The following is a 53,680-nucleotide window of genomic DNA, read 5'->3' on the forward strand; positions in this document are numbered from 1 at the left end:
ATCCTCGTTTACTGGTTTTTATTCTCATGGCTTTACACTCCTAATCTCAATTTCTTTATGGAATCAGAAGAATTATGCACCAGGGTTTTTATGTACAAAAAAAACAAGGTACCGCAGTACCCTGTTTTCATCATTGTCCCACTGTTTCTTTCGCCAAATGCTCTACCAATGTCATGTATTTTTTACTGCTTGATGACTTGACCTCAGTGAAATTGATCTTGATATGTCTTCCGCTTTCTTGCATGAGTTTTTTGTACCGAGCGGTTCCTGGTTTGGTAGCTTTCCAAGCGCCGGTTACCCAATTTGCAATCCCTGCATACTTATAATACAGTGTAATTTCTCCATATCCCAGTGCATGCGCTTCTCTGACTGCTCGCATCGCGCCTTCCAATTCCCCTGCAACATTCCGCATGGATCCTAAAGTTGCATCATTCCCTGAGCCTGAAAATGTATATTCTGTTTTTCCAAAGATTAACACGACACCATATCCATACATCCCAGTGTTGGCATTAAAACTGCCATCGACATAGGCTCGACAACTCTTTCCTGAGGCGTTTCGTACATCATGGGAGAACCATTTCTCTGCCGTTTCTTTGTCTGGGAATTTTCGGTACTCTGGATTCGAAAACCCATCAATTTGCTGTTTACAGCCCTCCCAGGAATCATATACACCAGGAATGTGTCCCTGCCGCACCGCATAGTAATGCTTCCCTTTTGTATATGCCTGATCGGAAGACAGGTATGTTTCCGCATCTTCTCTTGTTGCGAAGCCTTTGTATTTCGCATTCGGGAAATTCTCCACCTGTTCCTTACATTCCTCCCATGACAGGAAGATTCCTGGTTTTCGTCCGCATTTGACTGCATAGTATTTTCCTTTTGCCATTTGAACCTCTTTTCTTATGCCAATATCCACGTTGTTACCAGCCACAAAAGCAGCATATGTACTGGGTAAAACCCGTAAAACATATACTTATGAATACCTGTGCCGCGTTTCCCGTTATATAAATCTAATAGTTTTACAAAGCAGAAACATGGTGCTATTGCCAGAATTCCTCCCAAAGCAGGATTTCCAAATAACCGGAAGGACATCCAAGTGATAAAAAGCACACCGCTTATTTTTTGTATGCGTCGATCCTTGGCTGTCATGATATACAACAGACCAACGCCCATCCAGTGATAATCGGTCTGAAGATACCATGCCAGAGCTGCCGCTACTATGGCCAATGGGGCGGCCGGCAGTTTTGTTTTCTGTGCAACGGTCATTGCACTTAAAAACAAGGTAAACGTCCAAAATACATTCTGTGTTTCCGGCGCCAATATCCTTCCTTCACACATAAGATTAAACGGAAGTTCTGAAATCAGTGCAAATATCAGCATACGCAAGGTGTATTTGCTTAAATTATGAGTGTGGGTTATTCCTTCCGCAATCAAAAAGCAAAATAACGGGAAGGCAAGTCGTCCTATGAGCCTTAAGATATAATATACCTCAAGACCTTCTGCACTGGCGGCAGATTGGTTGTATAAAGTAATCACAATGGTAGCGCCAATGTGATCCAGGAGCATAAACAACATCGCCATGAGTTTCAGCTGTGTGTTAGTCAGTTCTTTTTTCATGTCTTTTCCTTATATTTTATAATTTATGGTCTATTTGGTCGAATTTTGAAGTTTACGGATATGAAAAATTGGCATTTTTCTTGAGTTTCCAAGGATTTCATGGTACACTGGCAACAGTATGTTTCTGGAGATCCTTTGTATGGAAACGCACAAAAATGAGCGATTAGTATCTGTGATGGAAGCGAAAGGTATCCGTCAATCCGCCTTATCTAAAATGACTAAAATCCCACCTATGACTTTAATACGTATCATCAACGGACATATTTTACGAGTGAAGATGTCACACAAACAAGCGATTGCCCAAGCACTTGGAGTGAGCATACATGCAATTTTTGATGCACCGACTGATGTGCCCTCTGCCGCTCCGATTCGTTCGGAAGAAGCTGGCTTTACCATTGTGAAACAATTAACCGCTGACGAATCGATGTTGCTGTATTGGTACCAAAATATGGATATTGCAGCCCGGTTTGAACTTTATGACCAAGCACGAGTCTCTTATATTCATACACAAGCAGAAGTATTGGCGCGTGCAAGCAATGTGGCAATTTCCACTGACGAGCCACAGCAGTATGAACAATTAAGTTTTGACGTTTAGCATGAAACAGAGATGCCTCTTGAGACACCTCTGTTTTTTCATGCTACCGCGCGGCAACTTCTGCTCGCATTTGTCGTTTCAAGGTTTGGCCGTAAATCTGCTCTACCAACGCAGATGCTCCTGCAGTATCTCCTGCAGCCAGCAATTCTCTTGCACGGTCTGCAAGTGCATGATCTTCTCTATAATTTTTCACCGTGTATCCACTGGAAAGAACTTCTGAATCAGCACGCCCTGGCAGATATTGTTCTGCAGATGCTGTCGGCGCTTCCACGTCTTCCTCCGACACTTCAGCCCTTTCAAACCGTTTTGGATCCAAACCATTTACAGCTTCCTTCATGGCCCGTTTCCAAATGGTTGCCGGATATGTGGCTCCGTACAGGCTGGAAAGTTCCCTCGGCTGATCGTATCCCACCCATACCGCTAAGGTATAATATGGCGTCATTCCACAAAACCAGCCATCTTTACTGTTATTAGTCGTTCCGGTCTTGCCGGCGGCTTCAATTCTGTTATCCCATCTCATGGAACTCGCAGTTCCCCTCGTGATAACGCCCTTCATCATATCCAGTAGGGTATCGGCTGTACGTTCATCAAAAATTTGCTCTTCTGTCTGTGGTTTATATACTTCGTTTCCATTTCGATCTACCATTTTGATAATACAGGTTGGGGCCGTGTAAGATCCATGGTTTTCGATCATTCGATAGGCAGCCGCCATTTCCTCTGTTGTTGTTCCGTTGGTGAAACCGCCCAGGCAGGCCGACATGCCATAATCAGCCGGATCCAGCTTATGAAACCGCATTTTTGTCAGGTATTCCATGGCTTTTTGCGGTGTAATGCGTGCATAAAGCCAATATGCGCACCCATTTCTGCTTCGCTCCAAAGCCTGACGCATGGTGGAGGCGCTGCCTGTCATAGACAGAATGTCTGCTCCCTGCTTTTTCGCTTCGCCGACATTGATATTTTCCACGATGGAATTCGGAGTGAATCCTGCCTCCAAGGCCGGTCCATATACCAAAAGTGGCTTTGCGGTACTGCCTGGCTGCCTAAAGCCCTGATAAGCACGGTTAAAGGTTGGAATATTGGTTTCCTGTGTTCTTCCACCAACAACAGCCTCCACTTTTCCGGTTTTGTTATCAATTAAAGTCGCACTGCCCTGTAACGCAAAGATACCGTCTCCGGTGGTTTCGGCATCAAACTGCAGGGATTCATTGACGGCTGTCTGTAGGATCCGTTGTTTTTCTGCATCCAGAGACGTATAAATGGTATATCCGCCCTGATACAGCTTTTCCTTTGCCTTGTCATATGCTTCATAATAGCTTTCATTGTATGCGTCCAGCATAGCTGCATCGGAAAGCCCGTACTGAAATTCAAACCCATCCAGCATCATCAGCTCACGAACCGCACACTCAATCGCATAAGAGGTTTCGTAGTTGTAAAATGGGTATTCTGGTTTCTCAATCACGATTTCTTCTTGTGTGGCGGCCTGATATTCCTCCTCGCCAATAAATCCACACTCCAACATATCGCCAAGGATTTTGTCCCGGCGTTTTAAGGCATTTTCCGGATGAGTGTAAGGATTGTAATAGGTCGGAGAATTAGGGATCGCGCACAGATACGCAATTTGAGAAAGTGTTAACTCTGATACTGGCTTTGAAAAATACGCTTTTGCTGCGGACTGAATACCGTAATATGTATTGGCGAAACTGACTGTGTTGATATAAAATTCAGCAATCTGTTCTTTGGAGTATTTTTTTGTCAACTCCATCGCTACCAAAATTTCCTTTGCTTTTCTGGTGATCGACACTTCTCTTGTCAGGAATTCCCCTCTTGCCAACTGCTGGGTAATGGTACTGGCTCCGTGTTTTTCCTCTCCTTTGGTACGGATAAAATTGATTCCGACACGAAGGATACCCTTCAGATCATATCCTGGATTTTCCCAGAAGGAACGGTCTTCGACTGCCACAAAAGCGTCAACGACATACGCTGGAAGTTCCTCATAGGAGAGATATTCTGAATCTTCATCGCCGCACAGGCGTGCCAGTAAATTGCCGTCTTTATCATAAATATAACTGGCTTCTCCCTTTTGAAAGGTTTCTGCGGCGCTTTTGTTTACGATATCTTGTGCGTATGCATGATATTCTTTGTATTTGGGGTATACCCATACACTTCCTACGATAGCTGCCGCAATCAGCGCCAGCACACACAAAATAAAGATGCTCTTAAAACAAAACGACAACAGTTTTCCCACTCCTTTACAGACGGCTTTGATACCGGCAAATACCGGATTTTTTCTTGTAGTTTGATTGTTTTCGTGTTGGCCCACGTCTTTCGCCTTCTTTCTGAACTTTCTTTAATTATTGCATGAAAAGGACCAAAATTGGTTTTAAGCCCTGCTTCTTACTCTCTGCAATGCTCTCCGGGATTTTCCCCATAATTATCCAAAACCAAAGAAGTTTTATATGATGGAGGATTTTTTATGACGTTAGAAACAAAAGCAGATCTGCTCTTAATGCAGCTTTTAGATTATGACATTGAAACCGGAGAACATTCTATGCGTGTGGCGGAATTGGCTGCCAAAATCGGCAAGGCTCTTCATCTGTCTGGAGATGCCATATGTACGCTCAAAACCGCCGCTCTGTTACATGATATCGGAAAGCTCTGCATTCCGGATTCTATTTTGCAAAAACCCGGACGCTTAACCGATGAGGAATACGAAACAATGAAACAGCATACGAGTAAAGGCTTTTGCCTTTTGGCACAGTTGGGATTCCCCAGAGAGATCTGTATGGTTGCTCTGGATCATCACGAACGTTTGGATGGCAATGGTTATGGAAAGAAACGGGATTTTTCCAATTTTTCCAAAATTGTATATGTTGCCGACTGCTTCGATGTCATGAGTCATGGGTGCATGTACCAGTCGCCTCGTACTGTGGATCAGATTCGTTCCGAACTTCAGCGCTGTTCCGGCACACAATTCGATCCTGAAATTGCCGAAGTGTGTTCTGTGCTCTTTTTATAATATATGGATGATTGAATCGAAAAACGGACAGACCATCATGGGCTGTCCGTCTCTGTTTAGGATACAAAAGAAAAACTGTTTTTCGTTTTTTATCCCCTGTTTAGGGTTTGTTGGAAAACTTCGTTCCTTTCCTCCACCCTCTTGTTTAGGATACAAAAGGAAAACTTTTTACCCTTGTTTAGGATACAAAAGGAATGTTTAGGAAATTAAAGGAAAGAAACATTAGTAATAGCAGTATTTGTGATACTTGGTACTAACATAGGTTCCGCTTCCTTGTCTTGCCTTGCTCTGATACACGACGTTCGCCGGCAAGATGCTGCCATTCTCCAAAAGCCATTTTGCATTTCTGTAATTGGCTTCTGTCGGCTGTCTGTAATAATTGCCGTCCCAGGTACATGCATACTGACCTTTCTGGAAGACGACTCCTCGAATCGTGTTCGGGTATGCACGATGCTTAACGCGGTTTAATACAACTGATCCGACATAACGCTGCTCTTCGTCTGGGTAGGTATGGGCCTCACCACATAAAACATGTGCTAAGACTTCCAAGTCATCCTGAGAATAAGACTGCGTCTGTGCCGGTGCCGGCGCAGGTTCGGGTGCAGGTGCCGCTTGCTCTTCTGCGACCGCTTCTGCCTGTTCTGCTACCTGGGTTTCATCGGTACGAAATCCATCAACAATCCCATCAAACTCTTCCTCATAAACGGTGGAAACACCGGCTTCATCCAATTCTGCTACCGGTACGATTTCCTTTGCCGGCATGCCTCCAGGGCCTTCTGAGGCAAACGCAGAGCATGTCATGATCACCAGCATTGCGACAGTAGTTCCAGTTACTTTCCATAAACGTGTTTTCATTTCATTTCTTCCTTTCAATTTTTTGCCTGTTTAGGCTGTTGTTTGATTGTGCAAAAAACGCACGGGGCAATTATGGAACCAGATTCACGATTTTTGCACAAAAAAACTGTCACGCATTTCACGCAACAGCTTTTTTATGGATATTGAGATAGTCGAATTTTAATTTTCTTCTACCGCATACAGATACATATTGGAATTTTTGGACATCAGTTCCATAGCCTTCTCCAAATTGTCTCCCTTCACATTCATATGTGTCTTGAGGAATTGAAGGGCCGCTTCTTCATCTTCCAGCCATGCATCGATGAGATTTTCCTGATGCTCACCTTGTGTTCCCCATATGCGAAAACGATGTGGAAAAAATCGTCCATCGCTGTCATTTGTAGAAGCAATGTGCTCTTGCGGTTCGTCTTCTCGATACACGAAATTGATCTCCGGGTCATCCTGCAACAAGGCGCTTATGACATCCGGGCTGGCTCTCCAGCAATCTTGTACCTCAACCTTAAAATATGGGCCATGGCTATCTTCTTGCAGCTCTGAGAGATCCACAACGAATCCACGCCCAGTTGTGCGACGCCCTTCTGGTATGCCAAGTTCTCGTTGTAACACCTCATAATCACATTCTCCACTCTCAGATGGAATTCTGCGATTTTGCACGCCTTTCAGCACTTCCTCTAATATCTCTCGAAATTGTGCTAAACTCTCCCTGTTCTCCGCGAAAAACACATAATCGGTACAACATACGTTTGCCATTTCCTTCTCCTTTACATCATTTCCATACCGGCACAAATCGTTTCTTGACTCAACAAATCGCCGATCTCCACGGAAAATTTATCTGCATCATCCGGCAAAAGGTCCTGCACTGCCTCTGCCGCCTTCTCGACACCTTCATCGAGCGAATCAGCTGCGACAGTGATTTTTCCTTTGCCGTTATAACCATATTCGAACGTATACTCACATTTTTTTCATTGACTCCTCCTTTTGGGACAACTTTCTTATGATCCACCATAGACCTGTTACTGTCCGTCCTTTCTTCTTTTGTTTCTGTTTTACACAATTTTTCTTCACATTCCAGACAGTCCAGATATAACACTGGACTGCCTGTGATTGGGCATTTTCTTGCCATGGTTGACTCCTGTCTTTCCTCCATGAATGTGGATGCGAAAAGGCGACATCGCCTCATCTGCACACTTTGACACAGTGTTTTGGGATTTTGACGATATGTTTATCTCGGCTGATCAACATCGCTTTGTCCACTGATTCTCGCATCGGCACAAAATGGAAAGGTTCGTCACTGATCGGTGGTTCTAAACAACCCTTTCCTTTTGAAATGGTCGCAGAGATCCTAAACGTTTCTGTGATCGCCCTATCAAGCATCTCTTTCGAGTGATTGATTAGCAGATGTTCCTGATCTGTGTGTTCCATAGAACCTCCTTCTCTTCATCCGGTCATAGCGTGTTAGTTGTAATGTACGTTGATTATTACATACTCTTCCGGATGCTCATGAATGTCTTTCAGTGTTTCTTTGGAGATTAACACCTGAAAATCATCGCAGTTATCATCATCGCATACCAATTTCGGACAGCCATAGTATGGCATCCCCTGCAGTACAGTCAGTGCTTTGTAGCACTCATACAGACAGTTTGAAAAGCTCTGACCGGCTGCAATGTCATCTTTTATCTGCTGGTCCATCGAAACCATATTGCCAAAGAATGTGGCAAGATTATTCCAACCACTGTCGTGTGACACATGCTCGGCCGTCAGGAAACTTTCTGTGATCTGTTTGATGAACTGGGTGTTCCACGTATCTGCTTCCTTTCGAATCACATCCGGCTGCTCTTCGCCTGAGATGAAATCCTGCGTTGCATCTGTATCCGGCTTTTCTTTGATGTAATCAAACAGTGTGTGTCGATGCTGTTCCAGTTTTTCAGACGCATATACATACACTGTCTTGTGGTTGATCTTCTCGTATGATTTTAATTCTGTGACCTTCATTAAAATACGAAATGTACTCATCAATTTTTCTCCTTTGCTTTTATGGTCCTTATGTTTATCCGACATTTTACTGCCTTTAACAGCCCAGAACCGGTATTACATGCACGTCTATTCCTGCATCCTTTGCAATATCGATCATGTTTCTGGTGCCGCGGCTCTTACCATCCCAGAATGCCAACAAAACACCGATTGCTTCCCTGGCGTAGTTAAGCATCTGACGATTGCGAATGGGGCCGGCATGATTTCCATATTTCTGCCAATCAGCCGGAAAACGCACCAGTTTGTATTTGTGCGATCTGGCAAACCGTTCCCCTAACAGATCTGCCCCTCTGGCGCCGCCAGAAACAATGGTAATGGTGCAGTCTGGATGCTGGGATTTCAGCCAGTCCACCAGGGCCGCCGCTTCTGTTTCCAGAAGCTCATAACGGTTAAAATCTCTGGTGCCAGCAATGATGACTCTAATTTCCTGCATAGCCTTCTATCTCCTTTCGAAACGCTTCTCGCAGCTGCATCAGACTTCTGCCAAGCATATTCTGTCCCTGATTCTTACATTTCGCACAGTGACAGCTTCCCCAGTAGTTATCGTGCCAGGTATTTCCCTCTATCAGCACTTTGTCTCCTGTGTCCAGCAGCTTCTTTAAAAACTCCGGATTCTGTTGGAACTTTGCCTGAAGGATGCCAATCATTTCAACGACTTTAATATCCTCCCAGTTGTTGCGAAGGTTTACTCGTCTTCCCAGACGTTTGGCTTCGGCCGGGGCTAAGATTGCGAACTCCTTACTTCGTGCTGGATCCTTTTGGGCCTGGAACGCCGCCTCTGCATTGTGAAACGTTACTCCGTTATAGCGGATTTTTACAGGGTAAAAGTTACTGAGAAAATCAAATTCATCTCGGAACGCTGCAATGCTTGCCTTTTCCTGCTGATCCTGTAAATACTCCTCAAATTCTTTTGCGGTCAACAACCGCCGCATATACGGAATATCCAGGTATTCACTTTCCAGAAATTCATCAAAGCACGCCCAAAGTTCTCCATCAAATCCAGCTTTTTCAAAATCTGCAAATGCTGTTTTTGGTGAACACCATTCTCTTGTTTCATCATCTTCCCACCAGCCCTGCATGCAATCCATGAGATCGTCTAACGATTTTCCATGACTCAGCATCCAGTCCAGCTGATATTTTTGATACGCTTTTGCTTTAATATCCATCGTAACCTCCTATACCTTTTCTTTTTCACGCTAATTATGGAACTGTATGGTCTGTGCAAAAAAGAAAACCGGGGCCTTTGGGCTTCCCGGTTTCTTAAAAAGATTAGTCTCTATCCACATACGCATCGTATGGTACAATGCGATTGGTCATCTCCTTGAAGTGGTCGTAATCGCCCTGCAGGCTGTCGTAAATGCAAAGCACATCCTCGACGTTGCAGACAGTTGCATTCAGACGGTCATATAAGGACTCCACATCTTCTGAAGTCTGCAGTGCAGTCAGAACATATGGTGCCATAGCGATTGTTACGCCATGCTGATCCAGCTCTCGTTTGAACTGTAAATACTGCGGATCGTCAATGACGTCCGGGAACTTTAAGGCATTGGTACGGTCGGTCTGATCATAGGTGATCGCCGCTTCAACTTTCTCTGCCATTCCTGCTTCCTCGGTCTCCTCTACAGGTGCTGCCTCAAGAACGGGATCTTCCACATCCTCAGAGACATCAGAATCCATTTCCTCGGCGGATTCATTGGCATTTTCTGTCTCAGCAGCCGGATCCTCCGGCGGGTTCATGCCGAATTCCTGAGACATCGCCTCAGCATCTTCGCCGCCCGGGACGTTCACCTTCTCTTCTTCACCGGCATCTGCCGGTTTTGCCTGAACCTTCTCGGCCTTTTTGGTGCCTCGTTTACCGGCAGCCTTTTTGGTGTTCTTTTTGTAGATCTCTAATGCTTCCTTTAAGGAAGATACGACATACAGGGTGTATTTGTCGTTATGGATCTCTGTTTTCTGAAGCTGCTTGACCTCATTTTCTTCGAGGATCAAAATGCCATCCTCATTTCTCCACATCAGGTTTCCGATGGTCACACCAACGTCGATGGCCGGCTCTCCAATTGTCATGATCTCCATATAGCCATCTTTGAGCGCGGATGCGTTCAGAAGAATGTGCTCCTTTACAGACATGGTGTCGGTCTCGTTATAGAGTACGCACAGAGGAATGTCGGCCAGCTTCTTAAACTCGCCCTGCTCCTCCAACAGTTTACGCACTTTCATTGCAATGTACATAGGCTTCTCCTTTTCTTTCTCTTTGATACCTTTATTTGGTTCTCTGTAATTATGAGTTCTGATTTCCCTTTATAACACATGGTCCATTTTTGTGATGCGATTGCTGCAAAATATCTGTTTTTTCTTATCCGCAAGGTTTTCATGTAGCCGTATCTTTTCAACAAGAAAAAAAGAAGGCGTAACCCTCCTCTTTTCACGGATCTTAACAGTAACACTCCTGGTACAGCTGTGCAACGTCGTTTCTTACCAGCGTAGACATATGGTAACGGTGCGGCAGGACTGTCATATCCAAAAGCATCTTGCCTTCCTTCATCAAGTCTACATGCATACGGCCCGCCTTCTTTGTTGCTCGAATGACACCGCACTCAAAGACCTGTTTGGATTTCACAATCTCATTTAACTCCTTTGCGGAGTGGATGGTGTGGGTAGAGCCGCCGCCGCGCCAAAGAATACTGACCTGTGCCGGGTACACCATTGTTTCGTCTTCCGCCATCTGCTGTAAAAAGTATTTTGCCGGTACAATGACCTGTTTCGTTGTCCATTCTTTTTTGTTATTCTGCATTTGTTTCTCCTCCATTTTATGCAGCAAGCTGTGCTGCCAGTTCTCCGATCTGCTCCCAGGCACCAAAATGATTGCCTCCACCGCTCCAGTCTATTTCATGCGCCATTCTGCGGTACAACGTTTTACGTGCCCACTCGTCCTGCCAGTGTCTGACATCCGAAATGCTGACATACACGAATTTTTCAGTTGTCGGATTCTTTAAGACAGCGCTGAATTCGTAATGGTTCTTATTGAACCGGACCACTTCAAGCCCCAATGCTTTCGCCTGTTTCTTTAAGTCCGCACGCATTTCACGCTGAAACTGCACGTAATCACCGCCAACGCTCCCACCAGAACTAAACTGATACCCAAGCCATTTTTTTAATGTCTTATTCATGATTTCCCTCCGTTTCTCTATACCTTTTCATTGTTCGGGTTAATTATGGATATGGATTGCTTGGGATCACAAAAAGAAATCCCCAGTCTCCTGAGGATTTTTTCTGATGACGTTTGGGGATTATGCGTCTGCTATGAGGGCGACGTCCACTTTCCGGTTGGACTCCTCAAAGTCTTCGATCTGGCTAATGGATACTTCCCAGGTCATATGCCAAGGTCCTGGTGTGCCATCTGCATTCTTTTTTCGGAATTTTCGGCTCTGCAGGCGGCCGATAATGGCGACCTTATCACCTACCTCCAGTTCTGATGCATACTTTGCGTTTCTTCCCCAGACAATGCACGGAATGTAATCGCTCTTTCCATAAGCACGATTGACTGCCAGCATCAGATCTGTAATGCTGGTATCTTCCGTCGGTTTTCTGAACACCGGCTGTCTGCAAATGAAGCCCTGTAAGACAATGTTGTTATTGTCGTGCAAAGAAGCCGTACGTTCTACCTCTTCAACGTCTGTCGCAAAAAGCACGTAGCGGATCTTTCCAAGCTGAAAACAGGTACCCGCTGCTTCGCCTTCTTCCACGTGGATTTTCATTGCGTCGTTCCCTTCGCGTTCCGCAAAGGTGCGAAGCTGCCCATGTACCTGCATGACCATTCCGGTGTAGTCTTTTGTCACATCCACGAGCCGGTCTGATACCAACACAAATAGCTTATCTACTTCCTCGCTTAAACGCATCACATTCAAGATCGTCAGATAAAATTTCTCTCCAAATGCCTCATGATGAAAGACAAACGGTGAGGCTACCACGCCTTTCACCATTGCCTTATTGTTGTCCTTATGATAAAGGGGCTTGTTCATACCTTCATCCTCCTAATTTTTTATTTTAATTATGAGACAACTCTGACAGTTATTGGTTTTGGCGGGTGAATTCTTTGTCATACAGAAAAAAGAGCCTGTTTCCAAGCTCTTTTTAGGGATTATAGTGGTGCCTCTACTGTTTTGATGTCCAGACGTTTCATCCAGTCATTGAAGACCGCTGAATCCATCATTACCGTTGGACAATCTTCCATATTTTCGATAATGGGCACATCTCGCCGAATAGTCGCCAGATTTTTGGATAACAGAGCGATGTCTTTCTGCTCTTTCAAGGTTTTTAACGGGCTTCGGCTGATTCCCAGCTTTTCTTTCCAGAAGGCTGACAATTCCTTCTCTTCTTTTGGTGTCTTTGCATCCTCGATTGCTTGATAAAGCCCCTCCATACTCTGGTATTCCATGAGAAGCGGCGCTGCAGCGCTGGATACGCCACGCACTCCTGGAATATTGTCAGATGCGTCTCCTTCGATTCCTTTTAAGTCTGGAATCAAATTTGGGGTGACACCTTTTTCGCCATATACGGACGCCCCCGTAAACTCCATCACCGATTTTAAGGAACGTGGCAGCTCCACCGCATCTCCACCAAAGCAGTTTCCATATGCGTTTCGGAAGGTATCCGCTTTCTCTTTTTCTGCAGTGATCCAACATCTGACGTCGTACTCATCTTCCACCAACTGCAGATAATCCCTGTCCTTCGTCAGCAAACGTACACGGGCTTTCTGCTTACTGCGTTCGACCAATGTGGCGGCCAAATCATCGGCCTCATAGGAGTCGTGTACCAACACCCGAATGCCGGACTCTCGTAAAATCTGCTGCATCAACACGAACTGTTCTTTTAACGGCGCCGGCGTTTCTTTGCGTTGCCCTTTGTAATCCGGATACAATTCCCTTCGGAACGTGTTTCTGGTCTTATCAAAGACAACTGCCATATAGTCTGGCTTCAAATCCTTTAAAAGCTGTACCAATGTACCGGACATACCATAAATGCCATTGGTATACGTGCCATCCGTCGCATGCATCAGTTTATCATACAACGGTTTTCTTTCCTCTTCTGTCTTTTTTGTTTTGATCTCAAACGGTAATAACGCATAATAGTTGGTTGACAGCAGCGATGAACCGTCGATGATCAAAAATAATGGACGCGTTTGCATATTCTTTCCCTTTCTTTGTAAACAGGAGCTGTTTCCAGCTCCCGTTGTGAGATTTTCTACTACAATTATGCAGATACAAATGCTTTTCTTTTAATCTTCCACCCCACAGTATAATCAACGCTTGTGGACACTGTGTAAGCCATTGCCATGCCATTAGCATGCGTCAATGCAGTAGTGGTAGAAGCAAGAATCCTATTGCTTTAGCTATGGGAGTGTCAAGTTTCCGGTAAATACTCCAGCTCCCACTCTTCACGAAATCCGTTACCGTCCTCAATGCAGCCGACGGCTGTTGTCGGATCCTGATCGGCCGGCCAGCCATTTTCTACCGCTTTCAGCGCTACCTGATAAGCCTCCTTCATCGTTTTTGCTTCCGATTCCGGCACCCACAACGTAGAATGTGTTGTCTGCTGGATGTACACCAGATGCCCGGGTTCTTTATGAGCCCTGGCTTCCGCTTCATGAAAGGCTCTGGCAGCCACCGGATACGTGGAACGAATCGCCAGTGTGTGTTCGTGAATTTTGAATTTTCCCGTATATCCTCTCTCCTCCAGCACCTCCGGCAGCATCTCCACTGCGCCTTGAGACAGGCGGCTGATATCGTAGTGGTTCCATTTTTCATTTGCCATATTTAATCTCCCTTCTCGCATACCTAATATAATTCCGTATCAATTATGGACCTCGAAGGTTTATACAAAAAAAGAGTCTCCGCTAAGCAGAGACTCTGGCAAGAAAAATATTGTGCTACTCTTCCATTGTTCAGTTAGAACCATCGGCGATGTTTACAATTACCAGCAATGCGACGGATTGTGCAGCTCCTCGCATTCTCTTAGAGCTGCGTCATCCATTTCAACAAGAAGTGGATGATCCCAATGGCACCCATCCCAGCCATTCTGAGATGCCAAGCATTCAATTTCTCGGCATACTTTTGGTGGGAAAATCGCAAATACCTTTGTAATTGCCGGACTACCATCGTTGTACGCATTGTAGTCCTCTTCGTATGTTCCGTACGGCAGGAATGTTCTGCCGCTTTCAAGGTACGTTTTCGCCATTTTTTTAATCAGACGCTTGTTCATAATCATTTTCTCCTCTACATAATTTAATCTCATTGTTCTTCTAAGACAAAACCATGAAAATCAGCCACCGGGCTCATAACTTTATAGTATTGAATTCCGCCAATGGCAAAAACATTCCACTACCTTTCAGTAACGTACAAAGCATGAAGCCGCATGCTTTACCTTTCTAATATTTACCTTATGTTTCTCCTTTCCTGGTTCACTTAGAACCATTATCATTTCCTTCATGTGATGCTTACAGAATGCGTCCCAAAACGCCTTCCTTCTGCGCTTTTTCGAGAAGCTCACTTGCCTCGATAACACTGTATTTGCAGAGAAAATCTGACAGTGATCGTTCCCCAATCTGCTGTTTCAACCAACCAACCGGAACTAAAAAGTATGTGATCATTCCCAAACTGTCTTTTTCGTATTCTACAAAGGCAAGCTGAACCAGATCCTCATCTGTTCTTTCTGGAAGAATGGTTACCACATATTCATCCTCATCTCTTATATTACGATTCGGCTGATAGGTCAGTACCCAGACGGCCGGTGTACCGTTTGTCGGGCCGAAATCAGTACATGGTTCTGTACATCCACATTCGCTTCCGTTCTTAAACAGAACGGCTTCGGTCCATGGTGTGTTATCACCACCTTCTTCATATTGAACGCCGCAGCATTTGATGTCCATTTCGAACCCATTGGCAAACTGTACGGTTACAGAAATTGTTTCCTCTTCTCCCATACAGGTTGACTCATCGTTTGGTACAGTTCGCAGAAGTCTTTCAACAGTCTCCAGTAGCTCTCTCTCCAAAACAATTTGTTTTTCATATCTCATTTGATTTTTCCTCCTTTAGATTTCTACCGTGAGGCCATCATCTTCTCCGCACTCCATGATGTGAAACTCATACTCATCTTCCAGTTCCTCCATAGTTCTTTCACCCATTTCTTCGCTGTATTTTCTGCGGATCATTTCTTTCGCTTCATCTTCCGTCTGGCCATATCCTGCCCAAACAAATCCTTCACTTACCAAAACAGCAACATATTCTGCTTTGGCGCTCATGCGCACATGATTATTGTTCATTGCTTTTTTCTCCTTCATGTCTTTTGTTTGATCTATTGAAATTATGGGTGTAGATTCCATAGACAAAAAAGAACCCTCCAGTTTTGGAAGGTCCTTTTGGAAAGTTCGTTCGTATTTAGTTTTTAATCTCTAAAAGCAGATCTCTGGTAAACTGTGCGTGAGCCTTATTTAACAGGTCTGCACACTTCTCTGCACATTCCTTTACTTCCGGATTAGCGCCGCCGAATTGTCCACGCTCCTTATAGACATGGGCAAATTCACAAAGATTGATGCGGAAAATGAAGTCGGACGGAATGCTCAGCATATACAGGCCACGTTTTGCATCCTGCACATTCGCCATATCTTCTCTGATATAGCCATTGGTGGCTTTGACATACGCGACGCCATCCTTTTCGATACGATCCGGAGTCTGAATGCCAAGAACTGCAAGGCCCTGATCCGTGGTCATGATTTTGTCCTTGTAGTAGTCGGACATCTCATCGCCAAAAGCCGCCAGTCTTGTGGATGAGCGGATAATGCGGTTATTAAATCGGCACGCATGGCTGTCCCAATCATCCTGGCCGCCGCGGTGCAGTCCATATACCATGAAGCTGAGGTCGATGAAACGCAGGAGCGTCGTATGTTTCTTACCCCACTTACACAGCTTCTCCATGAACGCATCAAACACCTCTGCTTCTTTGTTCTCTACACCGTTTTCCGGCAGTTTTCTTGTACCATCCAGATTTAAGCGGTGTCTGGTCAGTTCTCTGATCGCCAGTTCGGTCTCTCGGTCCATATGTCTTTTGCTGATATGCATTGCTACGATTGCATCGTCAATGCCACTGATACTGTTTAAAAATACTTTCATTTGTTTCTCCTTTATGTGTTTATAGGTGCAGTTTATCACTGCTTTTTGTAATTTGAAAATTTGGAATGTTGCGGATATGAAAAATCTGTTTTTTACATTCTCTTGCAAGCATCTAATTCGCGTAGCAATAGACGCAGCCATTTTTACATTGGTGATAGCTGCCAATATCTACACCACTACAACAGCCACATGCCTGTCTCTGTGATAGGTCTTTTGTGACATTGAGTGTTTTATCGGTGATCTGCTCAATCAGCTTCGCATCAATGCAATGTGTCGGATGAATGTTGTATGCGGAAAGATCAATACGTTCCGCACAACTTTCCACCTGCATACCATGTTTTGCCGCTGTTTCACTAATGAACGCTGCAAGCTCCATGATTTCTCCGATATTGGGTTCCCGAATCTGCAAGGATGTCAGCCTCTCCTTTAACTTCCCATAAATATCTACAAAGGAAATGACGCATCTGTCAGTATATCCGCCCAATGCTTCCGCAATTTGTCGGAATGCCTTTTTGTGGTATTCCACGGAATAGGCCGGGGACAGGAAAATCGGGTCATATCTCCAGATTACCTGCTGTCGTGATGTCATTTGAGACAATCGCTGAAAGACTTCGATCATGTGATGTTTGTCCGGTACACCCGGTTCGATTCTTTTAGAATACCCAGTGAGCGTGAATTGGAAATAATACGCATAGCCTTCCAATTCGTTTAATCTTGACATCATCGGTTCTGGATTCTTTGTCCAAAATACAATGCAGTCTACATTTTCTGGAGTTATTACAATCCGCTTATTAAGAAACGGCGTATGCTTTACAACCATCGTTCTCTTTTTCAGTTCATTAAAAAACCAGGCGCTGTGATAATTTGGAATATCGCAGCGACGACTTGCACTAATTATCATTCTCCTTCTCTCCATTCATACTACTGGGAGCATTGGCCCCAATCGATTAAGATCCTTTCATCTTCGTCCTGAACCTGGCAATCGTACTCGATATCCCTCTCTTCATTGGGATCATCGATTGCTTGGCGCATTTCGTCCCAGTTGGGTACCTCTCCATTTTTGATTGCCTCCATTTCGGTATCCGTCACGTCAAACTCCTTGGAAACACGAGTCGTCCGTTCCATGGTCATGAAAATCTTTGGCATGTTTTCCTCCTTATGGCTGCGAATAGATATAGTTTCCATATCGTACTCTATCGGCATTTTTCTTCCAAAATCCCTGTTTGACCATACCACGTACACTACCTGTGCGATGAATGCATGAACAATTGGTTGTAAATTTCCTTCCAGTACGTTTTTCGTATTGAGACGGGCTGCTAAAATATGCCATGTGATACTTCATTCCTTTCTTGTCAGAGTTTATGCAAAAAAACATTAGATGAACGGACAGCGATGCCAATCTGGACCATATGTTTTCCGCATCATCTCAAGCATGGTTGTGTGCTGCACACTGCCGGTCTCCAAAAGATCCAGATACTGAAACACCAGGCTGGAAAAGCTCTGCTTTAATGTTTTGTGCATCTGACGCAGGTTATGCCCATCTCCAAAACCGTCCTTGCTGTTTCCATAGATCGTCAGTTTGGCAATTTTGGTGAACTCGTCTTCCTTCTCCAACTCTTCCTGAATGTAATAGCTATCCACCAGCTCATTGCTGAGTTTTGCGGATGCTTCGTCGCGGCCGTCATAACAGTGACTTACATACTCTTTGGCTCGTGACTCAATCCAGCATACTGCCAGCTCCAAGAAACGTTCTCTGGCTTCTTGGTCTTCCTGAATCTCTTTTGCGATTGTCATAAACGGGCTCCCAAAGCGATTCATCTCCAATGAAATGGCGTCTGTCAGCATAATCGCTACCTCATGATCTGGTGCCTGCGTTTTTAATGCTTCATAAATTTTATTCATTTTTTAACCTTCCTTTCTCTTATACCTTTGGTTTTCAAATGAATTATGCAGTGAGACTCCTCTGTTTTCCAAAAGAAAAAACTCCGAATTACTCCGGAGTTTTAAAAAGCTGATGTATGATGGTCGAGCTTCTGTTAGGTATCTCACAGTATCCTTGCGAGGCCCACAGCTATTCCTGCACAGATGATGGCAACCCCAATCATCAAAAACACCCTTCCCAGGAATCGCATGTAGCCATCTGGACAATGGTGTTCTTCTGCTTTTGCAGGATTCACCATCAGTGTGACTGTGGTTCCGATTGCACGCTGCGGTCTGCTGTACCCAAGAGTAGAACGTCTTCTAATCATACGGCCATTTACTGTATATTCGTAGACTGGGTGCCACCTGGTACTATGTCCCCTATCAATATGATAGGTTGTGTCTTCTATCCAGTCTACGATAGTTGCGTTCACGGGCAATGTACATACTTTGTCTTTGTGCGCCGCCGATCGTAAGAGTGCAAGACCGATACAGAAAAACACCATACCAAGGAATAGGAACCCAAGGCAAATCCATGTGAATACATCGTTTTCAGACATGTGCGCTCCTTTCAGCAGCCGTATGGTGTCTTTCAGTTACCTGCTGCTTCTAAATCTGGGCCATTTCTCATCCAAAGCGGGATGACCGGTTCCCATTTTTCCGGCTCTTCTTCCGGATGTGCCGCATAATATTCATCCATCATCGCCTGCTGCACTTCCTTAAACATATTCTGTTCTTCCGGTGACTGATTATATCCGCCGTCATTGATGAAGCTCGCATACTCATCTGCAAAGGTTTCTGCCAGCGACACGTCTCCTACAACATAGTTTTTGAAACGATCATGCATTCCCTGCAGAACTGCTTTCTGCTCTTCTGTCATTTTTGCATTACTGTAAATAAAATGACCGATTTCATGCGTGAAATAGTACGGCATCATATGCGGGAATCCGTCTCTGACGGTTCTTAAGGACAAAGCGATCTGATTTTTCTTATCACCATCCGCCCAATACATACCGTGTGCCTCTGTGTCGTTTTTAAACAAACTGGATTTGATGTGAATGCTGCCGCCCTCTTCTGCGAAGATTTTCAGAATGGTGTCTGGGAGCTTACGCATACAATGGGAATCCTCCATCAGCGTCTGAATCTCTGCTGTCATCCCATATGTGTCTACTCCGCTCAGCGTGGCTGCCTGTGCATGCATAGGCACCATCATGCAGACTGCCGCCGCCATGATTGCGACCTGTTTGTGAAGCTGTTTTGCTCTCATTTGAAATAACCTCCTCTTTGGTTGATATTGATATATTGATTATGGAATGAATACGTTGAAAATTTGTATTTTCATTTGGGTGTATTGGAAATTCCTCATCTTTTTCTTATTCGCAAGGTTTTATTATTTTTACTACAAAAAAAACAGGGCTGCATATTTTTATGCAACCCCGTCTTTTCACTCAATATTCAGTTGTAGATGCCCCGCGTGTGTGCGGAAACACTTTTTGTTATTTTTTTGCCGCTTTAGTTGAACGGCAGGCCATCCTCGTCGCCGTACTGGAAGCCATCCATGAACTCATCGCCGCCATACTCGCCAGCCATGTTTGCACCGCCTGCGTTATAGCCGTTCGGATCCTGGTTTGCTGCGCCGTAGTTCTGGTTATTGCCCCCTGCATTGTTACCGGCATTCTTGCTGTCTGCAAATTCCTGCTCCTCGACAACGATATCGGTCGTGTGAACCTTCTGACCATCCTTGTTGGTGTAAGAACCGGTCTGGATTCGGCCCGCGATAAGGACTCTCATGCCCTGACGGAAATACTTCTCAGCAAACTCACCAGCCCTCTGGAATGCAACGCAGTTGATGAAATCAACGTTCTGCTCACCATTATTCTGGCCTCTACGGTTTCTGCGATCTACCGCAAGCGTGTATCTGGCAATCGCCATAGAATTCTCGCCCTGAGAATAACGTACTTCCGGATCTCTTGTCAGTCTGCCCATCAAAATTACTTTGTTCATCTTTTCTCTCCTTCTGAGTGATTTCAACTCAAATAACTTTATTGTGTTTCAGGTTAATTATGGAGGGCGATCTTTTCAAATAAGAAAAAAAAGATGCCGACAAACGACATCTTTTTGAAAGTTTTTTTTATTTTTCCAAAGACAAACGAATTACTTCTCGGGCGACTGCAATGTCTTTAATCTCCGCCAACAATTCCATGCGCTCAATGTAATCGTTCGTTTGCTGCAGCTTTTTCCAATGTGCCTTAGCCTCATTGGCAATTCTTAATTTTTCTTTGAAATCGATCATACGTTCCACTTCCCTTGCTCATATTTCATTAGATTTGTTTCAATTATGGCTTTGGTTTTTTTTGTGAAAGGTCAAACGGTGATTTGGTATGTGATTATCTTACTCATTGTAACAATTGGATATAGGTCCTGATGAAGTCGTTCGGTCCGATCATCAAAAGGATATTGATATACACACAGACCCATATCGCAATATGGCCAATCCATTTCGACATCGTTGCAATCATTCTCATCTCTTTGATGTCATAGACGAGATATTCTACAAATCCAAAGATCATGCCGATCAGTAATGTTCCTACCACCTGATATTCCGCTGATGTCGTATCAGATAAATCCGGAATTCCACCGAAAAAGAAAATAGACACAAACGCTATCAAACATAGGATGGCAGTCCATTTATATAGCAGACGTATTGGACTGACTTTTCCATTCTTACTCACTATGTTGCACTGGTGGCAATAATACTGCTCCTGATTCGGTTCTTTTAAGCACAACAAAGTCAGCTCTTCTTCCCCTGTGCAGCTGAATGATGAGCCCATTTTGATCGTCATATTGTTATATGTAATGATGCCCTGCACCTCTTCAGTATGTACCGGGAAATAGTTCGACTGAAGCGATTTATGAAACGTATAGGTACCTGGTAAGAGATGTAGTGTTACAAAATTACCTTCCTGATATTTTGGGCTGAAGCGTACATACAAACTACTAAAAATGCCAATTCCGCTTAAAAGTGTAATCGGAATCAGCGCCTGTGCTTCAAATGCTGTTTGGTCAATGAGTTTCCATCCATCAAACACACTGCGTTCAACATAAGTGGGGAATTGAATCAGACACGCCAACACCGCAATCGCAGAAATGACTCCGGCGACATAGGTCTTTCTTTTGTACAGTTTGAAATCGCACGGCTTCCAAATTGCAATCACACACTGCACTACATTTAATAAGAAAAGCACTCTCCAAAACATACTGTTTCCTCCTTGACTGTGGTTGTTTTTCTAATTATGGGGAGTTGAATGAAAAAAAGAGCGAATTCGATTTTGGGGCGAACTCACTCTTTCTGATGTTAATGTTTTTCGGTTGGAAGGCCAATGCGCATATGGAATAGGGTATGTAATGTGTCCATCTTGATGTTTTCCATCATCTCAAAAAACATCTGGTATCCCTCCTGTTTATACGCAATCACCGGATCTGTCTGACCATAAACTGCCAATCCGATTCCTTCCTTTAATTTTTCCATGTTGTCCAGGTGCATCGTCCATTTACTGTCGATGGTTCGAAGCAGAATCATTCGCATCAGGCGTTCCATGGACTCTTTCCCACCCAGCGTCTCTTTGAGCATTTCGTATTTTTTGTAAACGCGAGCTTTTAAGTCGGCATATAAGGTTGCTTTAGTCATGTTTTGCAGTTTTTCCTCTGTCAGGTCCGTAAGGCAGTCCGGTACAACCGGCGTAACCTTTTCCATCAAAATGTCTACGGTCCACTGTTTGCGATTAGGGCCAATCTGCTTCACCACCTGCTCCAGCCATGCATCGACGTAGGAAAGAATCGTCTCTTCCATCTCTGCGCCGTCCAGAATTGCCTGGCGCTCCCGGTAAATCATTTCTCTCTGCTCATTATTGACTCTGTCATATTTTAAGAGCTGCTCTCTGGCTCCAAAGTGGTTGCCTTCGATTTTCTGCTGAGCATTTGCAATCGCCTTTGTCAGTAGCCCGTGCTTAATTTCCTCTCCGTCTTCGATTCCTACCTGCTCAAACAGGTTCATCAGATTCTCAGATCCAAACATCTTGAGCAGATTGTCTTCCAATGACAGATAGAACTTCGACTCTCCCGGATCTCCCTGGCGGCCAGAACGTCCAATCAGCTGGTTATCGATACGTCTGGACTCATGGCGTTCGGTTCCGATGACCATCAGGCCGCCGGCGGCCTTCGCTTGATCGTCCAGCTTAATATCGGTGCCTCGTCCAGCCATATTTGTTGCAATCGTTACCTGTCCATGCTGACCGGCTTTTGCAACGATTTCTGCCTCCAAGTCATGATACTTTGCATTCAGGACCTGATGATCAATTCCGGCCTGTTTGAGCATTGTGCTTAATAACTCTGAGGTTTCGACGCTCGTTGTACCCGCCAAGACAGGCTGACCTGTCTCATGTACTTTTTTGACCTCTTCCACAACTGCTCTATATTTTTCTCTGGCTGTTTTATAAACAGCATCTTCATGATCCACACGAATCACTGGCCGGTTGGTTGGAATATTGATGACATCCATGCCGTAAATATTGCGGAATTCCCTCTTTTCCGTCATCGCCGTTCCGGTCATGCCGGCTTTGCGCTCAAATTTGTTGAAAAAGTTCTGGAAGGTTACGGTTGCCAGGGTGCGGCTCTCCTGCTTGACATCTACGCGTTCCTTTGCCTCAATCGCCTGATGCAGACCGTCGGAATAGCGTCTGCCCTGCATGATGCGGCCGGTAAACTCATCCACAATCATGATCTCTCCATCTTTGACCACGTAATCCTTGTCCTTTTTCATTAAGGCATTTGCTTTTAATGCCAGAATCACGTTATGCTGCAACGCAATATTTTCCGGAGACGACAGATCCTTAATATGGAAGAACTTCTCTACCTTTTCGATGCCCTGGCTGGTCAGCATGACGTTCTTTTCCTTTTCATCAACCAGAAAGTCGCCTGACTCCTCTCGTTCTTCGCCTGCCAGCAAATCGACCGTGGACAGCTTTTTATAGGTTCCACGTTCCATCATATTGGCTAACACATCGCAGACCTCATAGATTTTGGTGGATTGGCCATCCTGACCAGAAATAATCAGTGGCGTTCTGGCTTCATCAATCAACACGGAGTCCGCCTCGTCGATAATCGCATAGGTTAAACCACGCAGCACAGCCTGCTCCTTATTGGTAACCATGTTATCACGAAGGTAATCAAACCCAAGTTCATTGTTGGTCACGTAGGTAATATCACAGGCATATGCTGCCTTACGTTCTGCCTGAGTCATATCATGCAACACGCAGCCTACGGATAATCCGAGGAACTCGTGAATGCGTCCAATCTCTTCTGCGTCTCTTTTGGCCAAATAGTCATTGACGGTTACAACGTGAACACCCTTTCCGGTCAGTGCATTTAAGTATGCCGGGGCTGCACATACCAGTGTTTTACCTTCACCGGTTCTCATCTCCGCCACTTTCCCATAATGTAACGCAATACCACCCATCAGCTGCACGGGGAACTGTCTCATCTTTAATACACGCCAGGACGCTTCTCTGACGGTTGCGAATGCTTCCGGTAAGATCGTATCCAGCTTCTCACCATTTGCCAAACGCTTTTTAAATGCCTCTGTCTGAGCCCGCAGCTCATCATCTGTGAAGTTTTGAATTTTCTCTCCATTTTTCTCAATCTGTTTTAAGATCGGAGCCATCTTCTTTAATGCCTTTTGATTCTTTGTCTGAAACATATTTTTTCCTCTTTTTCTTGGTGTTTTGTTTTCTCTCAGAATTATGGAGGCTATTGGGTGAATATTGGTTTTTCATCTGTATCATTGGGGCAAAAAAATCACCTCGGATACATGATCTGAGATGATTTTCTGTGTGTAGGCTTAATTCTTACGAAATTATTAAATTTTCAATTTCCTCCTTATTTTGCAAAAATCCTACGCGTAATACATATTACACCCATTTTTTTGCTTATCGAAGGTCATATTTTTATATCATTTTTTCGGAAACTTTTCGGAAAACTAAAATTAGGCATCCCAAACATAAAAACAAGACCTCCGGAGAATACGTCCAAAGGCCTTGATTTTACTACGTTCCACGTCTCTCGTTGTTGCGTTCCACTATTAGTCCTCAACCTTAACAATCTCTTTCTTGTTGTAAGAACCGCAAGCCTTGCAAACTCTGTGAGGCATCATTAACTCGCCGCACTTACTGCACTTTACCAGATTCGGAGCGCTCATCTTCCAGTTTGCTCTACGGCTATCTCTTCTAGCTTTAGAAGATTTATTCTTAGGACAGATAGACATGGTTTACACCTCCTTCAACTCTTTAAAAATATCCTGGATAACTGACATTCTTGGGTCAAGCGACCTTTTATCGCAGTCACAAGTCCCTCGGTTGAGATTTGTGCCACATCTATTACAGATTCCCTTACAGTCTTCGCTGCAAAGAATCTTCATAGGCAGGTTCAAGGTTAACTCATTACCAACCAGTTGGTCTACATCCAGATTGTAACCACTAACATAGAACTGTTCGTCCAGCTCTGCTATCCGTTCTTCCTCTGTCTGCTTCATATCCAGCTTTTGGTCAATCTCCAGCCGGAAGGGCAGCCTTACCGGTTCCAGGCATCTGTCGCATGGAATTACCAGACTTAATACAGCCTTTCCCTCCACAGCCAGAACCTTGTCCCCCTGATTGGTAATCGTCAGGCACACAGGTTCCTTTTCTTGAATTTCGCAGACACTGCCTGCAATATGAAGCCGGTCTATCTCCAAAGGTACCGTATAGGTTTTAGCTTTTCCTTCAATAGAAAACAGTTCTGATAAATTTATCAGCATATTAACCTCCTAATACGCATCTGTTACATTATACCTATGGTTTCCAGCTTTGTCAACTGATAATCTGATTTTTTACAGCTTTTCTGTCATTTCTGCTTCGCACTTCTTTCTTGTATTCTTTGACAGTCATTTTCTCATATTTTTTAAATACTTTGCTGAAATAGCTGCTTTCATTATATCCCAGCCGAAAGGCTACCTCGGCAATGCTATCTTCTGTAAAATAAAAATAGCCCTTTGCCAGATGCATTTTTTTCAGATGTAGGTATTCCGTCACGCTTACGTGAAACTGTTCTCTGAAAATCCTGCTCAAATATCCCTGGCTGATTGCACAGTTTTCGATAATGCTGTTTAAGGTGATATCCTCTTTGATATGATTTTCAATATACAGGAATATATTCTCCAGAAGAGGATACCGGCTTATGCTGTTTTGGCAAAATAAATAATCCATAACCCGAAACAGCCACAGCTCAGAGATTTTTCGTTCTGCAATCAGTCCTTCATTTATGGGGAACAGATCCGTTATCACTTTTTTGTCATCATAAACGCATCTGGTGTCCAGGAGACTTTGCCCCAAATATGTAAAAATTTTAATCAGCCCTGGGGAATCCATGCCGGATATTTCATAGATTTCATCGATAATTTCAGGAAGTATTCCATAGAACTTCCTAAAATTCTTTTGTCTTACAGCCTCTGCCAAAGCCTCCAGCTGTCTCTGAACGGAAGTTTCATGCTCCGTCTTGTAATTCTCCAGAATCTTTTTCAGGCAGGCGTTGGTTATAGGTTTTTCTAATATCTCCTTTACCAAATTCTGTCCTGCGCTGCGAAGCAGCGCGCTGGCTGTATAGGTTGATAAAATATAGATTGATATTTCAGGATTGATCCTATGAATCATCCGGCTTGCTTCCAGCCCTGTCATCCCTGGCATCTGCATGTCCATAAATACAAGATCAACCGTATCCTGTCCGCATGCCTGAACCGCACCTTCTCCAGACCCCACCAGGTGAATGACCTGGAACGCTTCTTCCCTGGAAATCATAACCTTCAGAGCTTCTCTCATGAGGATATCATCATCTGCAATTAAAACTCTGTACATGCTTTAATCAACCCTTTCTTCATGATGCTCAGGCCAAACCAGAATGCTTTTACAGCCCTTGCTTTTGCTGCTCTCTACTATAATGCCATAGGCTTCCCCAAACAGCCGCAGCATTTTGTCCTTTGCGTACTCCATTCCCATATCAATATAATAGCCTTCATGCAAATTCTTATAGGCTTCATGCTTAATGTCGATTTCAGCTTTGGTTAATCCGGGGCCTGTATCAAGGATTTCCAGCACCAGGTTGTTATTTTTTGAAAAGCCTGTTACCTTCACCTCCCCTCCCTCCTTTTTTAGCATAATCCCGTTATACACCGCATTCTGAATAAAGGGCATAAGAATATCGGAGGGAACTTTCTGGATGTACATCTCCTTTGGTATCTGGATAGAGAATTTCAACCGTTCTCCCAATTTCTTTTGCTGAAGAAAGAGATAGCGTTCTGCCTGCTCCAGCTCTCCAGCTATATGGACAAACGTACCCTTTTCTGAATATTTGTATTTTTCATATTCAATGAGGGCGCTTAAATATTCGTTTGTTCTTGAGGCCTCCTCGATAATCGTCAGATTCAGCAAGGAGGCAAGCGCGTCCAGGCGCTCATAGAAATTGGAACGTACCTTTAATTCCCAAAGCTCCTTGGTTGTCTGAAGATTTTCCTTTATGTAATGCTGGTTCAAAGACTGCATTTTTTTAATACGCTTCTTTAGAAGATCCTCCTGCATGTGCTGGCTGATTTCATTTTCGCTGAGCTGATTTATAACCAGAAATACCAGATTCGCAATGTCCAAAAACTTTTCATAAGAGTATACCGGTATTGCGTCCATCAGCTCTTTGTATTTTAATGCCGCTTCCTCTGATTCAGACGAATGCATCACAGAGGACAGGCGGCTTACCGTCTCAGGCGCGTCATTGCACCGTACCTGTCCTCCGATAAAGCCCCCCAGATAATGTCCTCTCACAATAATAGGGATTGCAACCTCCAGAAGTCCGCAGGGACAAAAATATACGTTCGTTTTCTGGGTAACTGCAGCCTGTATAGAGCCAAATGCATCGGAGGACTTACAGCGTTCAATGGCAGCCTGATTGCCGCGGACATGCCTGCAAAAATGACAGAAGGACGTTGCCTCCGTTATAGGCTCTCCCCTGAAGTCCACGGTTACAAACGCTAATCCTGTTGCCTTGGAAAGGCTCTTTTGAATGTTTTCCAGCTTCTCCTTCCCAAACAAATGAATAATATCCAGCTTTTTCAGATCTTCCCCATCTGCGGCGCTGAAATATTCGTCCAATTTGTCAGCTTGAAGTTCATCTTTTGGAAATACGTCATGATAATCTACCATACCTATCTCCTTTCCTTCACACTTGCTTAGTGTATATTTTATCATCTTTTACCTGTGTAAACAATCTGTTTTCTTAAATTTCCTTTTTCAAAGCATGTTTTAGCAGGGCTGATTTGAAAACGCCAAAAACGGACAGCCTCTTTTGAAGGGCCGCCCGGATTTACAATTTTTATTTGGAGATATATTCTTCGTCTTAATAAATGCTTAAGCACTCATGGATGAAAACCCTTGAAAATAAAGGAATTCTTGATTGATTTGTTATTAACGTGTTACTAACGGATTCAATTAATCTGATGCTTTCAGTGAATATATCCGCTTTAAAATAATATGTCTTGATTAGCAAAAAGAGGGGCTCAGCATCCCCTCTTTCTCTGTCCATTTCATACATCGGATATACTTTTCCACGGTTTTTGTATGTAGTCAGGGTAAAAAAACTGGCTGCCGAATTTTCGGCCGCGAGATTTCTAATAGCATCCAATACATGCCTATGTTCTTTCTCAAAATGTTCTGCCACTTTAAGGCTTGTGGTGATTAATCTTTCTTCATATCTTTTCCCAACAATCTCTACTAACATAAACTCCATCCCTTCTATGCGTTTATTTTTGCCTGCAATAAAAGCCCTGGGAACCATCCCAAGGCTTATGCGTTCTCTGTTTTTGTTATTCGGCTGGCTAAAAGGCCCCCGGAGCCTGTATTCCAGATGCATCCGTCACAGGTCATGAGATATTCGTTATTCTTCTTTCCATTAGACGCTACATATTGCCTTTCGATGAATAGAGCCGAAAATTCGGTTGTACTCAACTGTTCTTTAATTTATCAATAGATTCCAGTACATGCCTATGCTCCTTCTCGAATTTCTCGGTCGCTTGTACGTAAAATGGTGAATTATTTTTCACTTTGTTATTGATTTTCAGAAAAAATAGGTTATAATAAAGTTACATATAGTTGCGTATTATTAAGTAAAGATACGCACGGGTCAGTGCTGTCTTACATAGGATAAAGTGCCAGCAATATTTAGGGGGTGATTCGTATGGCAACAAAGAGCTTCTTGAAAGATATCAAAATACAGGATAAGCAACTTGCCCATACATTTGTGGAAGCATTAGGCCAAGCAGAAATTTCTAAGTATAAGCAGGTGCAGTTAACGCGGACGTGTACAGAACTTACAGGAGATAAAATCAAAGAATTCTTTGATAGAAGATAACATGCCACAATTTGCAACGGAAACACATTTTGTACAGATTAAATTAAATGAACTAATAGAGGTCATAGGAGAGGAAGAAGTAAAATCGATCCTCTCCTCTTTTGTGTGTCCTCTTAATAAGGATGTGGAAGACTTTTTGCGAAATAAAGCTATTGTGTTCTCTACACGCAATTTTGCAAAAACGAATTTGGTGTTTTGGGAAACTGATGATAAAAAGGCGATGGAGTTAGTTGGATACTATGCTATTGCATCAAGAGTTATTTGTATTGACCGCGGAGCCGTTAGTAGCAAAGAGGCGAGAAAACTTCGTGAACATGGAATTTTTAATGAGAAAACCAACCAGTACATGGTTTCTGCGCCATTAATAGGACAATTGGGGAAAAATTTTGCCAATGGAAATGATTGTCTTATTTCTGGTACAGATTTATTACAAATGGCAATCGAAAAAGCATATTTAATCCAAAACGAAGTAGGTGGAAAGTTTGTTTATCTGGAATGCGAAGAAGAAGAAAAATTAATACGATTTTATGAGAAAAACAAATTTAAGGTCTTTGGTAGAAGGAAACTGGATGGAGATGAAACAAATATTAAAGGAAAATATTTAGTCCAATTGTTTTGCATGTTATAAGAAGAGGGCGATGATTAAAAGAATAAGGGGCGCTTTAACAGCGTCCCCTACTGCATTTTTTATCGTAATAGTGTTTCACAACATAGTGATAAAGTACATCTATGGATGCGCCGTTGCGTGGTTTACGTTTTAGCTCGAAGTTGAAGATTTCATTTAGCAGCTCCCTGTTCCCATATCGCCATATGGTCCGGTATAAGTGTCCTTGGCCTAAAACTCCCCTATGTACTGTTCTCCCTCCGGTGCCACATACAAGGCACACTCCAGCGGATGCCCGGCTGTATTCTCAAAGAAGTACCACTTATCCTGGATTCTCTGCCATCCGGCCAGCGCGTACCCATCACTGTTAAAATAATACTTATGTCCATTTATGACCCGCCAGCAGGACTTGTAGTATCCCGTCCCGCTGTATGCATACCACCACCCATTGCTGTCATGGTGCCAGCCCACCTCATAGGAAGGTGCCTCCACCAGCGACCAGTCCGGGCGTCCATAGCCGTCAATCCGGCTGTTGTTTAAGCTGTACTCCTTCCGGCACACTGCCCCTCCATTGGCGATTACCTCGCTGCCGGAACTGGTGTTGCCTTCTATGGTGCGCACCACAGTCGACGTAACCTCCACCACAATCCCAGTGTGGCAAATACGGGAGCTGTTGCGGAAAAATATCTGATCTCCCGGCCTGGGGCTGTCCTTGTGGTATTGTCCCCGTTTCTTATAATACTGGGCGGAATCAGGCGTATAGGCCGAGAAGCCGCCTAAAAGCTGCCGGGCCGCCACCTTCCCGAAGGCCTGGACAAAGCACCAGTCCACAAACATATCGCACCACGGATTCTCTTGAAGGGATGGGTACAGATCCCTGGCGTACTTGGTAAAGTTATTGCTTCCGGCGTTGGCTGCCTTACTGTCAAGCCCATCCTCTGTCCGTTTCTCCAGGTATCCTTCCTCCTGGAGCGCCACTGTTAACAGCTTATCCACTGCACTCATAGGTACCTCCTATCAAAAAAGCCCGGAAACTTCCGGGCAAAAATCAGTTACAAGAATATTGCAATTCCTATCTGCATATGCTATAATGCCAGTAGGCAAAAGGATAACAAGTATCCAAGTGATACAAAACAAAAGCCCAGGAGGCGCAAACTCCTGGGCTTTCTTCCTGTTTTGAACAGTCAGGCATCTGTAGGCTGGTTACCGATTATTTATCGCCGTCCAACCATTTGATGATGTAGTGGCAGGCCACACCAGCCGCGACAGCGACAATAAAGGATAACAAATACTCCAAAGTGATACACCTCCTTCCCGTACCTGGTATCGGAGGCGGTAACATTTGCATTATAACATAGCTTCAATCATGCTGCAATTATAAATAGGCCCCGGAAACCTCCCAGGGCCTGTGTTTTTGTGCTGCCGTTGCAGCGCCTCAGCTAACGGGCGTTCTCGGTTCCTTCCGCTCTCTCATCTTCCTTGCCGGTTGCCGGGCCAGTGGTCACATAGGTCTTATCCTGCGGCCCCTTCGGCGTTACCTCCTGGGCTGCGTCATTGGCCCGCTGCTCCGCTGTCCTGTTGTCTCCATGGTTTAATGTGTTTGACATACTCTTGTCCTCTCTTTCTTTTTGATATGTAGTCTTTTGTTCCTTACTCCTTTGGCTCTTTATACGTCAGAGCCTGGGCGCTGTCCCCTACGCCCCTTGTGGTCGGGTCTGTTACGATCCCCAGGATTGACAATACCACAAAGAGCGCGTTTACTACGGCCAGAAGCTTGTCCCCCAGGCCTCCTAAGTCCAGCTCATACCCAAATACGCCAGCAGCCGCCTGGGCAAGAAGCAGCACAGCCGGAACCAGCGCCAGCCAGAACTGCTTGTTTTTAAGCCTTACCTTCCAGTTAATCATCCTCTCACCTCCTTTATTGGATGGATTGCGATATGATAAAAATAAGCCCGGTTGCCATCCCTCCGGCAATCGTGCTTAGAATCGCTGTTATGAATGTTTTCTTTGCGTTTTTCCATGCGTCAGCCGGTTCCCGCTCCAGGGCGTCCAGCCGTCTCCCCTGGTCTCTCTGCTCATGCAGCATCTGCTCCATGTCTTTGGCCAGTCCGTGTACAGAAAGGGCCAGGGATTGGATTTCCCTAACCAGCCCTTCCAGCATCTCCAGCCTTTTGTTCTGCCGCCTGTCCTCGTCATGCAGGCGTTCTATCTCTGCTTTGATTGCTTCGTCCATGTTATGCCTCGCTTTCCGTTTCTATTATGATAAGTAAATTCTTGTATATGAACACTGCCCATTCATGAGTCTAAGGCTATGTGTTTTGGCTCCTGCATTTATTACTTTTATATCCAGGTTCCATGTCAACACGCCACCTGAAGAAGGTGATACATAATAGTCGGACTGTACGCCTGACGCATCAGAACCGAAAAAAATAGATTTGCTGAGATCGCCGCTGGTAAAATTCGTATACTGGACATTTAATTTTGTATAGCCAATGCAGTTCTTTATGAATTCCACTTCAACACAATTCTTGAACGCACTGTTAGCATATTGTGATGATATAGCTGATGTTCCCGCTATCCCAATTATAACCCGTCCGTTTGTTCCACTCCCCCAAGTGCCACGATTATAAATATCCGCAGGCCCTGTAATATATCCTTCCCATGTCCCCGCAACCCCAAATATCGTCACACCCTTCTTGATATACTGGGCCAATAGATTTGGGTCTCCTTTGATTGTCTGCACTCCAGTCAGATACTGATTTGCCGCAATCGTCTGATCAAATGTTCCGGGGGTGTAAGTGGCGGCCGCCTTTTCCGCCATGTTACCAGTGATTGGATTGCCGTTCCTGTCTACAAACACTTTACCCCTGCGCACATCTGCTTCGGATACTGTCACAAGGTCAAGGTCGGCCCCTGTGCCTCCCCCATACGGTATCAAAATATCACTCATTTGCGCTCACCCCCACCAGTTTAACAGGAAAATCTGCTGTCGGCTTCTTTTCCCCGCAATAAAACATCACATATCCATCTTTTGCCTCGCCATCCGTAATCATAGCGGTCATCTTTCGGCGTAGCTTTACCGCATCTCCTGACAGGGTTTTGGGTGTATGTGTATACAGCCGCAGGATGTCCGTTTCCTTGACACCCGGCACTTCAACCCTTTGCGCGTATGGCGCTGCTGCACTCCATCCTGCAACGGTAAGCGTGACCACAACTGAATTATCCTGACGTTCTACTTCCTTTTTCAAATAATTGTCATTATTTACCAACGCCTCAATTACTTTCCCCATTTCGTCACCGTTCGCATCCGTCTGACGTGACCAGCGTTCAACTTTCTCCGTGTATTCTGCCGGATTTTTTATATCGCAATAATCCACTTCTTTACCTCCTTAAAAAATTTCTTCCATGTCATATCGCTGTGGCATCCCTTCATCCTTTCCCTTTTTTAAGAAGGTTTGATAGGCAATCATATCCCCCTCCTCATCAAAAAGAGCCAGCTCCGAAATATACTTCCCTACCAGGTCTCCGCTTTCTAAGGTTGCTGAATACACTGCGGTTGTATGTTCATCATTTTTGAATGTCGGATCATTGACCTCCTTTTTCAGAAGCTGATTATACATGCTTTTTTCCTGTCCTGTTACTGTTTTCGGAGTTCCGTCCCCGTCCGTTCCTCCATCTCCCCAAGCCATACCGCTGATTTTGGGAAGCGTTCGTTTTCCTGCGTGCGCTTCGCACAGTTTCTTTCTCCCAATGACTGTAATAACTCCTTCAATCGCTGCCATTTCCTTCCTCCTTCTTATTGTAAGTACGGCCCGCCATTTAACCTTCTGTTTCCATCCAGTTTCCATGTTCCGTCTAACTTATTGATTACTGTAATGATAATGTTTCCGCTTGTAACACTAGCTTTTGTGCGGGTTGAAAATACCAATCTCTTCTGATTGTGAATCTTAACAGGACTGCTGCTTGCGCTCTCCGCGCCAGCTCGGATTTTTATTTTCTGCCTGGCTTTTCCTATCAGGTAATTTTGTCCCTTTGATTGAACATGGGTTCTAAAACATGCCCCCAAGCTGACTGCCGATGGATAAAAATTCATCGTTTTTCTATACAAGCTCAGCTTGCGTCTCCCATCAAGTTTCCATGTCCCGTCCAATCGCTGGTATGCTATATTGCCTCTTGGGTAAAATCGAGTTGTCATCTGCACACTGCTTTTGTACGCAATATTTACCCTATAACCTAATGCTATGATAAACATAAAGTATTCGAGCCAGGAACGTACATTCTTATAGCGTTTGAGCTGCCGCTCCACTTCTTTTCCGTACCCAAGAGGGACTTCATGCCCTTCCGCGTATGCATATGCTTTAAAATGGTATGGTTTACCGTTATAATCATGCCATTCTTCTATGTACCCTCCAGCCAAAATTGTTTCCAAAAACTCACTCAGAATTGACGGAGTGCCTGCGCGCATATACCAGGCTAGCGTCTGCGTAACTAGGCGCTCTTTTTGCTTTCTTGGAAATGTCTGGTCGTAATACTGTGTGCCCATTTCCAAAGCCATCAAATCAAGCGCCTCCTCCGGTACTTTCTCAATTGTGGCGTAAAGCGGTAAAGCACGCGCATAAACCTGATATTTTTTCATTGCTTCCCGTACTGCATAGCTGACTGCTTCTGCTTCTGCTGACATCAGATTAATCGGGGCGATATTCTTAATTTCTCCGTTCCAAAAATCAACCATCTCTCAGCCCTCCGTACGTAACTACCGGTGCGCCTGCCACTGCAATCTGAGCTTCCGTAAGTTCCGTGTAGGATGGTTTTGTCACCTCTACTGACTGTGCCCCGGCCTTTATCAGTTCATAAATTAACTGCGTTGGCGTTATGTCCCTCCCAATATGCCTCTGCCATGCAATATAATTATTGCAGGCGTTCTCCACTTCGGCTTTAATGGTCGTCTCTTTGTTCCTATCCGCGCTTTGGATATAATAAGTAAACTCTATTTCATAATTAACTATTTCCGGTTTTTTAACGACTACCTTGTCAGTAAGAGGACGGACGCTGCTATTTTCCAAATATTCTGTTAGCCCTTTCACAAAACCATCCGATGGGATTTCACCATTTTCAGCTACATAAATATCAACCTCTCCAGGTGCTTCTGATATAATTCGGCACTCACTAATCGCGGGGCTGTACGTTTTGACCCAGTATTCATATGCACTTTGAGGGCCAGCTGTGGAATAGCTGGACGGAGATAAATACACCCGTTCTGCCAACTCCTCGTCTGTCTCCCGGTCTGTTCCGCCGGATGACTGCGTAATATTTCGGATGCTAAGTATGTATGGCAGAGGATCCACTAAAGTCTGTATGTCGCCGGGAAGAAAACCGTTGCCAATGCTTCCGGCCGTTTGACATTTTACAGCAACGTCCACGTATAGATTCCCAGCCAGGATTTCAGCCGGATCTATCGTCTCAAAATATAGATCAATTCCCTTCACTCTGGTCCCCTTCGGAATTTCTGCCGTTTTGCTTAATACCGCTGACAATGTAAAACGTACAGTGGCTTGCGCTGCGGAGGGTTCGTTTCGCCTTACTCCTTTAAGCGCTGCCAAATTGTCAAGAAAACTCCCTGTGCTGTATTTGAGCAGACCCATTTTTCCGGCCCTATCTCCATATTGGTACGCCTGATAGATTGCCACGGCACAGGAGTATAGAATCAAGCGATATGGATCCGCCGGTGCCAGAGTCACATCTTTTCCTGTCAATTCTTTGAACTTTTCCTGATAATCTTGTATCATCTTCTCCTGTAAATCTGCAAAGCTTATCCCGTCTATAAAGCTTACCTCTGGACAATCAGACAGTCGTGACAATATATCATTCATGATCCACTTCTCCCCTTTCCAGAAAAATAAATATGAGCAGTCATCTTTCCTGCTTCATGCCTATATAAAATATTGGTTATCTCCACTCTAGGCTCATACCGTTCGACCTTGCGTACTGCCTCCAGATAAAAAAGATTTTCCGCTACTTCCGGAACCTCATCCAGGCATTTCCACGATATCCCGAAATCTCGATCCGCCGGTTGACTTCCCGCACGCGTATTAAATAAGGTTGACAAGGTTCGAATTAGTTCTTCCTCATCTTCTGCATTCTGTACTGTAATTTTGAACCGCTGCTCTTCCACTTTCAGCCTCCTCATACATATTCCTGGAGCGTTAATGACACGGTAGCCCTGTAGATCTCTCCGCCTCTCAGTATATAGTCATATGCCTGCGAACATTTGGTGATCACCCATTTGTTTTTTCCTATCATTTTCTTTCCAATTACTAATTCATAAGCTTGCGCAGCTTCTGCCATTTGTTCCAGTGTCTTTAAAAGTTTACTTGGCCTGACTCCCAAAGAGGCATCCAATACTATTTCAAATGACGCTGTCTGCAAATTGGCCCCTCCATATTCTACGATTGGCTTTAGGCCGATTCGATCCAGGCTGTTCCAAGTCGAAGCTATTTCACGCTTAAAATTGCGAAACGTCAAAATGCGACTGTCAGCAACACGGAACCTAAGCTCTCCAAGCAACCCAACCATATTATTCCTTCCTTTCCAATCGCTCTATGCGCTTTTCCAAGTCAATTAATTGTGAAAGTGTGCAGCTCCCCCCTGTCCCCTCCAGAATTATCTCATCTGCGTGAATCGTATATCGTCCCTGCTTTAATTCTTCCCACGCATTTGAATCAAACACCTTCTTGTAGCCAGCCATTCCAGCCTGTGGAGGCTCTGCTGTCCCCCAGAGGCGTCCCAGTATCACGCCAGAACTAGTATCATTTGACAAATGCAGCACCACTACCTGATCGCCTACCTTTGGCAGGGCATATTCGGAATGAAATGCAAACAGATGAAGCGGAGCCGTCGTGCTGTCCCGATCAGGATAATATACCTGTGCCATTCCAGCATCCGGATCAACCGCTGATATATTTCCCACTCTTACTACATCCTCCATAAGCCCTCCTTCTTATGCCGGTATCGTAATGGTTAATCCTGGATATATCCAATATCCATTATTCGAGCTGCTTTTCCCGTGTTTCTTTGCATCTGCCTCAATGGCATCCTTATTCGCCTCATAAATCAGGGTATATTTAGACCCATTCCCGTATTTTTTCTTAGCCAAATCCCATAAAGTGTCACCTTTCTTTATCACATAGCTCTCCGCTCCAGCTGTAGATGCATTAGAGCCTGCGGTTTCACCATTCCCTGATTCTCCATTTTCTGTAATCCGGCTCAGCTTTAACTGCATGGTATATGACTTCCGTCCAATCGTATGTGATACCTGCTCCACAAAATAAATCCCGTCCATCTTTCCAAACTCTGAAAGCTGTACGGTCATACAGGCCATAATGGAAAGCTTTGGCGAAAGAGTAATCTGCATCGTTTCAGCTTTGCGGTTCGCGTTTAGAACAGCTCCTTCGCCAATCAGCCTTGCATCGGCTTCATTGTCTGCTTTCTGTGTTGTCCTGTACAGTCGCTCCGGCGTTCCTACAATTACCTCTACTGTTTTTTTCGTAGCCGGATTTGTGTAGCTCACTTTAGCCCCTGTATAGGTTCCCTGCATGCTTTTTCGATAACTCCACTTTGACACCATCTGAGGCGTCAGAACAATAACCGGACGTTTTTTAAAGTAGGTTTTATAATCCCAGATGACCAAACGGTTTGCGTATACCTTCATTCCAAGCCCATACTTTTGACAGAGGGATTTTATAAAATCACTGTCTGCCTGGTTGCTCTGTTCCGTTTTTGCCACCTGTATCTCTGGAGCGTCATAAATGCTGGTCAGTCCATATTTGGAAGCGATTTCCGAAGCTATCAGGCTAATCGTAGCCGCCTCCCAGGTTCTTGTATTCATGGTTTCCTTAAAGCTTGTATTGACCGGTGCAGATACGCCGTTAATACTGCCAGACAACGGAGGGGATGAAAAGGAAAAATCATCCACCACGAAATCCCCGCAGGCTACAGTCATCTTTTCGCCCTCATAGTTCCAGTTTTCAAGAATAACAGATGGCTGAATTACATCACCTGTTTGGGGTATCCAGGAGTTAACCCATTTTAAATCGCGGTCGTTTACCGAAAATGAAATCTTGTCTGATTCATCCACAGAATCAAAATATGAAAATGATTCCAAATAAGGATCCAGGCTTTTCCATACCTCAATCCCGTTATATACAACATTCACTGTTTTCTTGCGTGTCATCGTCATTGTCTAACCTTTCCTCCATTCCGGCAGATCGTCCGGCTGCCTATTAGGCAGATCCGGTGTCTGAAGCTCTATGCCAGCCGGAAAAATAAAATAATCCAGCAAAGGGAAATTATGCTCCATCAGATAATCAAGGTGTCGTTCTTCACCGTAAACCTTTTTGGCGATTATGTCCCAAGTGTCGCCCTGGATTGTTCTATAGGTTGACGCCATAGCTCCACCATCTCCTTAGTTGATTTTAAAATGCCGCCCGATATTGTTCTCTTTTATAACGTTCCATATATTCAATAAAACGATCAAACCCCTCGCTGGCGCCTGCTGTGATCTGGCTTCTGACGCTTTCTCCTCCTGGAACGTTGATGGTTAGATTACACACCGGCGCAAATGACGAGCTGCTGTTGTTCTCTACAATCGTCCCGGCTGTCAGACCCTCATACATCCGATCGTAATTATGTTCTTCATAAGCTCCCAATAACCGTCCTGTTTCCCTCCACAGCTCCAAGGCACGGCCTGAATGTTCAATAGGAATGATGGCTTCCGGCCCTTCTTCTGCAACTTCAGCAAACTGCCTTGAATTAACAATTCCACCATTTTTATATCCTCTAGCTCTGTTCTCTGGAGAATCTGTCTTTCCAGATATATCTACACCACGACTGTATGCCTCCACCGCTTGAAGGTTAACCGGCAATGGCACTGTCACTGGAACTATACCCTGTTCAAGCCTAGCTCTTACCGCACTTAGGAAATTTTCTGCCTCCTGCACCGCTTCTGGGCGTTTACGTTTTATTTCTTCTATACATGAATCCCCATATTTTGCCCCAGCTTCCTTTGAAGCAAGTATAGCAGTTGCCATGACAGGGTCATCGGCTGCTTTTTTTCCAAGCAGCGACCACAAAGAATCCTCGTTTCCTGATACTGCGCCTAATGCGTCCGCCTCATCCATGGACTCCAGAACGCCCTGCACCATTGCGTCATTTAGATCGCCACCTGCTTTTTTATATTGCTCAATCAAGAGCTGCATCTGCTCCTGATTTGGCTCCATTCCTTTTAAAAGCTCTCCTATGGCATCCTTATTTGCTTTGCTCATATGGTTTTGGCTTGCAGCGTCCAGGACGGCTATCTGCGCAGCATTGCCCCAATCTTCAGGCGCATACAGGCCCTTTGTTTTTAATCCGTTTAAGCTTTCATCTAATGACTTGTTGACTGCTTCCAACGCCGGGGCGATATCGCCTCCATAGGTATCCATAACGGTATCACGCGTAGCCTGGTACACACCATTAAGAACCTGGGCCTTTCGCGCATAACGCTTCTGCCTAACCGCTTCTGACTGTGCCTCAAACTCTTCCTGGGATATGCCTCCATCCTTCCCTTGTTCTCCCAACATTCTCTGTGCATTCAGGGACGCCAATATTTGTTCGGAAGAACTGTCAATGCTTTCAATGGCTTCCTTTGCATATTCATTTAACGCATCCTGGTAATTCTGGAACGTCTCTGGCGTTAGGGCTGCACCCGAAAAATCATCTTGTATCATCTGGAGCTTTGCAGCGCTTTGAGCATCGGATATCATGGCGGTCACTTCAGAAATTTCATCTAGGTAGTCCCTAACGATTTTATCTTTATCCAGTGTCAGCCCATTTTCCGTGATGTCCTGAAGTGTTTCCTGTAACCCCTGTTTCAGCGGCTCCAGTTGGTTATACAGGGATTGGTAGAATGCGTCACTGTTCTCTAATAATCCGTCTCCCTCCTCTCCCATAACAATGCCTACAGCCAGCTTCAACTCATATCCCCGGCTTGTAATGTATTCCTGGGCATCTTTCACATACTGGTCTACCGCGGACACATAAGACTGTGTGTCGCTTTCATCAAATTTTATCCCCAGGGAAAGCTTCCACCCGGCCTTATTGATCTCCCTTATCCCGGACTGCATCGAATCGTAGATTTTGGAGGTTTTCTCCCCTGCTTCTGACAGCTCGTCTATGCTCTGGAAAAGTCCCTCCCCAAGCGTGTTCCTGGCTGCTTCCTCCAGATCTTTTAAAGATAGCGTTATATCTCCAAAATGTTCAGCCAGGCTTTGCTGTGCGGCTTTCCGTTCCGCTTCTTGTATTGCGGTTGTGATTCCTACGATTGCCCCTATTGCCAATCCGGCCGCCGCTACTGGCCATGCGGAGACTATGCCGGAAAGCGATGACAGTAACTTCACGCCATTTTTTGCTGCTTTTACCGCCTTAAATGTTAGAAGGGCTGATGCAATTCCTGCGATCCCGCCTTCGATGGCCTGGGGATTTTTTGCCAGCCATTTTCCTATATCCATAACAGGCCCGAAAAATTCTTCCAGCCATTTTCCGAAGTTTTTCATCAGTCTCCGAGCCGTTGGTATATCTTCTTCCAGTCTGTCCGTAAAGCTTGATACCCATGCGACTGCATATTGAGCTGCCTCCCTCATGTCATCAGAAAAACCTTCGTAAAGTTCGATTCCGGCACCCTGGGCTGCGCTCGACAAAAGGGTTAAATCTCCTTTCAGGTTATCCAGCCTCATTTTCGACATCGCCTCAGCGGCTCCGGCGCTGTTATTAATCTCTTCCGTCAGCTTTTTAAAATCATCCTCCGAAGTGTTCACAATCGCAAGCAGGCCAGACATTCCCTCCTTGCCTGCAATACCTGCGGCATATTCTGCTTGTTCCGCTTCCGTCAGGTTTGAAAAGCCCGCTCTTAAATCATTTAATAGCTGGCTCAGCGATTTCATCTCTCCCTTTTCGTCTACCAATGACAGAGAGAGCGCATCCATGTAACCCTGCATCTGTTTTGTTGGCTTTGCAAGGTTTGTAAACATGGTTCTCATTGCGGTTCCAGCCTGCTCAGCCTTAATCCCGGTATTTGCCATTAATCCGGCTGCCAGAGCTACTTCCTCGATTGTGTATCCGAGCGATCCGGCAACAGGCGCTACATATTTAAATGTCTCGCCCATCATGGCAACATTTGTATTTGAACTGCTGGATGCCTGCGCAAGCACGTCAGCAAACCTGTCCGACTCATCCGCTGCCATTCCAAATGCCGTCATTGCATCTGTGACAATGTCAGATACCCTCCCAAGATCTTCCCCAGACGCGGCGGCCAGGTTCATAATTCCCGGAAGCCCTTTCAGCATGTCCTGGGTTTTCCAGCCAGCCATAGCCATATACTCTAAGCCTTGTCCGGCTTCCTCTGCCGTAAACTGGGTGGTTTCCCCCATTTTTTTAGCCAAAGCGTTCAGCTTCTCCATATCTGCGGCTGAAGCCTGGGAAATTGCCTGCACCGTACTCATTTGCTGCTCGAATCCCATCCCCACCATAGTGGATGCGCCAATCAATCCGGCAACTCCCGCAGCCGCTACCTTGCTTCCCTTTGCTATCGCGCCAAATACCTGATCTGAAATTTTCCCCAGGGTATCAATTCCCTTCACGCTCATTCCGCCAAAGGAATCTCCCACTGCCTTAGCTGATAAGCCAGCCTGTCGTTCCAGGGAACTGATTTCACGCTTCGCCCTTTGAATAGAAGCGGAAAGAGAGGCATTTGTCCCGCCTGATATCATGATTTCAAGTTCGTATTTTTTCTTCCCTGCCATCTATCTCCGCCTCCTGTTCATTTCCTGCTGTAATTCCTTCGCCAAATCATTTGCTTCCCTGGCCATACGGGCTGCTTGATAAATCGGAAGGTCATAAAAAAATTGGGGGCCTGATTTTGTAAATCGTCCCGCAGCAATGAATGCCCGGTTTGCTTTCTCTATATCCTCAGCGCAGCCTATTCCGACAGGAAGAAAAAACGATATACCCGGTTTTTGAGATATACCGAATCCTTTGCCTTAAGCTCCATGATCGCCTCGATTGGATACCCACACACTCTGGACGCCACTACCTGCGCGAACAAAAGTGTGCTCTCCTGCATGGCAACGCCTCCCCCTCCCTGGGCCATATACAAGTCATAGACCATGTTAAGATCCCGGCCTGTCATATTTCTTAGTCCTGTCATATCCAACTGCGTAATTTTCATTCCCTGATATTCCACCGGAGTTTTCAGATTCAATATCAGCCAGTCTTTCTTTGATTCGTTTGTCATGTTCGGTTCTTTCTTGTCCATTGCGTTTTTCCTTTCTTAGCACATGTCCCTTACTTCCTTTAAGACGTCCTTTCCATTGATGATATAGATACCGTTAAATCGATCGATTTCAATCATTGTCTTTCCATCCAATACCACCTTATAATAGCTGAGCCCCAGCGTAACGCTGGAGCCCATTTTCCCTCCTGCTTTCATAGAGCCTGGCGTAAACTTTTTAAGCATTCCTCTGACTGAAACACTGATCTGCTGGTATTTGACTATACCCGTTCCCGCATCCGATCCCTGCAAAGCGCCGTTTAGCGTCAAATCCGCAGATTCGGTTGGATCCATAACTGAAAAAATATCCTCACACAAAGACATAAAGGATACTTCCATTTCCATGTCATCAATCAGTCCTACAACCGGGATATCCATATTTCCGCCGGTTCCGGCACCCTCCATGGTATCCGTCAGGTTTGTCACTTCTGGGAGCGTCAGTTCCCCGGCCACCCCAATGAGCTGCTTTCCATTTTTATATGCATTAAACCGATTAATAAGATGTGTCTTAAACATTACAATTCCTCCTATGCCATTACGCCTTCCAGCGCCGCCACATCAAATTCCATGGTTGCGTTGATATACTCAGCTGGCGTATAAGGCGCAAAATAAATTCTTAGCTTTAAGTGCCCTGCCAAAACATCTTCCACTGTATTTTCCTCTGGCCTGTATTCCGCATATATGCCTGCGCACATACCATTTGCTGTCAAGCTGTTCCCCCAGATATTGAAGCTGTTTACAATGTCGTCCACCAGACGGCGATTCATATTTCCGTCCAGCTTTTTCCGGTATGCCACTACAAAATAATTGGAAACATAATCAAACATCCGGCGGCATCCAATCCAGCGATCCTTTGGATCTGTATTTTCCGGGTAACAGCCTGTATTATTCCCGTATGCCTTCCAAGACAAATCATTAAATGCCGTTACGATTCCGGCTCCATTCAGAAAGCCAGCCTGAATCTGATCCAGAAGAATCTCAGTTCCATCCTCCAAAACCGCCCCGTCTACATTCAAGTCTTTATTAGATGGATAAATATACGGCACATCATTGTTTAATGCCGTATGGTAGCTCATCATTGCTCCATACACCGCCGAATAGCTATACACCTTTCCTTTCATCTGTAGTTCAGGCCAAAGCACGATAGAATGCTCCTCATTATATCCCATATCTGCCTTTATCTTTTCACAGTCAGTGTATTTCTTAGCAAGAGCCGTATCCAAATCCAGAAGGCACATAGAACGGAAAGCGCCGCTAATATCTTCGCACTTTCCCTGGAGGGCTGCTCCGATATTGGGCTTCTGGCTCCATCCTGGCGCCAGAAGCATGCTTGGAATTAGGCCAAATTTGGGGTATACCTGTCTTAATACCTCCATACCGGTTTCCGCTCCAGTAGCCGCGTCATAAGAACCGATCACATCTTCTTCTGTCACCATCTCAGGCGCTATCACCTTGCCGCTAACTGTTATTTGTGTTGCCTCATACGCTTTTCCGGCAGACAAAACTGTAATTACCAGATATCCATACTCATCAAATTCCGCGATATAATCGGTATCTGCTGTAAGCGTAACGCTTTCCCCTCCTGTAACCGCTTCGCCTATCCTGGCTTCCCCAACATGCGCGTCTGCATTCTGCGTTTTCACCGTCAGCTCATCCAGTAAAAAACCGGTCGTTTTCACAACTGCCTGATGGTTTTTTACCTCATATGATTTTGCCTCTATATCCTTCCTGTGCTTCTTTGGGTCGAGCACATTGACAAAAACAACCGGGCTAATCTGGAACAATTTAAAGCTTGCGTACATGCTTTGGCACAGAGTGTAGGTTTTCCAATCTTCGCTGTACCCCAGGTTTATTTCCGCCTCTTCAAATGTAGTTACCTTAACCGGCTTATTAACAGATGCATATGGGTTCTTTGCCTGATTCACCGGGGCAGTGCCAAAAATCACCTGCACTCCATACTTGGTGGACATTGGGCTTGGGAATGATGTTTCTTTTTCTGTTACTTCAATTCCATGCCTATAAGCCATATAAATTTCCTCCTTCTGCTTTCCTATAGATTCTTCCCAGTGCGCTTTCCGGATTACGCACCTCTTTTCTTGCGTGTGACAGTTCTTGAACCGGCACCATCAGATCGTTTAAATACGGATGCCGCCTTAAGGCCGCTTCTATATGAGGGGGATACCCCCCGTAAAATGCCGTCCCAGTCACAATCACATTTTGAATGGACGGCCCAATATAAACCATCGTCTGTTTCATGTAAATCCCTCCACGCTAATATCCGGAAGATACCAGAGCATCTCAATCCCTCCGAAGAACTGGGGAAAGGCGTCATCCTCCTGATATGCTGTCTTCATGGTTCTGCTGCAAAAAAACGATCCCAGAACAGGATTTCTTTGGAACCTCATGATTACTCTCTCCATGATTGCTGTCAGAGTAAAATATCCTTTCAGTTCTGGATTGTCATCATATATTGCAAACGCAATCATGACGTGGGCCTGGTTCACTTCTCCCATATCCTCCTTAGGCTTGCAATATTCTGCTCCGTCCACACGAACTACAAAATATGGAAAAAGCCTGTTTTCAGTCATTTCCTCCGACAGCATATCATAATCCGTCCCAAGGGGTTGGTTCTCAAAAACGGGGAATATGGGAATCGCTTGAAGGTATCCTTTCAGAGCAGCCGGTTCTTGCTTGTAATTAACGAAACTTATATCCCTGGAAATATCCTCAATCTCTCGAATTAAAGCTTCCTGAAGCTGATTCGTCGTCATATTATCCTCCTAAAGCCTGTTCTATAAAATGATGCAGGTTTTCATGTAAATCTCTCTCAATATACGGCTCTACAATTCCATATGTCCGCTTTTCGCTTCCAAGCATGACCGGATCAGACGGGCTATATAAGGCCTGAATAGGGTACGATGCTTTGGATGAGCGTTCCACTGCTGCTTTATGTCCGCTTTTGAACTTCACCAGGAAAGCTTTAATTCCTCCCTTTTCAAGCCTCTTCATCCGGCTGCTTTTTAAAACCTTTCCTTTCGTAATCTTTGGGCGATTGTTCCCATTTCTCACCGTTGCCGGAGACACTCTAAAATCTGACAGACTATTCGCTCTCCCAGTTGACACAATGCTTGCTTGAGGCTTGGATACGGTTGCCTTCTTAATCTTCATATCCTTACGGAAAGCCGTCTTTTTAATCGCGTAAACCTTCTTCGCCTGCTCTGACAGCCGTTCCCTGGCCTGCTTTGCCGTCTCATTTAACGCCTGCTTTAGGACTTGATTCGCCTTGCCGTTATTCTCTAATTTTTCAAAAATGGCGTTGACCTGCTCAGTGTCAACGCCTAACAAGATTAAGGAGCTCATGCTCTCACCGCCTCCATGCTGATAGAATAAATCCCGCCTTCATTGATAGCATCCGTTATTACAAAGTCCCTGCCATCCAGCTTTAGAGACCTTCCTACTGCCGGAAGCGGGCCGAAATCCCGCCCCAGCACATAAAAAAGAACCTGCTTATTATAAATCCCCTGCCGATATTCCTGACCAGTTCTTTTTCTCTTTTCTCTTTCTACCATCTCGTTATCATCAATTATGATCCGAAGCTTTCGGCCGCAGATATCGTGATAGGCTCCAAATTCATCCGGGTTTAGGAATACATCCTGATTATCTTCAGATACAATCTCTTTAAATCCCATGGGAACTTCTCCTTTATTTCGCCTTACTTACTCCCCTGGCATTTAAAATCCCCACAATCTCATTGATTTTTGTAACCGCTGCTGTCAATTGGGCATCTGGCGCAACGCTGGTTAACACGGCTGCTATGCCCGTCAGCCCCGCTCCTGCTGGCCCCGCCGCTCCTGGATCTCCCTTATCCCCTTTGGGGCCTTGGGCTCCTGCTGGCCCTGCTGGCCCTGCCGGGCCTGGGTCTCCCTTATCTCCCTTGGGACCTGCCGGGCCCTGGCTGCCCGTTCCGCCTTCTTCCACTCCATCCTCTAAATGGTTCAGCTTTTCCGCTGTAATGATATCGCCATCTCTCCATGTATTCTTTACGTATGCCATCCCTTTTTCCTCCTTCTTATCCTATGAGCTTTACCTTTGCTGCTGCGGCCTCTGCTGCTGCGTTCTCAACAGCATACCCCATCACATCATCCGTTGCCTTATCAATTCCGTTTTCCTCAGTAAACACTACATTATCTCCAGCGTTAAGAGCTGTTCCAGCCTTTTTGGGAATTTCAAATACCCCATTCATATGTATGCTTCCCACTTCCCCAGCCGGTATGTCACCGCCTGCAACTCCTATCCGTTCTCCCAGTAAAATCACCGTATTTGCCGGAATCCGTTCATCCGTTGTATTTTTATAGTCAATCGCCTCTCCGCGCTGAATATATACTGCCGTCTTTGCCATGGTTCTTCCTCCTCTTAATTAAGCAAGTTCAATCGGGGATTTCACTTCCGCTCCCGGATTTTTTACCGCACCCCTGTAATCCAGAACCGTAATTCCCCAGTCAAGATAAACATCCCATATAAACCCAAGCTGCCCTGGAGCCTCCATGCGGCGTATGGTGGGGATGTCCTGCCCGTTCAAATAATCCACCTGTATAAAATCTGTATCATTGGTATCCCCCGCCAGGAACCACGGAATCGCTCCACTCTTTACCTGGGCATTCAGTGTAGCATCCTCCACTACGCGGATTGTATCACGATACTGGTACAGAGGGTTAACATCTCCTGACGCGCTGATTGTCGCAGAATTAAACAGCGTATACATAGCAAATTTGTACCCCAGAGGAACAATCATAACTGCCGGTCTGATAATAATCGCCTGCTCACTGCCATCTATCGCTTTCTTATGTCCTCCAAGCGCAAGAATCATAGACTGCACAGCATCCTGGGTTATACCGGTTCCTTTGGCCAGAAGGTTTTTGTGGTCGCTTCCAAACAGCACTTTTCCATCATAAATCTTCGGGTTTTCAGTCAATATCCTGTATACCTGAGTGTTAATTGTAGTTCTTGCCGCCTTGGCTGCCCGATTCGGCATAGTGGTAATTACTCCCATGTCGTCATTGATAAACGCCTTACGGGACATTGTAAACTGGCGTCCGTAGGTTTTCAGCTGTCTCTGGGGCAATTTTTCATCCTGCGTCAGAGTATGCTTTAATTCCCCGTTTTCAGGAACCTCCAAAAACTCCCCAAATCCACCCTGTACATAGTAATTATCTGCCTTTTTAAAATCAGTCAGCACCCCACGCGTAGTAAACTGGTCAAAGGTCACAGGGGCTGTCTTATGCCCCTCTACGTATGCTTTCCGGATTACTTGATCCATAATGGACGGGAATGCCGCAGTTGGGTTAAAATATGATCGCTGCATCAACGCTGTGTAAACTTCGTCCGGCGATTCCATATAATAATTCCGCTGTTCGCCCTCCCCTTCATCGGCCAGGCAGTTTGCCGCAATCATTTTCAGTGTTGCGTTCCTGAAATCATTCGCTCCTGGGGCTGGTTTATCTACCGCAATCCCCTGTCGCAAAAGGATGCCGTCAACAATAGCAGCCCTTTTTTTATCCCCGGCATCCTGTGTGACCCTGGCAGATAAGGGGGCTCCATTTCTCTCCAACTGCTCCAGAACCGAAGCCCTCACCTGTTCCATCGTGTCCCCTCTGGAAATATACGGTTCCGGATCCATGCCAAATCTCTGACACAATCCGCTTATCTCCCGGATCCTGGAGCGCTCCGCTATAGCCGCTCTCTGCTCTGCGCTCTCTATTTCCGGTATATTTCCTTGCTCGTTCATCGACCCGGATTCGATTCCTCTGTTTCTATTATTCGGATTTCCTTCATTTAGAGCTCCCGGTTGTCCTCCCGCATCTATATCCCTTTGCAGGTTTTCAAACTCTGTCTGCTCCTCTTCTGTTAAATTGCGGCCCTCTCTTCTCGCCGTCTCCGCAAGCTGCCTTTGTCTGGCAATCATGTCCTGTACTGTCATGCGTGTTCTTTCCTCCTGTTATTTAAAAATTTTAGCTTCTTTCAATTTTGCAATCAGGCCGTTAAATTCTTCCTTGGTTGGCGCTGCCAATGCGTCAGCTGGAGCCTCCACCTGCTTAAACAGAGCCGCTGACTGCGCTTTGTAATTTTGAGCAATAAAAGAGCAGATGCTTTCCAGGTTATCAGGAATTTCATTAACTTCCTGTCCCGTCAGCGCCGCTGCTGCCGCTTTCATAGCCTGTTCCAGGTTACTCATTTAGCTTTCCTCCTTTCCCGATATTGGTATAAAAAGAACGCCCCGAAGGACGTTCTGATTATTGTTATGTTGTTTTTGTCTGCATACATTCTAACGCTATACTCATAGCATACTTAAAGCCATTTAGAAATCCCTGTTTTTCATGTTTGGATGCTAAATCTTCTATGTGATCCTCATAATCATATGAAGACATACCTTTTTTATCCAGTTGCTCATAAAGGACCTCCCTGGCTTGAATAATTTCCTCACTGTCTCCACCAAGGCTAATATCATCCATGTATGTGTAATAAATCTTTTCAATTTCACTCATCTTAGGCCACCTCCCCATAATAAGCCCGGCATTTATTGATACTGCCATTTGCAAGCCGGAACTCTATCAATAAGGGGTAATTATTTTCTTCCAGCCACTCTCTGGCCTTTTCCAGCACACTATTCTTATATTGCACTGTTACACCATCATGGCCATTTCGGCTGTAAGCAGTTCTCACGATTTCATCCGCAAAAAGGTCAAGTTTCTGAATAATGGCACTGACTGCCTTATCATGCGGTCTACCAGATTCCGAGTAGATACCAAGCTCTTTCGCAATACTGGTGCAGTCCCAGAGTTTCGGAACATCAGAAACCAGCGGCACATTTACCGGATAACCAGAATCAGAATAGATTCTTACAACCTCGGCAGCTATGTATTTGGAATCAACTCCGGCATCATGCAAGGCTTCCCTGATATTCTTTACCATCATGTTAACGGAAGGGAGTTTCTCTTTCTTTGGTTTATCTAGTTTCTTCTGGGGGATGCCCTCTCTAATGGTCTCCTCCATGTCGTGAAAACGGTTGATGTATCGGGCTGTAAACTCTGTTCCCTTGATGCCAGTCAGCTTGTGGGCAATAAACTCGCAACCTTTCTTGGTAATGTCATAGCAAGGCATTGTCTTATTTTGGCTGTTCTGATATGTACTTTCTTTGAAAAAATCGGACGGCTCAATTTTGAGCTGTCCTAATTCTTCCACATAAGAACGAACATCTCTCATCAAATTCTTATGTTCTTTGCCAACCATCTCTGCTACTTCACGACTATCTAATGTCTGTTCAATCTGTTTCTGCATAGCAAAATCTTCCTTTCAAAATTGTCTTGAAAGAAGTTTCATTCTGCATTATAATATTTACAGAAGGAAACTTCTTGTTGAGACGCTCGTGTGTACTTGGTAGGTGGTACGGGCGTCTTTTATTTTTTAAGTTTCTGATAGACTTCATCAATTCCCGTTCTAATCACATCTACTCTTGTCATTCCTGTCTTTTTTTGACAAAATTCCAGTTTCTCCATATAAGAATCTGACATTCTTATTTTTAATTCGTGATTTTTAAGGTCATCAGTCGGTCTACCCGTTTTCTTCTTTTCTACTTGAATCACCTCTTGACCCTTGCCATTTTTCCAAATCTATGTTACATTCTATTTGGGTGCAGGCGGTGGCAAGTGCCGCCTGCTTTTGTTTTTTGGCCTTGCTTATTTGTTAAGCAGGGCTTTTTAATCTTCCAATGTCTTTTGGAGATTACTGATAACCTTTTCCAGTTTATCTTCTTTCTTTTCCTTTTCCGGTTCTTCCTTCACTTCTTTTAAAGCATCCAGAACAAATCTTACAAATCCGCAAAACTGCTTGTCTGTCATTCCCATATCCTGCATCTTTTTCTCCTTTCCGGCTCCTTGCCTGCCTTACTCATCAAGTTTTCCTTGACTGTAATTATATTATAACTTTTGTGCACCCAAAAGTCAAGAGGTTTTTCAATTTTTTTCACGCCTACCTCGTGAAATCAAAAAGGCCCAGCCTTTCGCTGAACCTTACTCATATTTGTGGGGAGGCTAGGAGCATACCCCAGCAGGACTTCTCCCCTGTATTCAATTAGCATTTCTTCACCCCCCTCGTGTGCGGCGTCGCACATAAAAACGAGTATAAAAATAGCACTTCTTATTTCAACAAATATTATTATATGTGTTTTATTTATTGACAAATATTATTGTATGTGTCACTATATAAATGTTAGGAGGTGTTATTATGAAAAAGGTGGAACGTTATTTCTATCCCGCGATTTTCACTTATGAACCCGATCAGGAAATTGCCGTTACATTTCCCGATTTAGATTGTGCAACCAGTGGCATCAATGAAGACGATGCGCTCCTCTCCGCCCGCGAATTGCTTGGTTGTGTTCTCAACGGCTTAGAAGAAGATGGAGAAAAAATCCCCTCTCCGACCCCCTTGCCACAAGTAGAACTTGCCTCTAACGAACGCGCTGTTTTAATTGATGTTTATATGCCATCTGTCCGCATGGCACAGATGAACCGATCTGTCAATCGAACGGTCACACTTCCTGCTTGGCTGAATGCCGTTGCTCTGGAACACAATATAAACTTTTCTCAAGTATTGCAAGAGGCATTGAAGTCACAGCTTCATGTCTGATTTAATGCATCCCTCGGAGCATGTCTCCGGGGGATGCAGCATTACGTTCCCCGCTTTTCAATCCATTCCATCACTATTTCCTTCTCTTATATTCTTAATCAGATTCTCATTAATCTGTACCATCCGTTCCCATATGGAAATCGCTGTGACTGCACTTCTATCCTGGCTTTCTTCGCAGCTTCTTCCCACTCCTACCGTTGGATCTGCTGGTACGGATACAATACTGATTTCCAAAGGAGTCCATTTTTTTGCAATATGGCATGGCCCCGTGAATCGGCCATCGGAAGAAGTTTTTCCAGCTGCCACCTCTTCCCATGCATCCACGCTATATCCAACTGACACTCCCTTCAGCGTCCCGCCAGCAACCTTTTTACGGATAATTTCAGCCTCATCGTCATCGTCGAATTCAACGATCGCCTTTCCCCGATTGCCATCAACCCAGACTTTCTCAATTTTTCCTAAAACTTTATTGGCGTTATGGTTAAACAAAACCACTCCCATACTCTCTAACCGCCCCAAATCCATACTTCCAGCCGAATGATCCAGAATTTCCACTCCAAACCATCGGGTATATGGTTCTTCAGAAGAAAAGGATAATTCAAATTTACGTTCACTTCCCTCTCCTTCTACAGACCGTATTCCTGCATCCATAAAACGCACTGGACGGAAGTCATCTCCTCCCTGTGGGTTCTTTCTCATTGGGTGGTTCCTATTCTTTATGTTCCCCATTCTGTTTATTCTCCTCTGCATTAGAATCAGTATCCACATCTGCTCCCAGCACCATCGTCATCAGATTAATTCCCCTTTGTTCAGCATAGTCCCGTGCCTCTGCCATTTCATCCACTACCTTTTTCCAGTCCCGGCCATTTTCTGCACAAATTTGCTGGAATGTCTTCTGACCCGTTTTAAGTGCGATCCCATTTGCATTTGCTTCCTTATACGGGTCAATCCACCGTTTCGGCTTGACAACCCATTCATGTGACATATATGTCTCTTTATTCTCCCAGAAATCTGATGCGTGAATGAAACCTTTCAACCAGCAGGAAATGACAAACGATTCATATACTTCATCCATGAATACCTCAATTAGCAGTTCCTTTTCCTCATCATAAGTCAAATCATCCTCAATCATAGACTGTCTGGCAGATGCGTAATTGGTTTCTGACATATCTCTGGATGTTGCTTCATAGGAAAGTCCATTTGCAGATGAAATCATTCTCTGCTGCGCCTTGATAAATGCGGTAGCATCCGTTCCTTGTCCAGATGGATTGAGCATTTGAGCTTCATCTCCCAAATTCATTTCCATTATCATTCCAGGAACGACCCTTTTCCCTTCGTAGTTGACAGCAATATTCTGCCCTGACCGTATGTTTTTTCCTGGAGTTCCTGACGGATTCGCACGTTTGATGAACACTGCAAGGCAGGCCGCAATCTTTTCTTTTACGGTAACAGCGGTCATAAACTCATTCATATCCTTAATCCGAACCAAAGCCTGGCTAAGATCGGAAAACTCGCGAATCTGGGATGGTCTCCTCCGTGTATAATAAAAAATCACATCCTTCGCGTGAATGTAAACCGGTTTTAAGGCCGTATATCCATCAATGGCATACTGCCGAACCCAATAACCCTCCGGGCGGTTCCAGCGATTGTATTCGATTCCTCCTACCACTTTATTTCCCTGTTTTTTGGGTTGGATCTGAGTCGCATCTAGTTCATCTACCTCCAACACCTGTAATTGGAGCGGAAGCACTCCCTGATTCGTATATCGTTTTAAAATTAATATGCCCCCGTCTGTTACTTTTCTCTGCACGCACATGCGTACAATTTGAGCAAAAGACTGCTGTCCGGTCACATCACAGTTTGCCCGACGGCACCATCTTGACCATATCTTTTCCAAGGTCTGGTCAATATCTGGATACCCCGTATTAACCCGTACCTGAAGCCCTCCCCCAATCACATTGCGCCGATAGGCCCTTAAGATAGAATTCATTACGTCAGAATTGCGCTCCAGATCCCTTGCTCGTGCTCTGACTGTATCACGTTCATAGCGATCTGTCATCTCGCCCGATAGGTTCTGTGTGTTCCATTGGCTTTGAAGACGCCCGGAATCACTGGCATCATAATTCCCTCTATATGCTTCATACCGGCTCCGCCATTCCGCCCTCGCTGCTCCCGCCTTTGGATTGATTGCACCAATTACCCTATCTATTATAGTTAGTCTCATAACTACCTCCTGTTATCAGGCCCAAAATCTGCCGCATAGCCCCCGGAAAGCAATGTTGTGCCAGAGCCCTGTATCTGAGCCTCCAAGCGGTCTCTTTCAGAGATTAAAGTTGACAAATCGGCCCGCGTTAAGGATCTCGTGCCAATCTTATATGCCTGGCCTCCGGCCAGTATTTTATAAATCGCTTCGTTTATTGTTCTTAACTGTTCCTCTGGTGTTCCATATGGGATATCCATATTTTCTTCCATCATATCCATCCTTCCAATTCATTCTCCTGTATCCACTGCTCCTCTTTGGATATTGACTCTGTCTTTCTTTGTTCTGGTTCACACCGCTCCAGATGCCAGGTTCTTGCCCCTCTGATGTCGGCAGCCGCCATTGCGTAAACCTCTGCGTCAAGATAATGGTTATCTCTGTGGGCGCTCTTTTGAACCCATTTCATCACTTTGCTTCCGTTGGCTTGACGCTCGCTAATTTTATGTTCCGATGTCACCTGCCTTGCATAATCATCATCAATTCCATCGAACACCATCCAGGCTCCTGTACCATTCTCCCTTTGCATCTTTGCCGCAATACGATCTTTATACTTAGCTGTGTCAATAATGACTAAAGTAGTTCCATTTGCCCTGGAACCTGTTTTATTGATAACGCTAAATTTATAATCGGTTTCTAATTTCCTGCTTGCGCCTTTACTTGGCAGGGTATAATCTGCGGTATCAACACAAAAGTCATAAACCTTATCTGTCTGGTCTCCAGAGTCAACTAAAACAAGAGATGGGGATAGCTTCGTTCCATCTCTTTTCTCATAATTTAGATTCATAATCTCATCTGTTTTCCATAAATTCAGCTCCTGACCCCTCGCAATACACTGGCTAGTCCAGTGTTCTCCCCAAGCCCGGATAACCCAGTACACGCAAGTTTCCTGTACGTCAATTCCTCCTGTCAGCTCCACCGCCCAGTCTGGAACTTCATATTCTTTGTATTCAGTCTGTCGTTTCTTTACCAGATCTTCAGTAGTTTTTAATTTCGTATCCTCCCATGGTTCTGCCAGCCAGCTATTTGTAAAATTCTGAAGCATTTCCGGATCCTCGTAGGATTTTAAGAACTCTTCAGCCGCATCTGCCCATGTCA

Annotated in this window: 74 protein-coding genes (2 of these 74 only partly in view); 5 read left to right on the top strand and 69 right to left on the bottom strand. The window is 44.8% G+C overall.

The genetic code is table 11. The features are described 5' to 3' along the window. The 3 genes from FYJ39_RS08255 to FYJ39_RS08265 all read right to left on the bottom strand — a co-directional run. Positions 1–28, bottom strand: the 5' portion of a protein-coding gene (locus FYJ39_RS08255; protein ID WP_154472000.1) for a DNA cytosine methyltransferase. The gene continues 1,421 nt to the left of window position 1, outside the view; only the first 28 of its 1,449 coding nucleotides appear in the window; it begins with the start codon at positions 26–28; the stop codon falls past the left edge of the window. A 102-nt stretch (positions 29–130) separates the two neighbouring features. Further along, complete coding sequence (locus tag FYJ39_RS08260) at positions 131–883, bottom strand: ribonuclease H family protein (protein WP_154472001.1); 753 nt, start codon at positions 881–883, stop codon at positions 131–133. 14 nt (positions 884–897) lie between these two features. Further along, on the bottom strand, positions 898–1,614 hold the full coding sequence (locus FYJ39_RS08265) for a TraX family protein (protein WP_154472002.1): 717 nt from the start codon (positions 1,612–1,614) through the stop codon (positions 898–900). A gap of 139 nt (positions 1,615–1,753) precedes the next feature. Between FYJ39_RS08265 and FYJ39_RS08270 the strand changes: the two genes are divergently transcribed. Next, positions 1,754–2,209: a helix-turn-helix domain-containing protein gene (locus tag FYJ39_RS08270; RefSeq protein WP_195840401.1), complete on the top strand. Its 456-nt coding sequence runs from the start codon at positions 1,754–1,756 to the stop codon at positions 2,207–2,209. Between the two features lie 43 nt (positions 2,210–2,252). On the opposite strand, the gene FYJ39_RS08275 is transcribed toward FYJ39_RS08270, so the two are convergent. Next, the gene (locus tag FYJ39_RS08275) at positions 2,253–4,529 is read right to left on the bottom strand and encodes a transglycosylase domain-containing protein (RefSeq protein WP_154472004.1); all 2,277 of its coding nucleotides are present in this window, start codon (positions 4,527–4,529) and stop codon (positions 2,253–2,255) included. A 153-nt stretch (positions 4,530–4,682) separates the two neighbouring features. Here FYJ39_RS08275 and FYJ39_RS08280 point away from each other — a divergent pair, with 153 nt between their 5' ends. After that, on the top strand, positions 4,683–5,225 hold the full coding sequence (locus FYJ39_RS08280) for an HD-GYP domain-containing protein (protein WP_154472005.1): 543 nt from the start codon (positions 4,683–4,685) through the stop codon (positions 5,223–5,225). A gap of 222 nt (positions 5,226–5,447) precedes the next feature. Here the strand turns inward: FYJ39_RS08280 and FYJ39_RS08285 are convergent, their stop codons facing one another. The 31 genes from FYJ39_RS08285 to FYJ39_RS20880 form a co-directional block, all read right to left on the bottom strand. Then, complete coding sequence (locus tag FYJ39_RS08285; RefSeq protein WP_154472006.1) at positions 5,448–6,080, bottom strand: cell wall hydrolase; 633 nt, start codon at positions 6,078–6,080, stop codon at positions 5,448–5,450. A 159-nt stretch (positions 6,081–6,239) separates the two neighbouring features. Next, positions 6,240–6,830: a hypothetical protein gene (locus FYJ39_RS21670; RefSeq protein WP_235919776.1), complete on the bottom strand. Its 591-nt coding sequence runs from the start codon at positions 6,828–6,830 to the stop codon at positions 6,240–6,242. 49 nt (positions 6,831–6,879) lie between these two features. Then, positions 6,880–7,203, bottom strand: a complete 324-nt coding sequence (locus FYJ39_RS08295) for a hypothetical protein (protein ID WP_154472008.1) — start codon at positions 7,201–7,203, stop codon at positions 6,880–6,882. Positions 7,204–7,256: 53 nt separating this feature from the next. Continuing rightward, on the bottom strand, positions 7,257–7,502 hold the full coding sequence (locus FYJ39_RS08300) for a hypothetical protein (protein ID WP_154472009.1): 246 nt from the start codon (positions 7,500–7,502) through the stop codon (positions 7,257–7,259). Between the two features lie 33 nt (positions 7,503–7,535). Further along, complete coding sequence (locus FYJ39_RS08305) at positions 7,536–8,093, bottom strand: hypothetical protein (protein WP_154472010.1); 558 nt, start codon at positions 8,091–8,093, stop codon at positions 7,536–7,538. A 55-nt stretch (positions 8,094–8,148) separates the two neighbouring features. Further along, positions 8,149–8,544, bottom strand: a complete 396-nt coding sequence (locus FYJ39_RS08310; RefSeq protein ID WP_154472011.1) for a DUF2493 domain-containing protein — start codon at positions 8,542–8,544, stop codon at positions 8,149–8,151. After that, positions 8,531–9,277, bottom strand: a complete 747-nt coding sequence (locus tag FYJ39_RS08315; RefSeq protein WP_235919777.1) for an NADAR family protein — start codon at positions 9,275–9,277, stop codon at positions 8,531–8,533. Before FYJ39_RS08315 ends, FYJ39_RS08310 begins: the two co-directional genes overlap by 14 nt. A 103-nt stretch (positions 9,278–9,380) precedes the next feature. Further along, positions 9,381–10,340: a hypothetical protein gene (locus FYJ39_RS08320; RefSeq protein ID WP_154472012.1), complete on the bottom strand. Its 960-nt coding sequence runs from the start codon at positions 10,338–10,340 to the stop codon at positions 9,381–9,383. A 202-nt stretch (positions 10,341–10,542) separates the two neighbouring features. Then, positions 10,543–10,902 (bottom strand): hypothetical protein, encoded by a 360-nt coding sequence (locus tag FYJ39_RS08325; protein WP_154472013.1) that lies wholly within the window; start codon positions 10,900–10,902, stop codon positions 10,543–10,545. 16 nt (positions 10,903–10,918) lie between these two features. Next, positions 10,919–11,278 (bottom strand): hypothetical protein, encoded by a 360-nt coding sequence (locus FYJ39_RS08330; RefSeq protein ID WP_154472014.1) that lies wholly within the window; start codon positions 11,276–11,278, stop codon positions 10,919–10,921. 120 nt (positions 11,279–11,398) lie between these two features. After that, positions 11,399–12,130, bottom strand: coding sequence for a single-stranded DNA-binding protein (locus FYJ39_RS08335; RefSeq protein WP_154472015.1), 732 nt, complete (start codon positions 12,128–12,130; stop codon positions 11,399–11,401). 119 nt (positions 12,131–12,249) lie between these two features. Next, the gene (locus FYJ39_RS08340; RefSeq protein WP_154472016.1) at positions 12,250–13,296 is read right to left on the bottom strand and encodes a 5'-3' exonuclease; all 1,047 of its coding nucleotides are present in this window, start codon (positions 13,294–13,296) and stop codon (positions 12,250–12,252) included. 215 nt (positions 13,297–13,511) lie between these two features. Further along, positions 13,512–13,922 (bottom strand): hypothetical protein, encoded by a 411-nt coding sequence (locus FYJ39_RS08345; RefSeq protein WP_154472017.1) that lies wholly within the window; start codon positions 13,920–13,922, stop codon positions 13,512–13,514. Between the two features lie 159 nt (positions 13,923–14,081). Continuing rightward, positions 14,082–14,402 carry a hypothetical protein gene (locus tag FYJ39_RS08350; protein WP_154472018.1) on the bottom strand — a complete coding sequence of 107 codons (321 nt, stop codon included), beginning with the start codon at positions 14,400–14,402 and terminating at the stop codon, positions 14,082–14,084. Between the two features lie 202 nt (positions 14,403–14,604). Then, positions 14,605–15,183, bottom strand: coding sequence for a hypothetical protein (locus FYJ39_RS08355; RefSeq protein WP_154472019.1), 579 nt, complete (start codon positions 15,181–15,183; stop codon positions 14,605–14,607). 15 nt (positions 15,184–15,198) lie between these two features. Then, on the bottom strand, positions 15,199–15,429 hold the full coding sequence (locus FYJ39_RS08360) for a hypothetical protein (protein WP_154472020.1): 231 nt from the start codon (positions 15,427–15,429) through the stop codon (positions 15,199–15,201). Between the two features lie 115 nt (positions 15,430–15,544). Next, the gene (locus FYJ39_RS08365; RefSeq protein WP_154472021.1) at positions 15,545–16,276 is read right to left on the bottom strand and encodes a hypothetical protein; all 732 of its coding nucleotides are present in this window, start codon (positions 16,274–16,276) and stop codon (positions 15,545–15,547) included. Positions 16,277–16,388: 112 nt separating this feature from the next. Next, positions 16,389–17,177, bottom strand: coding sequence for a DUF1848 domain-containing protein (locus FYJ39_RS08370; protein ID WP_195840402.1), 789 nt, complete (start codon positions 17,175–17,177; stop codon positions 16,389–16,391). A gap of 20 nt (positions 17,178–17,197) precedes the next feature. Then, entirely contained in the window at positions 17,198–17,422 is a 225-nt protein-coding gene (locus tag FYJ39_RS08375; protein ID WP_154472023.1) for a hypothetical protein, read from the bottom strand. A 228-nt stretch (positions 17,423–17,650) separates the two neighbouring features. Continuing rightward, the gene (locus FYJ39_RS08380) at positions 17,651–18,178 is read right to left on the bottom strand and encodes a hypothetical protein (protein ID WP_154472024.1); all 528 of its coding nucleotides are present in this window, start codon (positions 18,176–18,178) and stop codon (positions 17,651–17,653) included. Positions 18,179–18,321: 143 nt separating this feature from the next. Then, a complete protein-coding gene (locus FYJ39_RS08385) occupies positions 18,322–18,756 on the bottom strand; it encodes a DUF3592 domain-containing protein (RefSeq protein WP_154472025.1) in 435 nt (144 codons plus the stop codon). 32 nt (positions 18,757–18,788) lie between these two features. After that, positions 18,789–19,463 (bottom strand): hypothetical protein, encoded by a 675-nt coding sequence (locus FYJ39_RS08390; protein ID WP_154472026.1) that lies wholly within the window; start codon positions 19,461–19,463, stop codon positions 18,789–18,791. 245 nt (positions 19,464–19,708) lie between these two features. Continuing rightward, a complete protein-coding gene (locus FYJ39_RS08395) occupies positions 19,709–20,200 on the bottom strand; it encodes a single-stranded DNA-binding protein (protein WP_154472027.1) in 492 nt (163 codons plus the stop codon). A 127-nt stretch (positions 20,201–20,327) separates the two neighbouring features. Further along, positions 20,328–20,489 carry a hypothetical protein gene (locus FYJ39_RS08400; protein ID WP_154472028.1) on the bottom strand — a complete coding sequence of 54 codons (162 nt, stop codon included), beginning with the start codon at positions 20,487–20,489 and terminating at the stop codon, positions 20,328–20,330. A 103-nt stretch (positions 20,490–20,592) separates the two neighbouring features. Beyond that, positions 20,593–21,453, bottom strand: coding sequence for a hypothetical protein (locus tag FYJ39_RS08405; RefSeq protein WP_154472029.1), 861 nt, complete (start codon positions 21,451–21,453; stop codon positions 20,593–20,595). Positions 21,454–21,551: 98 nt separating this feature from the next. Continuing rightward, positions 21,552–23,951, bottom strand: coding sequence for a preprotein translocase subunit SecA (gene secA / locus FYJ39_RS08410; protein WP_154472030.1), 2,400 nt, complete (start codon positions 23,949–23,951; stop codon positions 21,552–21,554). 381 nt (positions 23,952–24,332) lie between these two features. Continuing rightward, entirely contained in the window at positions 24,333–24,515 is a 183-nt protein-coding gene (gene rpmF / locus FYJ39_RS08415) for a 50S ribosomal protein L32 (RefSeq protein WP_154472031.1), read from the bottom strand. A 3-nt stretch (positions 24,516–24,518) separates the two neighbouring features. Beyond that, positions 24,519–25,046, bottom strand: a complete 528-nt coding sequence (locus tag FYJ39_RS08420) for a YceD family protein (protein ID WP_154472032.1) — start codon at positions 25,044–25,046, stop codon at positions 24,519–24,521. Positions 25,047–25,098: 52 nt separating this feature from the next. Next, a complete protein-coding gene (locus FYJ39_RS08425; RefSeq protein ID WP_154472033.1) occupies positions 25,099–26,139 on the bottom strand; it encodes a helix-turn-helix domain-containing protein in 1,041 nt (346 codons plus the stop codon). Positions 26,140–26,142: 3 nt separating this feature from the next. Further along, positions 26,143–27,474, bottom strand: coding sequence for a PocR ligand-binding domain-containing protein (locus FYJ39_RS08430; RefSeq protein WP_154472034.1), 1,332 nt, complete (start codon positions 27,472–27,474; stop codon positions 26,143–26,145). 193 nt (positions 27,475–27,667) lie between these two features. After that, positions 27,668–28,048 (bottom strand): Rha family transcriptional regulator, encoded by a 381-nt coding sequence (locus FYJ39_RS20880; RefSeq protein WP_235919778.1) that lies wholly within the window; start codon positions 28,046–28,048, stop codon positions 27,668–27,670. 456 nt (positions 28,049–28,504) lie between these two features. On the opposite strand from FYJ39_RS20880, the gene FYJ39_RS20470 reads away from it, so the two are divergent. Both FYJ39_RS20470 and FYJ39_RS08440 read left to right on the top strand, forming a co-directional pair. Beyond that, on the top strand, positions 28,505–28,678 hold the full coding sequence (locus FYJ39_RS20470) for a hypothetical protein (RefSeq protein ID WP_165641617.1): 174 nt from the start codon (positions 28,505–28,507) through the stop codon (positions 28,676–28,678). 1 nt (position 28,679) lies between these two features. Then, entirely contained in the window at positions 28,680–29,306 is a 627-nt protein-coding gene (locus tag FYJ39_RS08440; RefSeq protein WP_154472035.1) for an N-acetyltransferase, read from the top strand. A gap of 207 nt (positions 29,307–29,513) precedes the next feature. Here the strand turns inward: FYJ39_RS08440 and FYJ39_RS08445 are convergent, their stop codons facing one another. From FYJ39_RS08445 to FYJ39_RS20475, 30 genes are all read right to left on the bottom strand, one after another. Beyond that, positions 29,514–30,287 carry a CHAP domain-containing protein gene (locus FYJ39_RS08445; RefSeq protein WP_154472036.1) on the bottom strand — a complete coding sequence of 258 codons (774 nt, stop codon included), beginning with the start codon at positions 30,285–30,287 and terminating at the stop codon, positions 29,514–29,516. Between the two features lie 434 nt (positions 30,288–30,721). Further along, a complete protein-coding gene (locus FYJ39_RS08450) occupies positions 30,722–30,889 on the bottom strand; it encodes a hypothetical protein (protein ID WP_154472037.1) in 168 nt (55 codons plus the stop codon). A gap of 43 nt (positions 30,890–30,932) precedes the next feature. Continuing rightward, positions 30,933–31,187: a phage holin gene (locus FYJ39_RS08455; protein ID WP_154472038.1), complete on the bottom strand. Its 255-nt coding sequence runs from the start codon at positions 31,185–31,187 to the stop codon at positions 30,933–30,935. A gap of 13 nt (positions 31,188–31,200) precedes the next feature. Next, positions 31,201–31,515, bottom strand: a complete 315-nt coding sequence (locus FYJ39_RS08460) for a hypothetical protein (protein WP_154472039.1) — start codon at positions 31,513–31,515, stop codon at positions 31,201–31,203. Positions 31,516–31,539: 24 nt separating this feature from the next. Further along, positions 31,540–32,232, bottom strand: a complete 693-nt coding sequence (locus tag FYJ39_RS08465; RefSeq protein ID WP_154472040.1) for a hypothetical protein — start codon at positions 32,230–32,232, stop codon at positions 31,540–31,542. Then, positions 32,225–32,659 carry a hypothetical protein gene (locus FYJ39_RS08470; protein WP_154472041.1) on the bottom strand — a complete coding sequence of 145 codons (435 nt, stop codon included), beginning with the start codon at positions 32,657–32,659 and terminating at the stop codon, positions 32,225–32,227. Before FYJ39_RS08470 ends, FYJ39_RS08465 begins: the two co-directional genes overlap by 8 nt. 12 nt (positions 32,660–32,671) lie before the next feature. Beyond that, a complete protein-coding gene (locus FYJ39_RS08475; protein ID WP_154472042.1) occupies positions 32,672–33,064 on the bottom strand; it encodes a phage tail-collar fiber domain-containing protein in 393 nt (130 codons plus the stop codon). A 14-nt stretch (positions 33,065–33,078) separates the two neighbouring features. Continuing rightward, positions 33,079–34,014 carry a phage tail protein gene (locus tag FYJ39_RS08480; RefSeq protein ID WP_154472043.1) on the bottom strand — a complete coding sequence of 312 codons (936 nt, stop codon included), beginning with the start codon at positions 34,012–34,014 and terminating at the stop codon, positions 33,079–33,081. After that, complete coding sequence (locus FYJ39_RS08485) at positions 34,007–35,152, bottom strand: baseplate assembly protein (RefSeq protein WP_154472044.1); 1,146 nt, start codon at positions 35,150–35,152, stop codon at positions 34,007–34,009. Before FYJ39_RS08485 ends, FYJ39_RS08480 begins: the two co-directional genes overlap by 8 nt. Then, complete coding sequence (locus tag FYJ39_RS08490; RefSeq protein WP_328597532.1) at positions 35,149–35,454, bottom strand: GPW/gp25 family protein; 306 nt, start codon at positions 35,452–35,454, stop codon at positions 35,149–35,151. The genes FYJ39_RS08485 and FYJ39_RS08490 overlap by 4 nt, the downstream gene beginning before the upstream one ends. A gap of 11 nt (positions 35,455–35,465) precedes the next feature. Beyond that, entirely contained in the window at positions 35,466–35,855 is a 390-nt protein-coding gene (locus FYJ39_RS08495) for a phage tail protein (RefSeq protein ID WP_154472046.1), read from the bottom strand. Position 35,856: 1 nt separating this feature from the next. Beyond that, positions 35,857–36,267, bottom strand: a complete 411-nt coding sequence (locus FYJ39_RS08500) for a phage baseplate assembly protein V (protein WP_154472047.1) — start codon at positions 36,265–36,267, stop codon at positions 35,857–35,859. 12 nt (positions 36,268–36,279) lie between these two features. Beyond that, positions 36,280–37,518, bottom strand: coding sequence for an XkdQ/YqbQ family protein (locus tag FYJ39_RS20885; RefSeq protein WP_154472048.1), 1,239 nt, complete (start codon positions 37,516–37,518; stop codon positions 36,280–36,282). A gap of 3 nt (positions 37,519–37,521) precedes the next feature. Beyond that, on the bottom strand, positions 37,522–37,728 hold the full coding sequence (locus FYJ39_RS08510) for a tail protein X (RefSeq protein WP_154472049.1): 207 nt from the start codon (positions 37,726–37,728) through the stop codon (positions 37,522–37,524). A 25-nt stretch (positions 37,729–37,753) separates the two neighbouring features. Beyond that, positions 37,754–41,116, bottom strand: a complete 3,363-nt coding sequence (locus tag FYJ39_RS08515) for a phage tail tape measure protein (protein ID WP_154472050.1) — start codon at positions 41,114–41,116, stop codon at positions 37,754–37,756. 176 nt (positions 41,117–41,292) lie between these two features. Beyond that, the gene (locus FYJ39_RS08520) at positions 41,293–41,628 is read right to left on the bottom strand and encodes a phage tail assembly protein (RefSeq protein ID WP_154472051.1); all 336 of its coding nucleotides are present in this window, start codon (positions 41,626–41,628) and stop codon (positions 41,293–41,295) included. A gap of 15 nt (positions 41,629–41,643) precedes the next feature. Next, a complete protein-coding gene (locus tag FYJ39_RS08525) occupies positions 41,644–42,159 on the bottom strand; it encodes a phage major tail tube protein (protein ID WP_154472052.1) in 516 nt (171 codons plus the stop codon). An 11-nt stretch (positions 42,160–42,170) separates the two neighbouring features. After that, positions 42,171–43,670: a phage tail sheath family protein gene (locus tag FYJ39_RS08530; RefSeq protein ID WP_154472053.1), complete on the bottom strand. Its 1,500-nt coding sequence runs from the start codon at positions 43,668–43,670 to the stop codon at positions 42,171–42,173. Next, a complete protein-coding gene (locus FYJ39_RS08535; protein WP_154472054.1) occupies positions 43,660–43,899 on the bottom strand; it encodes a hypothetical protein in 240 nt (79 codons plus the stop codon). Before FYJ39_RS08535 ends, FYJ39_RS08530 begins: the two co-directional genes overlap by 11 nt. After that, positions 43,896–44,414 (bottom strand): hypothetical protein, encoded by a 519-nt coding sequence (locus FYJ39_RS08540; protein WP_154472055.1) that lies wholly within the window; start codon positions 44,412–44,414, stop codon positions 43,896–43,898. The genes FYJ39_RS08535 and FYJ39_RS08540 overlap by 4 nt, the downstream gene beginning before the upstream one ends. Before the next feature lies 1 nt (position 44,415). After that, on the bottom strand, positions 44,416–45,003 hold the full coding sequence (locus tag FYJ39_RS08545; protein ID WP_154472056.1) for a phage tail protein: 588 nt from the start codon (positions 45,001–45,003) through the stop codon (positions 44,416–44,418). After that, positions 45,000–45,332: a hypothetical protein gene (locus FYJ39_RS08550; protein WP_154472057.1), complete on the bottom strand. Its 333-nt coding sequence runs from the start codon at positions 45,330–45,332 to the stop codon at positions 45,000–45,002. Before FYJ39_RS08550 ends, FYJ39_RS08545 begins: the two co-directional genes overlap by 4 nt. Before the next feature lie 13 nt (positions 45,333–45,345). Next, entirely contained in the window at positions 45,346–45,696 is a 351-nt protein-coding gene (locus tag FYJ39_RS08555) for a hypothetical protein (RefSeq protein ID WP_154472058.1), read from the bottom strand. Between the two features lie 16 nt (positions 45,697–45,712). Beyond that, positions 45,713–46,042: a DUF2190 family protein gene (locus tag FYJ39_RS08560; RefSeq protein ID WP_154472059.1), complete on the bottom strand. Its 330-nt coding sequence runs from the start codon at positions 46,040–46,042 to the stop codon at positions 45,713–45,715. 18 nt (positions 46,043–46,060) lie between these two features. Beyond that, the gene (locus FYJ39_RS08565; protein WP_154472060.1) at positions 46,061–47,620 is read right to left on the bottom strand and encodes a phage major capsid protein; all 1,560 of its coding nucleotides are present in this window, start codon (positions 47,618–47,620) and stop codon (positions 46,061–46,063) included. Positions 47,621–47,638: 18 nt separating this feature from the next. Then, a complete protein-coding gene (locus tag FYJ39_RS08570) occupies positions 47,639–47,875 on the bottom strand; it encodes a hypothetical protein (protein ID WP_154472061.1) in 237 nt (78 codons plus the stop codon). Between the two features lie 64 nt (positions 47,876–47,939). Beyond that, the gene (locus FYJ39_RS08575) at positions 47,940–48,185 is read right to left on the bottom strand and encodes a hypothetical protein (RefSeq protein ID WP_154472062.1); all 246 of its coding nucleotides are present in this window, start codon (positions 48,183–48,185) and stop codon (positions 47,940–47,942) included. A gap of 1 nt (position 48,186) precedes the next feature. Further along, the gene (locus tag FYJ39_RS08580; RefSeq protein WP_154472063.1) at positions 48,187–48,978 is read right to left on the bottom strand and encodes a Rha family transcriptional regulator; all 792 of its coding nucleotides are present in this window, start codon (positions 48,976–48,978) and stop codon (positions 48,187–48,189) included. 119 nt (positions 48,979–49,097) lie between these two features. Continuing rightward, positions 49,098–49,283 (bottom strand): hypothetical protein, encoded by a 186-nt coding sequence (locus FYJ39_RS08585; protein WP_154472064.1) that lies wholly within the window; start codon positions 49,281–49,283, stop codon positions 49,098–49,100. A 114-nt stretch (positions 49,284–49,397) separates the two neighbouring features. Further along, positions 49,398–49,553 carry a hypothetical protein gene (locus tag FYJ39_RS20475; protein WP_195840403.1) on the bottom strand — a complete coding sequence of 52 codons (156 nt, stop codon included), beginning with the start codon at positions 49,551–49,553 and terminating at the stop codon, positions 49,398–49,400. A gap of 370 nt (positions 49,554–49,923) precedes the next feature. Between FYJ39_RS20475 and FYJ39_RS08590 the strand changes: the two genes are divergently transcribed. Then, the gene (locus FYJ39_RS08590) at positions 49,924–50,325 is read left to right on the top strand and encodes a type II toxin-antitoxin system HicB family antitoxin (protein WP_154472065.1); all 402 of its coding nucleotides are present in this window, start codon (positions 49,924–49,926) and stop codon (positions 50,323–50,325) included. A 57-nt stretch (positions 50,326–50,382) separates the two neighbouring features. On the opposite strand, the gene FYJ39_RS08595 is transcribed toward FYJ39_RS08590, so the two are convergent. The 4 genes in view from FYJ39_RS08595 to FYJ39_RS08610 are tightly spaced (at most 10 nt apart) and all read right to left on the bottom strand, a layout consistent with a single transcriptional unit that may run on beyond the window. Next, positions 50,383–51,024: an HK97 family phage prohead protease gene (locus FYJ39_RS08595; RefSeq protein ID WP_235919779.1), complete on the bottom strand. Its 642-nt coding sequence runs from the start codon at positions 51,022–51,024 to the stop codon at positions 50,383–50,385. Between the two features lie 10 nt (positions 51,025–51,034). Further along, positions 51,035–52,549, bottom strand: a complete 1,515-nt coding sequence (locus FYJ39_RS08600; protein ID WP_154472066.1) for a phage portal protein — start codon at positions 52,547–52,549, stop codon at positions 51,035–51,037. A gap of 2 nt (positions 52,550–52,551) precedes the next feature. Beyond that, positions 52,552–52,800 (bottom strand): peptidylprolyl isomerase, encoded by a 249-nt coding sequence (locus FYJ39_RS08605; RefSeq protein WP_235919780.1) that lies wholly within the window; start codon positions 52,798–52,800, stop codon positions 52,552–52,554. Continuing rightward, positions 52,797–53,680 carry the 3' end of a terminase gpA endonuclease subunit gene (locus FYJ39_RS08610; protein WP_328597533.1) on the bottom strand. Its footprint extends 958 nt past the window's final position, so the window shows 884 of its 1,842 coding nt (coding positions 959–1,842); its start codon lies beyond the right edge, outside the window; it ends in the stop codon at positions 52,797–52,799. Before FYJ39_RS08610 ends, FYJ39_RS08605 begins: the two co-directional genes overlap by 4 nt.

Source organism: Clostridium porci, assembly GCF_009696375.1.
Taxonomy (GTDB): domain Bacteria; phylum Bacillota; class Clostridia; order Lachnospirales; family Lachnospiraceae; genus Enterocloster; species Enterocloster porci.

Coding starts and splice junctions, on each gene's coding strand:
- FYJ39_RS08260 (WP_154472001.1), bottom strand. CDS start 883: ATGGCAAAAGGAAAATACTATGCAGTCAAATGCGGACGAAAACCAGGA.
- FYJ39_RS08265 (WP_154472002.1), bottom strand. CDS start 1,614: ATGAAAAAAGAACTGACTAACACACAGCTGAAACTCATGGCGATGTTG.
- FYJ39_RS08270 (WP_195840401.1), top strand. CDS start 1,754: ATGGAAACGCACAAAAATGAGCGATTAGTATCTGTGATGGAAGCGAAA.
- FYJ39_RS08280 (WP_154472005.1), top strand. CDS start 4,683: ATGACGTTAGAAACAAAAGCAGATCTGCTCTTAATGCAGCTTTTAGAT.
- FYJ39_RS08285 (WP_154472006.1), bottom strand. CDS start 6,080: ATGAAAACACGTTTATGGAAAGTAACTGGAACTACTGTCGCAATGCTG.
- FYJ39_RS21670 (WP_235919776.1), bottom strand. CDS start 6,830: ATGGCAAACGTATGTTGTACCGATTATGTGTTTTTCGCGGAGAACAGG.
- FYJ39_RS08295 (WP_154472008.1), bottom strand. CDS start 7,203: ATGGCAAGAAAATGCCCAATCACAGGCAGTCCAGTGTTATATCTGGAC.
- FYJ39_RS08300 (WP_154472009.1), bottom strand. CDS start 7,502: ATGGAACACACAGATCAGGAACATCTGCTAATCAATCACTCGAAAGAG.
- FYJ39_RS08305 (WP_154472010.1), bottom strand. CDS start 8,093: ATGAGTACATTTCGTATTTTAATGAAGGTCACAGAATTAAAATCATAC.
- FYJ39_RS08310 (WP_154472011.1), bottom strand. CDS start 8,544: ATGCAGGAAATTAGAGTCATCATTGCTGGCACCAGAGATTTTAACCGT.
- FYJ39_RS08315 (WP_235919777.1), bottom strand. CDS start 9,277: ATGGATATTAAAGCAAAAGCGTATCAAAAATATCAGCTGGACTGGATG.
- FYJ39_RS08320 (WP_154472012.1), bottom strand. CDS start 10,340: ATGTACATTGCAATGAAAGTGCGTAAACTGTTGGAGGAGCAGGGCGAG.
- FYJ39_RS08325 (WP_154472013.1), bottom strand. CDS start 10,902: ATGCAGAATAACAAAAAAGAATGGACAACGAAACAGGTCATTGTACCG.
- FYJ39_RS08330 (WP_154472014.1), bottom strand. CDS start 11,278: ATGAATAAGACATTAAAAAAATGGCTTGGGTATCAGTTTAGTTCTGGT.
- FYJ39_RS08335 (WP_154472015.1), bottom strand. CDS start 12,130: ATGAACAAGCCCCTTTATCATAAGGACAACAATAAGGCAATGGTGAAA.
- FYJ39_RS08340 (WP_154472016.1), bottom strand. CDS start 13,296: ATGCAAACGCGTCCATTATTTTTGATCATCGACGGTTCATCGCTGCTG.
- FYJ39_RS08345 (WP_154472017.1), bottom strand. CDS start 13,922: ATGGCAAATGAAAAATGGAACCACTACGATATCAGCCGCCTGTCTCAA.
- FYJ39_RS08350 (WP_154472018.1), bottom strand. CDS start 14,402: ATGAGATTAAATTATGTAGAGGAGAAAATGATTATGAACAAGCGTCTG.
- FYJ39_RS08355 (WP_154472019.1), bottom strand. CDS start 15,183: ATGAGATATGAAAAACAAATTGTTTTGGAGAGAGAGCTACTGGAGACT.
- FYJ39_RS08360 (WP_154472020.1), bottom strand. CDS start 15,429: ATGAACAATAATCATGTGCGCATGAGCGCCAAAGCAGAATATGTTGCT.
- FYJ39_RS08365 (WP_154472021.1), bottom strand. CDS start 16,276: ATGAAAGTATTTTTAAACAGTATCAGTGGCATTGACGATGCAATCGTA.
- FYJ39_RS08370 (WP_195840402.1), bottom strand. CDS start 17,177: ATGATAATTAGTGCAAGTCGTCGCTGCGATATTCCAAATTATCACAGC.
- FYJ39_RS08375 (WP_154472023.1), bottom strand. CDS start 17,422: ATGCCAAAGATTTTCATGACCATGGAACGGACGACTCGTGTTTCCAAG.
- FYJ39_RS08380 (WP_154472024.1), bottom strand. CDS start 18,178: ATGAATAAAATTTATGAAGCATTAAAAACGCAGGCACCAGATCATGAG.
- FYJ39_RS08385 (WP_154472025.1), bottom strand. CDS start 18,756: ATGTCTGAAAACGATGTATTCACATGGATTTGCCTTGGGTTCCTATTC.
- FYJ39_RS08390 (WP_154472026.1), bottom strand. CDS start 19,463: ATGAGAGCAAAACAGCTTCACAAACAGGTCGCAATCATGGCGGCGGCA.
- FYJ39_RS08395 (WP_154472027.1), bottom strand. CDS start 20,200: ATGAACAAAGTAATTTTGATGGGCAGACTGACAAGAGATCCGGAAGTA.
- FYJ39_RS08400 (WP_154472028.1), bottom strand. CDS start 20,489: ATGATCGATTTCAAAGAAAAATTAAGAATTGCCAATGAGGCTAAGGCA.
- FYJ39_RS08405 (WP_154472029.1), bottom strand. CDS start 21,453: ATGTTTTGGAGAGTGCTTTTCTTATTAAATGTAGTGCAGTGTGTGATT.
- secA (WP_154472030.1), bottom strand. CDS start 23,951: ATGTTTCAGACAAAGAATCAAAAGGCATTAAAGAAGATGGCTCCGATC.
- rpmF (WP_154472031.1), bottom strand. CDS start 24,515: ATGTCTATCTGTCCTAAGAATAAATCTTCTAAAGCTAGAAGAGATAGC.
- FYJ39_RS08420 (WP_154472032.1), bottom strand. CDS start 25,046: ATGCTGATAAATTTATCAGAACTGTTTTCTATTGAAGGAAAAGCTAAA.
- FYJ39_RS08425 (WP_154472033.1), bottom strand. CDS start 26,139: ATGTACAGAGTTTTAATTGCAGATGATGATATCCTCATGAGAGAAGCT.
- FYJ39_RS08430 (WP_154472034.1), bottom strand. CDS start 27,474: ATGGTAGATTATCATGACGTATTTCCAAAAGATGAACTTCAAGCTGAC.
- FYJ39_RS20880 (WP_235919778.1), bottom strand. CDS start 28,048: ATGTTAGTAGAGATTGTTGGGAAAAGATATGAAGAAAGATTAATCACC.
- FYJ39_RS20470 (WP_165641617.1), top strand. CDS start 28,505: ATGGCAACAAAGAGCTTCTTGAAAGATATCAAAATACAGGATAAGCAA.
- FYJ39_RS08440 (WP_154472035.1), top strand. CDS start 28,680: ATGCCACAATTTGCAACGGAAACACATTTTGTACAGATTAAATTAAAT.
- FYJ39_RS08445 (WP_154472036.1), bottom strand. CDS start 30,287: ATGAGTGCAGTGGATAAGCTGTTAACAGTGGCGCTCCAGGAGGAAGGA.
- FYJ39_RS08450 (WP_154472037.1), bottom strand. CDS start 30,889: ATGTCAAACACATTAAACCATGGAGACAACAGGACAGCGGAGCAGCGG.
- FYJ39_RS08455 (WP_154472038.1), bottom strand. CDS start 31,187: ATGATTAACTGGAAGGTAAGGCTTAAAAACAAGCAGTTCTGGCTGGCG.
- FYJ39_RS08460 (WP_154472039.1), bottom strand. CDS start 31,515: ATGGACGAAGCAATCAAAGCAGAGATAGAACGCCTGCATGACGAGGAC.
- FYJ39_RS08465 (WP_154472040.1), bottom strand. CDS start 32,232: ATGAGTGATATTTTGATACCGTATGGGGGAGGCACAGGGGCCGACCTT.
- FYJ39_RS08475 (WP_154472042.1), bottom strand. CDS start 33,064: ATGGCAGCGATTGAAGGAGTTATTACAGTCATTGGGAGAAAGAAACTG.
- FYJ39_RS08480 (WP_154472043.1), bottom strand. CDS start 34,014: ATGGTTGATTTTTGGAACGGAGAAATTAAGAATATCGCCCCGATTAAT.
- FYJ39_RS08485 (WP_154472044.1), bottom strand. CDS start 35,152: ATGAATGATATATTGTCACGACTGTCTGATTGTCCAGAGGTAAGCTTT.
- FYJ39_RS08495 (WP_154472046.1), bottom strand. CDS start 35,855: ATGGTTGGGTTGCTTGGAGAGCTTAGGTTCCGTGTTGCTGACAGTCGC.
- FYJ39_RS08500 (WP_154472047.1), bottom strand. CDS start 36,267: ATGGAGGATGTAGTAAGAGTGGGAAATATATCAGCGGTTGATCCGGAT.
- FYJ39_RS20885 (WP_154472048.1), bottom strand. CDS start 37,518: ATGACGATGACACGCAAGAAAACAGTGAATGTTGTATATAACGGGATT.
- FYJ39_RS08510 (WP_154472049.1), bottom strand. CDS start 37,728: ATGGCGTCAACCTATAGAACAATCCAGGGCGACACTTGGGACATAATC.
- FYJ39_RS08515 (WP_154472050.1), bottom strand. CDS start 41,116: ATGGCAGGGAAGAAAAAATACGAACTTGAAATCATGATATCAGGCGGG.
- FYJ39_RS08520 (WP_154472051.1), bottom strand. CDS start 41,628: ATGGACAAGAAAGAACCGAACATGACAAACGAATCAAAGAAAGACTGG.
- FYJ39_RS08525 (WP_154472052.1), bottom strand. CDS start 42,159: ATGTTTAAGACACATCTTATTAATCGGTTTAATGCATATAAAAATGGA.
- FYJ39_RS08530 (WP_154472053.1), bottom strand. CDS start 43,670: ATGGCTTATAGGCATGGAATTGAAGTAACAGAAAAAGAAACATCATTC.
- FYJ39_RS08535 (WP_154472054.1), bottom strand. CDS start 43,899: ATGAAACAGACGATGGTTTATATTGGGCCGTCCATTCAAAATGTGATT.
- FYJ39_RS08540 (WP_154472055.1), bottom strand. CDS start 44,414: ATGACGACGAATCAGCTTCAGGAAGCTTTAATTCGAGAGATTGAGGAT.
- FYJ39_RS08545 (WP_154472056.1), bottom strand. CDS start 45,003: ATGAGCTCCTTAATCTTGTTAGGCGTTGACACTGAGCAGGTCAACGCC.
- FYJ39_RS08550 (WP_154472057.1), bottom strand. CDS start 45,332: ATGGGATTTAAAGAGATTGTATCTGAAGATAATCAGGATGTATTCCTA.
- FYJ39_RS08555 (WP_154472058.1), bottom strand. CDS start 45,696: ATGGCATACGTAAAGAATACATGGAGAGATGGCGATATCATTACAGCG.
- FYJ39_RS08560 (WP_154472059.1), bottom strand. CDS start 46,042: ATGGCAAAGACGGCAGTATATATTCAGCGCGGAGAGGCGATTGACTAT.
- FYJ39_RS08565 (WP_154472060.1), bottom strand. CDS start 47,620: ATGACAGTACAGGACATGATTGCCAGACAAAGGCAGCTTGCGGAGACG.
- FYJ39_RS08570 (WP_154472061.1), bottom strand. CDS start 47,875: ATGAGTAACCTGGAACAGGCTATGAAAGCGGCAGCAGCGGCGCTGACG.
- FYJ39_RS08575 (WP_154472062.1), bottom strand. CDS start 48,185: ATGAGTGAAATTGAAAAGATTTATTACACATACATGGATGATATTAGC.
- FYJ39_RS08580 (WP_154472063.1), bottom strand. CDS start 48,978: ATGCAGAAACAGATTGAACAGACATTAGATAGTCGTGAAGTAGCAGAG.
- FYJ39_RS20475 (WP_195840403.1), bottom strand. CDS start 49,553: ATGCAGGATATGGGAATGACAGACAAGCAGTTTTGCGGATTTGTAAGA.
- FYJ39_RS08590 (WP_154472065.1), top strand. CDS start 49,924: ATGAAAAAGGTGGAACGTTATTTCTATCCCGCGATTTTCACTTATGAA.
- FYJ39_RS08595 (WP_235919779.1), bottom strand. CDS start 51,024: ATGAGAAAGAACCCACAGGGAGGAGATGACTTCCGTCCAGTGCGTTTT.
- FYJ39_RS08600 (WP_154472066.1), bottom strand. CDS start 52,549: ATGAGACTAACTATAATAGATAGGGTAATTGGTGCAATCAATCCAAAG.
- FYJ39_RS08605 (WP_235919780.1), bottom strand. CDS start 52,800: ATGATGGAAGAAAATATGGATATCCCATATGGAACACCAGAGGAACAG.